General features: G+C 74.6%; 63 protein-coding genes and 1 other RNA gene (2 of these 64 cut by a window edge). 41 read left to right on the forward strand and 23 right to left on the reverse strand.

Features of this window, described 5'->3' with window-relative positions; genetic code table 11:
- On the forward strand, nt 1–44 hold the final stretch of the coding sequence (locus ABD158_RS10295; protein WP_344006772.1) for a hypothetical protein. The gene continues 466 nt to the left of window position 1, outside the view; only the last 44 of its 510 coding nucleotides appear in the window; its start codon lies off the left edge, out of view; the stop codon is at nt 42–44.
- A gap of 42 nt (nt 45–86) precedes the next feature.
- Here the strand turns inward: ABD158_RS10295 and ABD158_RS10300 are convergent, their stop codons facing one another.
- Nucleotides 87–404, reverse strand: a complete 318-nt coding sequence (locus tag ABD158_RS10300; protein ID WP_344006774.1) for a hypothetical protein — start codon at nt 402–404, stop codon at nt 87–89.
- A 388-nt stretch (nt 405–792) separates the two neighbouring features.
- On the opposite strand from ABD158_RS10300, the gene ABD158_RS10305 reads away from it, so the two are divergent.
- From ABD158_RS10305 to ABD158_RS10335, 7 genes are read left to right on the forward strand one after another with little or no spacing between them, the layout of a single operon-like run.
- Nucleotides 793–2,106: a TadA family conjugal transfer-associated ATPase gene (locus ABD158_RS10305; RefSeq protein WP_344006776.1), complete on the forward strand. Its 1,314-nt coding sequence runs from the start codon at nt 793–795 to the stop codon at nt 2,104–2,106.
- Nucleotides 2,106–2,960, forward strand: coding sequence for a type II secretion system F family protein (locus ABD158_RS10310; RefSeq protein WP_344006778.1), 855 nt, complete (start codon nt 2,106–2,108; stop codon nt 2,958–2,960). Before ABD158_RS10305 ends, ABD158_RS10310 begins: the two co-directional genes overlap by 1 nt.
- Nucleotides 2,957–3,898: a type II secretion system F family protein gene (locus ABD158_RS10315; RefSeq protein ID WP_344006780.1), complete on the forward strand. Its 942-nt coding sequence runs from the start codon at nt 2,957–2,959 to the stop codon at nt 3,896–3,898. The genes ABD158_RS10310 and ABD158_RS10315 overlap by 4 nt, the downstream gene beginning before the upstream one ends.
- 32 nt (nt 3,899–3,930) lie before the next feature.
- Complete coding sequence (locus ABD158_RS10320) at nt 3,931–4,128, forward strand: hypothetical protein (protein WP_344006782.1); 198 nt, start codon at nt 3,931–3,933, stop codon at nt 4,126–4,128.
- A gap of 2 nt (nt 4,129–4,130) precedes the next feature.
- Nucleotides 4,131–4,541: a TadE family protein gene (locus tag ABD158_RS10325; protein WP_344006784.1), complete on the forward strand. Its 411-nt coding sequence runs from the start codon at nt 4,131–4,133 to the stop codon at nt 4,539–4,541.
- Entirely contained in the window at nt 4,538–4,993 is a 456-nt protein-coding gene (locus ABD158_RS10330; protein ID WP_344006787.1) for a hypothetical protein, read from the forward strand. Before ABD158_RS10325 ends, ABD158_RS10330 begins: the two co-directional genes overlap by 4 nt.
- A complete protein-coding gene (locus ABD158_RS10335; RefSeq protein ID WP_344006789.1) occupies nt 4,990–5,445 on the forward strand; it encodes a pilus assembly protein TadG-related protein in 456 nt (151 codons plus the stop codon). Before ABD158_RS10330 ends, ABD158_RS10335 begins: the two co-directional genes overlap by 4 nt.
- 99 nt (nt 5,446–5,544) lie before the next feature.
- On the opposite strand, the gene ABD158_RS10340 is transcribed toward ABD158_RS10335, so the two are convergent.
- Nucleotides 5,545–6,090, reverse strand: coding sequence for a hypothetical protein (locus ABD158_RS10340; protein WP_344006791.1), 546 nt, complete (start codon nt 6,088–6,090; stop codon nt 5,545–5,547).
- 190 nt (nt 6,091–6,280) lie between these two features.
- Here ABD158_RS10340 and ABD158_RS10345 point away from each other — a divergent pair, with 190 nt between their 5' ends.
- Nucleotides 6,281–6,793, forward strand: a complete 513-nt coding sequence (locus ABD158_RS10345; protein WP_344006793.1) for a CAP domain-containing protein — start codon at nt 6,281–6,283, stop codon at nt 6,791–6,793.
- A 9-nt stretch (nt 6,794–6,802) separates the two neighbouring features.
- On the opposite strand, the gene ABD158_RS10350 is transcribed toward ABD158_RS10345, so the two are convergent.
- Entirely contained in the window at nt 6,803–7,345 is a 543-nt protein-coding gene (locus ABD158_RS10350; protein WP_344006794.1) for a mycothiol transferase, read from the reverse strand.
- 61 nt (nt 7,346–7,406) lie between these two features.
- Between ABD158_RS10350 and ABD158_RS10355 the strand changes: the two genes are divergently transcribed.
- The gene (locus tag ABD158_RS10355; RefSeq protein ID WP_344006796.1) at nt 7,407–9,614 is read left to right on the forward strand and encodes a thiamine pyrophosphate-dependent enzyme; all 2,208 of its coding nucleotides are present in this window, start codon (nt 7,407–7,409) and stop codon (nt 9,612–9,614) included.
- Here ABD158_RS10355 and ABD158_RS10360 read toward each other — a convergent pair.
- Genes ABD158_RS10360 through ABD158_RS10375 form a run of 4 tightly spaced genes read right to left on the reverse strand, consistent with a single transcriptional unit; the run spans nt 9,557 to nt 13,249 of the window.
- Nucleotides 9,557–10,609 (reverse strand): aldo/keto reductase, encoded by a 1,053-nt coding sequence (locus tag ABD158_RS10360; RefSeq protein WP_344006798.1) that lies wholly within the window; start codon nt 10,607–10,609, stop codon nt 9,557–9,559. The two genes, ABD158_RS10355 and ABD158_RS10360, sit on opposite strands and share 58 nt — an antisense overlap.
- The gene (locus tag ABD158_RS10365) at nt 10,606–11,409 is read right to left on the reverse strand and encodes an ABC transporter ATP-binding protein (protein ID WP_344006800.1); all 804 of its coding nucleotides are present in this window, start codon (nt 11,407–11,409) and stop codon (nt 10,606–10,608) included. The genes ABD158_RS10360 and ABD158_RS10365 overlap by 4 nt, the downstream gene beginning before the upstream one ends.
- Entirely contained in the window at nt 11,385–12,221 is an 837-nt protein-coding gene (locus ABD158_RS10370) for an ABC transporter permease (protein ID WP_344006803.1), read from the reverse strand. Before ABD158_RS10370 ends, ABD158_RS10365 begins: the two co-directional genes overlap by 25 nt.
- On the reverse strand, nt 12,218–13,249 hold the full coding sequence (locus ABD158_RS10375) for an ABC transporter substrate-binding protein (protein ID WP_344006805.1): 1,032 nt from the start codon (nt 13,247–13,249) through the stop codon (nt 12,218–12,220). Before ABD158_RS10375 ends, ABD158_RS10370 begins: the two co-directional genes overlap by 4 nt.
- 119 nt (nt 13,250–13,368) lie before the next feature.
- Here ABD158_RS10375 and prfB point away from each other — a divergent pair, with 119 nt between their 5' ends.
- On the forward strand, nt 13,369–14,487 hold the full coding sequence (gene prfB, locus ABD158_RS10380) for a peptide chain release factor 2 (protein ID WP_344006808.1): 1,119 nt from the start codon (nt 13,369–13,371) through the stop codon (nt 14,485–14,487).
- A gap of 14 nt (nt 14,488–14,501) precedes the next feature.
- Nucleotides 14,502–16,415, forward strand: coding sequence for an alpha-amylase family glycosyl hydrolase (locus tag ABD158_RS10385; RefSeq protein ID WP_344006810.1), 1,914 nt, complete (start codon nt 14,502–14,504; stop codon nt 16,413–16,415).
- A 19-nt stretch (nt 16,416–16,434) separates the two neighbouring features.
- Here the strand turns inward: ABD158_RS10385 and ABD158_RS10390 are convergent, their stop codons facing one another.
- On the reverse strand, nt 16,435–17,112 hold the full coding sequence (locus ABD158_RS10390; RefSeq protein WP_344006812.1) for a hypothetical protein: 678 nt from the start codon (nt 17,110–17,112) through the stop codon (nt 16,435–16,437).
- Between the two features lie 72 nt (nt 17,113–17,184).
- Between ABD158_RS10390 and ftsE the strand changes: the two genes are divergently transcribed.
- Genes ftsE through ABD158_RS10420 form a run of 6 tightly spaced genes read left to right on the forward strand, consistent with a single transcriptional unit; the run spans nt 17,185 to nt 21,722 of the window.
- Nucleotides 17,185–17,874 carry a cell division ATP-binding protein FtsE gene (gene ftsE / locus ABD158_RS10395; RefSeq protein ID WP_344006814.1) on the forward strand — a complete coding sequence of 230 codons (690 nt, stop codon included), beginning with the start codon at nt 17,185–17,187 and terminating at the stop codon, nt 17,872–17,874.
- Nucleotides 17,875–17,925: 51 nt separating this feature from the next.
- On the forward strand, nt 17,926–18,837 hold the full coding sequence (gene ftsX, locus ABD158_RS10400; RefSeq protein WP_344006816.1) for a permease-like cell division protein FtsX: 912 nt from the start codon (nt 17,926–17,928) through the stop codon (nt 18,835–18,837).
- Between the two features lie 55 nt (nt 18,838–18,892).
- Nucleotides 18,893–20,170: a peptidoglycan DD-metalloendopeptidase family protein gene (locus ABD158_RS10405; protein ID WP_344006818.1), complete on the forward strand. Its 1,278-nt coding sequence runs from the start codon at nt 18,893–18,895 to the stop codon at nt 20,168–20,170.
- 12 nt (nt 20,171–20,182) lie between these two features.
- Nucleotides 20,183–20,770, forward strand: a complete 588-nt coding sequence (locus tag ABD158_RS10410) for a hypothetical protein (protein WP_344006820.1) — start codon at nt 20,183–20,185, stop codon at nt 20,768–20,770.
- Nucleotides 20,771–20,820: 50 nt separating this feature from the next.
- The gene (gene smpB, locus ABD158_RS10415; RefSeq protein WP_344006822.1) at nt 20,821–21,300 is read left to right on the forward strand and encodes an SsrA-binding protein SmpB; all 480 of its coding nucleotides are present in this window, start codon (nt 20,821–20,823) and stop codon (nt 21,298–21,300) included.
- Between the two features lie 2 nt (nt 21,301–21,302).
- Nucleotides 21,303–21,722 (forward strand): BLUF domain-containing protein, encoded by a 420-nt coding sequence (locus tag ABD158_RS10420; protein ID WP_344006824.1) that lies wholly within the window; start codon nt 21,303–21,305, stop codon nt 21,720–21,722.
- Here the strand turns inward: ABD158_RS10420 and ribD are convergent.
- The gene (gene ribD, locus ABD158_RS10425; protein ID WP_344006826.1) at nt 21,703–22,788 is read right to left on the reverse strand and encodes a bifunctional diaminohydroxyphosphoribosylaminopyrimidine deaminase/5-amino-6-(5-phosphoribosylamino)uracil reductase RibD; all 1,086 of its coding nucleotides are present in this window, start codon (nt 22,786–22,788) and stop codon (nt 21,703–21,705) included. The genes ABD158_RS10420 and ribD overlap by 20 nt on opposite strands.
- 245 nt (nt 22,789–23,033) lie before the next feature.
- On the opposite strand from ribD, the gene ssrA reads away from it, so the two are divergent.
- Nucleotides 23,034–23,401: a transfer-messenger RNA gene (gene ssrA, locus ABD158_RS10430) on the forward strand.
- Nucleotides 23,402–23,465: 64 nt separating this feature from the next.
- Here the strand turns inward: ssrA and ABD158_RS10435 are convergent.
- A complete protein-coding gene (locus ABD158_RS10435) occupies nt 23,466–24,689 on the reverse strand; it encodes a sulfite oxidase (RefSeq protein WP_344006829.1) in 1,224 nt (407 codons plus the stop codon).
- Nucleotides 24,690–25,078: 389 nt separating this feature from the next.
- Between ABD158_RS10435 and ABD158_RS10440 the strand changes: the two genes are divergently transcribed.
- From ABD158_RS10440 to ABD158_RS10450, 3 genes are read left to right on the forward strand one after another with little or no spacing between them, the layout of a single operon-like run.
- The gene (locus tag ABD158_RS10440; RefSeq protein ID WP_344006830.1) at nt 25,079–26,200 is read left to right on the forward strand and encodes a FlgD immunoglobulin-like domain containing protein; all 1,122 of its coding nucleotides are present in this window, start codon (nt 25,079–25,081) and stop codon (nt 26,198–26,200) included.
- 19 nt (nt 26,201–26,219) lie between these two features.
- Nucleotides 26,220–26,507 (forward strand): DUF1905 domain-containing protein, encoded by a 288-nt coding sequence (locus tag ABD158_RS10445; RefSeq protein ID WP_344006832.1) that lies wholly within the window; start codon nt 26,220–26,222, stop codon nt 26,505–26,507.
- Between the two features lies 1 nt (nt 26,508).
- Entirely contained in the window at nt 26,509–27,636 is a 1,128-nt protein-coding gene (locus tag ABD158_RS10450) for a DNA glycosylase AlkZ-like family protein (RefSeq protein ID WP_344006834.1), read from the forward strand.
- Here the strand turns inward: ABD158_RS10450 and ABD158_RS10455 are convergent.
- Complete coding sequence (locus ABD158_RS10455) at nt 27,633–28,145, reverse strand: hypothetical protein (RefSeq protein WP_344006835.1); 513 nt, start codon at nt 28,143–28,145, stop codon at nt 27,633–27,635. The two genes, ABD158_RS10450 and ABD158_RS10455, sit on opposite strands and share 4 nt — an antisense overlap.
- Before the next feature lie 30 nt (nt 28,146–28,175).
- Between ABD158_RS10455 and ABD158_RS10460 the strand changes: the two genes are divergently transcribed.
- From ABD158_RS10460 to ABD158_RS10470, 3 genes are read left to right on the forward strand one after another with little or no spacing between them, the layout of a single operon-like run.
- Nucleotides 28,176–29,591: a M15 family metallopeptidase gene (locus tag ABD158_RS10460; protein WP_344006837.1), complete on the forward strand. Its 1,416-nt coding sequence runs from the start codon at nt 28,176–28,178 to the stop codon at nt 29,589–29,591.
- Nucleotides 29,591–30,439, forward strand: coding sequence for an SCO6745 family protein (locus ABD158_RS10465; RefSeq protein WP_344006839.1), 849 nt, complete (start codon nt 29,591–29,593; stop codon nt 30,437–30,439). Before ABD158_RS10460 ends, ABD158_RS10465 begins: the two co-directional genes overlap by 1 nt.
- Nucleotides 30,436–30,888 carry an HIT family protein gene (locus ABD158_RS10470; protein WP_344006841.1) on the forward strand — a complete coding sequence of 151 codons (453 nt, stop codon included), beginning with the start codon at nt 30,436–30,438 and terminating at the stop codon, nt 30,886–30,888. The genes ABD158_RS10465 and ABD158_RS10470 overlap by 4 nt, the downstream gene beginning before the upstream one ends.
- Nucleotides 30,889–30,916: 28 nt before the next feature.
- Here the strand turns inward: ABD158_RS10470 and ABD158_RS10475 are convergent, their stop codons facing one another.
- Genes ABD158_RS10475 through ABD158_RS10490 form a run of 4 tightly spaced genes read right to left on the reverse strand, consistent with a single transcriptional unit; the run spans nt 30,917 to nt 34,957 of the window.
- Nucleotides 30,917–31,738, reverse strand: coding sequence for an ABC transporter ATP-binding protein (locus ABD158_RS10475; protein ID WP_344006843.1), 822 nt, complete (start codon nt 31,736–31,738; stop codon nt 30,917–30,919).
- Nucleotides 31,735–32,814 carry a FecCD family ABC transporter permease gene (locus tag ABD158_RS10480; RefSeq protein WP_344006845.1) on the reverse strand — a complete coding sequence of 360 codons (1,080 nt, stop codon included), beginning with the start codon at nt 32,812–32,814 and terminating at the stop codon, nt 31,735–31,737. The genes ABD158_RS10475 and ABD158_RS10480 overlap by 4 nt, the downstream gene beginning before the upstream one ends.
- Complete coding sequence (locus ABD158_RS10485) at nt 32,811–33,884, reverse strand: FecCD family ABC transporter permease (protein ID WP_344006847.1); 1,074 nt, start codon at nt 33,882–33,884, stop codon at nt 32,811–32,813. Before ABD158_RS10485 ends, ABD158_RS10480 begins: the two co-directional genes overlap by 4 nt.
- An 8-nt stretch (nt 33,885–33,892) precedes the next feature.
- Complete coding sequence (locus tag ABD158_RS10490; RefSeq protein WP_344006849.1) at nt 33,893–34,957, reverse strand: iron-siderophore ABC transporter substrate-binding protein; 1,065 nt, start codon at nt 34,955–34,957, stop codon at nt 33,893–33,895.
- A gap of 125 nt (nt 34,958–35,082) precedes the next feature.
- Here ABD158_RS10490 and ABD158_RS10495 point away from each other — a divergent pair, with 125 nt between their 5' ends.
- Nucleotides 35,083–35,838 carry an SDR family NAD(P)-dependent oxidoreductase gene (locus ABD158_RS10495; RefSeq protein ID WP_344006852.1) on the forward strand — a complete coding sequence of 252 codons (756 nt, stop codon included), beginning with the start codon at nt 35,083–35,085 and terminating at the stop codon, nt 35,836–35,838.
- 79 nt (nt 35,839–35,917) lie between these two features.
- On the forward strand, nt 35,918–36,931 hold the full coding sequence (locus ABD158_RS10500) for a DUF3048 domain-containing protein (protein WP_344006854.1): 1,014 nt from the start codon (nt 35,918–35,920) through the stop codon (nt 36,929–36,931).
- Nucleotides 36,932–36,940: 9 nt separating this feature from the next.
- Here ABD158_RS10500 and ABD158_RS10505 read toward each other — a convergent pair whose 3' ends face one another.
- Entirely contained in the window at nt 36,941–37,618 is a 678-nt protein-coding gene (locus ABD158_RS10505) for a TetR/AcrR family transcriptional regulator (RefSeq protein WP_344006856.1), read from the reverse strand.
- Nucleotides 37,619–37,748: 130 nt separating this feature from the next.
- On the opposite strand from ABD158_RS10505, the gene ABD158_RS10510 reads away from it, so the two are divergent.
- The 5 genes from ABD158_RS10510 (at nt 37,749) to ABD158_RS10530 (ending at nt 42,689) form a co-directional block, all read left to right on the forward strand.
- A complete protein-coding gene (locus tag ABD158_RS10510) occupies nt 37,749–38,297 on the forward strand; it encodes a hypothetical protein (protein WP_344006858.1) in 549 nt (182 codons plus the stop codon).
- 7 nt (nt 38,298–38,304) lie between these two features.
- Nucleotides 38,305–38,886, forward strand: a complete 582-nt coding sequence (locus tag ABD158_RS10515; RefSeq protein WP_344006860.1) for a YqgE/AlgH family protein — start codon at nt 38,305–38,307, stop codon at nt 38,884–38,886.
- Between the two features lie 87 nt (nt 38,887–38,973).
- Nucleotides 38,974–39,210, forward strand: coding sequence for a DUF3039 domain-containing protein (locus ABD158_RS10520; protein WP_425573184.1), 237 nt, complete (start codon nt 38,974–38,976; stop codon nt 39,208–39,210).
- Complete coding sequence (locus ABD158_RS10525) at nt 39,207–41,021, forward strand: DEAD/DEAH box helicase (protein WP_344006865.1); 1,815 nt, start codon at nt 39,207–39,209, stop codon at nt 41,019–41,021. Before ABD158_RS10520 ends, ABD158_RS10525 begins: the two co-directional genes overlap by 4 nt.
- Nucleotides 41,022–41,135: 114 nt before the next feature.
- A complete protein-coding gene (locus tag ABD158_RS10530; RefSeq protein ID WP_344006867.1) occupies nt 41,136–42,689 on the forward strand; it encodes a M28 family peptidase in 1,554 nt (517 codons plus the stop codon).
- 107 nt (nt 42,690–42,796) lie between these two features.
- Here ABD158_RS10530 and ABD158_RS10535 read toward each other — a convergent pair whose 3' ends face one another.
- On the reverse strand, nt 42,797–43,270 hold the full coding sequence (locus tag ABD158_RS10535) for an Lrp/AsnC family transcriptional regulator (protein ID WP_344006869.1): 474 nt from the start codon (nt 43,268–43,270) through the stop codon (nt 42,797–42,799).
- A gap of 78 nt (nt 43,271–43,348) precedes the next feature.
- Here ABD158_RS10535 and hppD point away from each other — a divergent pair, with 78 nt between their 5' ends.
- Entirely contained in the window at nt 43,349–44,548 is a 1,200-nt protein-coding gene (hppD, locus tag ABD158_RS10540) for a 4-hydroxyphenylpyruvate dioxygenase (RefSeq protein WP_344006871.1), read from the forward strand.
- A 24-nt stretch (nt 44,549–44,572) separates the two neighbouring features.
- Here the strand turns inward: hppD and ABD158_RS10545 are convergent, their stop codons facing one another.
- The 5 genes from ABD158_RS10545 to ABD158_RS10565 all read right to left on the reverse strand — a co-directional run bounded on the left by ABD158_RS10545 (nt 44,573) and on the right by ABD158_RS10565 (nt 49,110).
- Nucleotides 44,573–45,814 (reverse strand): MFS transporter, encoded by a 1,242-nt coding sequence (locus ABD158_RS10545; RefSeq protein ID WP_344006873.1) that lies wholly within the window; start codon nt 45,812–45,814, stop codon nt 44,573–44,575.
- Complete coding sequence (locus tag ABD158_RS10550; protein ID WP_344006875.1) at nt 45,811–46,305, reverse strand: MarR family winged helix-turn-helix transcriptional regulator; 495 nt, start codon at nt 46,303–46,305, stop codon at nt 45,811–45,813. The genes ABD158_RS10545 and ABD158_RS10550 overlap by 4 nt, the downstream gene beginning before the upstream one ends.
- A gap of 25 nt (nt 46,306–46,330) precedes the next feature.
- A complete protein-coding gene (locus ABD158_RS10555) occupies nt 46,331–47,215 on the reverse strand; it encodes an MOSC domain-containing protein (protein ID WP_344006877.1) in 885 nt (294 codons plus the stop codon).
- 130 nt (nt 47,216–47,345) lie between these two features.
- Nucleotides 47,346–47,756: a hypothetical protein gene (locus tag ABD158_RS10560; RefSeq protein ID WP_344006878.1), complete on the reverse strand. Its 411-nt coding sequence runs from the start codon at nt 47,754–47,756 to the stop codon at nt 47,346–47,348.
- Nucleotides 47,757–47,826: 70 nt separating this feature from the next.
- Nucleotides 47,827–49,110 (reverse strand): nicotinate phosphoribosyltransferase, encoded by a 1,284-nt coding sequence (locus tag ABD158_RS10565; RefSeq protein WP_344006880.1) that lies wholly within the window; start codon nt 49,108–49,110, stop codon nt 47,827–47,829.
- A 36-nt stretch (nt 49,111–49,146) separates the two neighbouring features.
- Between ABD158_RS10565 and clpS the strand changes: the two genes are divergently transcribed.
- From clpS to ABD158_RS10605, 8 genes are all read left to right on the forward strand, one after another.
- A complete protein-coding gene (gene clpS / locus ABD158_RS10570) occupies nt 49,147–49,455 on the forward strand; it encodes an ATP-dependent Clp protease adapter ClpS (RefSeq protein WP_425573179.1) in 309 nt (102 codons plus the stop codon).
- Nucleotides 49,452–50,042, forward strand: a complete 591-nt coding sequence (locus ABD158_RS10575; RefSeq protein ID WP_344006885.1) for a DUF2017 domain-containing protein — start codon at nt 49,452–49,454, stop codon at nt 50,040–50,042. The genes clpS and ABD158_RS10575 overlap by 4 nt, the downstream gene beginning before the upstream one ends.
- A 7-nt stretch (nt 50,043–50,049) precedes the next feature.
- Nucleotides 50,050–50,535: an NUDIX hydrolase gene (locus ABD158_RS10580; RefSeq protein WP_344006887.1), complete on the forward strand. Its 486-nt coding sequence runs from the start codon at nt 50,050–50,052 to the stop codon at nt 50,533–50,535.
- A gap of 58 nt (nt 50,536–50,593) precedes the next feature.
- Nucleotides 50,594–51,031 carry a M67 family metallopeptidase gene (locus ABD158_RS10585; protein WP_344006889.1) on the forward strand — a complete coding sequence of 146 codons (438 nt, stop codon included), beginning with the start codon at nt 50,594–50,596 and terminating at the stop codon, nt 51,029–51,031.
- A gap of 5 nt (nt 51,032–51,036) precedes the next feature.
- Nucleotides 51,037–51,321, forward strand: coding sequence for a MoaD/ThiS family protein (locus tag ABD158_RS10590; RefSeq protein ID WP_344006891.1), 285 nt, complete (start codon nt 51,037–51,039; stop codon nt 51,319–51,321).
- Between the two features lie 19 nt (nt 51,322–51,340).
- Nucleotides 51,341–51,931 carry an NYN domain-containing protein gene (locus tag ABD158_RS10595; RefSeq protein ID WP_344006893.1) on the forward strand — a complete coding sequence of 197 codons (591 nt, stop codon included), beginning with the start codon at nt 51,341–51,343 and terminating at the stop codon, nt 51,929–51,931.
- A gap of 431 nt (nt 51,932–52,362) precedes the next feature.
- Entirely contained in the window at nt 52,363–53,310 is a 948-nt protein-coding gene (locus ABD158_RS10600) for a PLP-dependent cysteine synthase family protein (protein WP_344006895.1), read from the forward strand.
- On the forward strand, nt 53,301–54,167 hold the full coding sequence (locus ABD158_RS10605) for a DUF3152 domain-containing protein (protein WP_344006897.1): 867 nt from the start codon (nt 53,301–53,303) through the stop codon (nt 54,165–54,167). Before ABD158_RS10600 ends, ABD158_RS10605 begins: the two co-directional genes overlap by 10 nt.
- Nucleotides 54,168–54,192: 25 nt before the next feature.
- On the opposite strand, the gene ABD158_RS10610 is transcribed toward ABD158_RS10605, so the two are convergent.
- Nucleotides 54,193–54,605, reverse strand: the 3' end of a protein-coding gene (locus tag ABD158_RS10610) for an alkaline phosphatase family protein (protein ID WP_344006899.1). 643 nt of this gene lie beyond the right edge of the window; only the last 413 of its 1,056 coding nucleotides appear in the window; its start codon lies beyond the right edge, outside the window — the gene reads right to left on this strand; the stop codon is at nt 54,193–54,195.

The raw sequence follows: 54,605 nt of genomic DNA on the forward strand, positions 1-54,605 counted from the left end.
TCAGCCAGAAGGCCCAGGCGGCGGCCGCAGCCGCCGCCCAGTAGCCGCCGGGCGCGCCCTCCCGGCGGGCTACTGGTCCGCCGGCCTCAGGTCCACCGCTTCTCCACGACCCGATGGGTCCTGCCGTCGTAGGAGACGCCGGCCCCGCTGTCCCCGCCCCCGCTGTGCACTGCGCGGCACGAGGCGTACCAGCGGGTGTACCCGCCAGCGAAGCCGCCCGCGGACTGGCCCGAGATGTCGAAGATGCGGTGTACCCGCTCCTTCTTCATCCCTGTCTCGATCTGCCGGAACTCGTTCCTGGTGACGCACCGGGGGGTGTCGGCGGAGGCGGGAGCCGCCAGCCCCGCCAGCGACGCCACGGTCACGATCGCCCCCACGAGTGCGACGTTCAGCAGTCTCCCCATGCGGGCAGTATGCACGCGCGGGGCGCGACACGGGGGTGACGTGGACGGGGGAACCGGCGGGGTTCTGGCCGAGGCGCCCGGTGACGATCGCCGTGTCCCCGCGTGCTCGACCATCGGCGCGGGGCCCAGGGCGGCGAGCGCGACCTCGGCGCCTCCGGCTGGCGTCGGCGGTGACCGCGTCTCCGACCGGGCTGTCGCCAAGCGGGACGTGCGGAGACGTCCGCGGCGGGAACCTGCCGGAGCCACATAGTGGCTCGTGTGGTGCGTGCGAACACCTGGGACGCGCGTGCCCACAGTTGTCCACAGGCGGGGGATTTCCCCGTATCCCGATGGCCTCCTTGCGCGTTGACTGTGCGTCGTACCGGTCTCGCTCGAGGGGGATTGCTCGATGACCAGCACGCCGATCACCGGCCTCGACGGCGTCCACCGCGCGGTTCGCGCCGAGCGGTTCGCGTCTCCGCCACCGCCCGCGGTGGACCCGGTGCTGCTCGAGCGTCTCGACGCCCAGCTGCGCGAGGCGGTGCGGCGCGAGGGCATCGACCCGCAGGTCGACGGTCGCGTCGTACGCCGGTTGGCCGAGGGGGTCGTGCGCGCCCACGACGAGCTCTCGCTGACCGGGCAGGTCGTGCCCCTCGCCGACCCCACCGCGGTGGTGGCCGACCTCGTCGCCCGCGTCGCGGGGTTCGGGGCGCTGCAGGTGTACCTCGACGACCCCGAGGTCGAGGAGGTCTGGATCAACGACCCCAGCCGGGTCTTCGTGGCCCGCAACGGTCGCCACGAGCTGACCAACCTGATGCTGTCGCGCGCGCAGGTCACCGAGCTCGTTGAGCGGATGCTGAAGTCCTCGGGCCGGCGGATCGACGTCAGCCGTCCGTTCGTCGACGCGATGCTGCCCGAGGGACACCGGCTCCACGTGGTCCTCGAGGGCATCAGCCGCGGCTTCTCGGCGGTCAACATCCGCAAGTTCGTGCTGCGCGCGGCGCGTCTGGGTGACCTGGTCGAGCTCGGCAGCCTCACCCCGCAGGCCGCGCGCTTCCTCGAGGCCTCGATCCGCGCGGGCCTCAACGTGCTCGTCGCGGGCGGCACGCAGGCCGGCAAGACCACGATGCTCAACTGCCTCGCCGCCTCCATCCCCGGCGGCGAGCGGGTGATCTCGGCGGAGGAGGTCTTCGAGCTGCGCTTCCCCCACACCGACTGGGTGGCCATGCAGACCCGGCAGGCGGGGCTGGAGGGCACGGGCGAGGTGCGGCTGCGCGAGCTGGTCAAGGAGGCGCTGCGGATGCGGCCCTCCCGGGTGATCGTCGGCGAGGTCCGCGCGGAGGAGTGCCTCGACCTGCTCCTCGCGCTGAACTCGGGTCTGCCGGGCATGTGCACCATCCACGCCAACTCCGCCCGCGAGGCGCTCGTCAAGATGTGCACGCTGCCGCTGCTGGCCGGCGAGAACATTTCCTCCCGCTTCGTGGTGCCGACGGTGGCGAGCTCGGTCGACCTCGTCGTCCACCTCGGCATCGACGGTGCCGGGACGCGCCGGACCAACGAGATCGTGGCCGTCCCCGGACGGGTCGAGAACGACGTCATCGAGACCGAGCCGATCTTCACGCGGGCGGGCGGCGACCTCGAGCGCGCGGGCGGGATGCCGCCGCACCTGGACCGCTACGCCCGCGCGGGCGTCGACGTGCACCGCCTGCTCGAGGCCCGCTGATGGGCGCCGTCGTCGGGCTCGGCGTCGGCCTGGGCCTGCTGCTCGTCTACTCCGCGTTCTTCCTGCCGCGCCGGACGCCCGTCGTCCGGACCGGGCCGGGTCGGGTGCAGCACCTGCTGTCGCGCGCGGGTCTGAGCCAGGTCTCCCCGGCCAGCCTGCTCACGCTGTGCGCGGTCCTCGGGGCGGCGGCGGGCGGCGTGATGCTCGGGGTGTCGGGGACCCTGCCGGTGGCCGTCGCCTTCGCGCTGCTCGCGGCGTACCTGCCCGTCGCGATCCTCCGGGGTCGTGCGCACCGCCGCCAGCGCGAGCTCGCCGAGGTGTGGCCGGAGGCGGTCGACAACCTCGCCTCCGGCGTGCGGGCGGGCCTCTCGTTGCCCGACGCGCTGGCGGGACTGGGCGTCCGGGGACCGGAGCCCCTGCGCGACGCCTTCGACGCGTTCGCGCTTGACTACCAGATCAGCGGCCGGTTCTCCGACTCCCTCGACCGCCTCAAGGAGCGACTCGCCGACCCGGTCGGCGACCGCGTGATCGAGGGCCTGCGGGTGGCTCGCGAGGTCGGGGGAGGCGAGCTCGGGCGACTGCTGCGCAACCTGTCGGGCTACCTGCGCGACGACGCGCGCACCCGCTCCGAGATGGAGGCACGCCAGTCCTGGACGGTCAACGGCGCCCGCCTGGCGGTCGCCGCGCCCTGGCTCGTGCTGCTGGTCCTCAGCTTCCAGAGCGACGTGGTCCAGCGCTACGCGTCGGCCGGCGGCGTCGTGGTCCTCGGGGTCGGCGCCGGGCTGTGCGTCGTGGCCTACCGCCTGATGACGCGGCTGGGTCGGCTGCCCGTCGAGCGGAGGATCCTGTCGTGAGCCTCGCGGTGTGGGGAGCGCTCCTGGGGGCGCTCGCCGGGGCCGGACTGGTCCTGGCGTGGTCGCGCGTCCGCGTCGTCGGCAGGCCCCAGCTCGCCACCCGGGTCCTGCCCTACGTGCGCGACCTGCCGCAGGTGGGGCGTACGCCGGCGCTGCGGGTCGCCTCGGCGTCGCCGACCTCGGCGGCGGCCGGGGTGTTCGGCCCGCTCCTGCGCAGCGCGGCCGACGCGGTCGAGCGGGTCCTCGGCGGCGCCACGTCCGTCCGCCGCCGCCTGGAGCGCGCAGGCCTCGAGCGCACCGTCCACGACTTCCGCGTCGAGCAGGTGGTGTGGGGGCTGGTCAGCTTCAGCGTCTCCGCGGTGGTGGGCGTGCTGGCGACCCTCCGCGACCCCGGCAGCGCGGTCGGCACGCTCCTCCTGTGTCTCGCGGCCCTCGCCACCGGCGTCATCGCTCGCGACAACTGGCTGACCCACCAGGTGACGACCCGGGAGCGCCGCATCCTCGAGGAGTTCCCGACCATCGCGGAGCTGCTCGCCCTGTCCGTCGCGGCGGGCGAGGGGCCGGTCGCGGCGCTCGACCGGGTGTGCCGACGCAGCGGCGGCGAGCTGTCTCGCGAGCTGGGCAGGGTGCTGGCTGCGGTCCGGACCGGGGAGCCGGTGGGCTCGGCGTTCGACCGCATGGCCGCGACGAGCGGTCTGCCGCTCGTCGCGCGGTTCGCGGAGGGGATCGCGGTCGCCGTCGAGCGCGGCACCCCGCTCGCCGACGTGCTGCACGCCCAGGCGGCCGACGTCCGTGAGGCGGGTCGGCGGGAGCTGATCGAGACCGCCGCCCGCAAGGAGGTCCTGATGATGGTCCCGGTGGTGTTCCTCGTCCTCCCGGTGACCGTGATGTTCGCGTTCTGGCCCGGCGTGGTGGGCCTGTCGATGACCACGCCATGAGCCCGGGTGGAAGGCCCGGTGAAGGGGGAACGATGGAGAAGCTGCAGGAGAGCCTGCTGAGGGCGTGGCTGCTGGTGGCCGCGCCGAGGGCGCGCGACGAGCGCGGCGACGTGCCCGGATGGGTGCTGATCACCGTGATGACCGCGACCATCGTGGGCGGCATCTGGGCGTTCCTGCGCCCGGAGCTGATGGGCATGCTCCGCTCGGCGATCAACTCGGTGAGCGGCTGATCGTGGCCCGCCCGCCGCAGCCCCGAGGACCCCGCCGGTCCCGGCGGGAGCGGGGGTCGGCGGTCGTCGACTTCGTGCTCGTGCTGATGATCCTCGTCCCGCTGTTCCTCGGGATCCTCCAGCTCGCCCTCGTGCTCCACGTGCGCAACACCCTCGCGGCCGCGGCCTCCGAGGGCGCCCGGTACGGCGCGACGCTCGACCGGGCGCCCGCCGACGGGGCCGCGCGCACCCGCGAGCAGATCGGCGACGCCGTCGCCGGACGGTTCGCCCGCGACGTCTCGGCCGGCGAGGTGCTCGTGGACGGTGCGCCCGGCGTGCAGGTGACGGTGCGGGCGACGGTGCCGCCGCTGGGCCTGTTCGGTCCCGCGGTCCCGCTCGAGGTCACCGGCAACGCGGTGGAGGAGAGCCGGTGAGGCGCCTGCAGCGCCGCCTGGCCGGTCGCGACGAGCGGGGCTCGGCGGTGGTCGAGCTGGTGTGGCTCGGGCTGCTCCTGCTGATCCCGACGATCTACATCGTGCTCACGGCGTTCGAGGTGCAGCGCGGCGCCTTCGCGGTCAGCGCGGCTGCGCGGGCCGCGGGCCGGGCCTACGCCCTGTCGGAGACCGATGCCCAGGGCCGGGCGCAGGCGGAGGCCGTGGCCCGCCGGGCGTTCGAGGACCAGGGCATCGGCGACGTCCCGCGTTCGGTGCGCGTCTCGTGCTCGCCCGACGGGGCCTGCCTGTCGGGCGGCTCGACCATCACGGTGACCATCGACTCCCGCGTCGACCTGCCGCTGCTGCCCGACGCGCTGGGCGGGGACCGGCCCAGCATCGCCCTCGACGCGACGCACTCGGTCGCCTACGGCCAGTTCCAGGAGGTCCGGTGACCACCCGGGACCGGCGGCGCGACGAGTCGGGACAGGTCACGATCCTTGTCGTCGGGTTCGCGATCGCGCTGCTGATGGGGATGGCGGTCGTCGTGGATGCGTCCGCGGCGTACCTGCAGCGGCAGGGCCTCGACACCGTCGCCGACGGCGCCGCGATCGCGGGCGCCGACGGCGGCACCGACACCGCCGAGGTGTACGACGAGGGTCTCGGGGAGGTGCGCCTCGACCAGGCCGCGGCCCGCGCGCAGGCGGCGGTCGCGGCGTACCTGCAGCAGACCGGCGCCCGGCAGCGCTTCCCCGGGCTCGTCCACACGGTGCGTGTCAGCGGCGATACGGTCGAGGTCGACGTGCGCGCCCCGGTCGACCTGCCCTTCGAGGTCCCGGGTGCGCCGTACCGCCCGACCGTCGCGGCCACGGGCTCCGCGGTGATCACGGTCGACCGCGGCGACTGAGCCGCCGGGACGCGACCGGTCGCCCCACACGCACGCACGCCCGCCCGTCGCGCGGGCGACGGGCGGGCGGCGGTCGAGCGGTCGAGCGGGATGGAACGGTCAGCTGGCGAGGGCCTTCGCCTTGGCGGCGTTCTTGGCGGCCTTCTTGCCGACCTCCTTGCGGAGGTCCTTGCTGGCGGCGCGGGCGTTCTTGCGGACGGCCTTGGCGTTCTTCTTGGCCTGCTTCGCGCCGGCGGCGGCGCGGGCGATGAGGCCCTGGGTCGTCAGGGTGAGGCCGGCGCCGACGAGCCAGACGTCCTTGGCGACCGCGGTGCCCTCCTGGCTGGGGCGGATGCCGTCGTCGAGGGTCATCGACGGGGTGCGCAGGTAGACGCCGAGCAGGCTCGCGCCGAAGCCGGTCAGCGCGGCGCCGGCGACGTGCGCGGGCACCTTCGGCACCAGCAGCGCGGCGCCGACGGCGATCTCGGACCAGGCGAGGATCGAGGTGAAGGTCGCCGGGCGCATGTCCTCGAAGACCGGGTAGGTGCTGGCGGCGGTGCCCTGCAGGAACTGCTGGGTGCCCTCGTCGGCGCCGAGCTTGCTGATGCCGGAGTTGAGGATGAAGGCGCCGGTCGTGACGCGCAGCGGGATGTGGGTCGGGTGCATGGCGCTCCTGGAGTGGATCGGGTGAGGCAGACGGACTCCGACCCTAGTGCCCAGTTCCGGCCGTCCTCCTCACCGACCGTTGAGCAGACCCTGCGGACTCCTGGAGGAGATCCTGCGGAAAGGGTGCGCGGACGCCTGCGGTCGTGTTGTGTGGGGGCTCCCCCCTTCTCTCCTCCCCCCGGAGACGCTCGTGTCCGTCCTGCCCGTCCGTCAGCTCGTCCTGAGCCTCGCGCTCGTCGCCGCGATCGCCGGCGTCCTCGCGACCGTCCAGCTCGCCCCGTCGGGCTTCGCGGCCGCCACGACCCTGCACGTCGAGTCCGCGCGGGTCGGTGCCACCAACGCCTACGCCCGCACCGCGTTCCGGTCGAGCAACGGCGCGCGCGCCGACCGCGACCGCGCCGTCCTGCGGGGCGACGCGTGCCTCAAGCGGGCCGCGCTGCGCCAGGCGAGGGCCATGCGCGCCGAGGGTCGGATCTTCCACCAGGACCTCGGGCGCGTCCAGGCCGACTGCGCGGTGGGCTGGGTCGGCGAGAACGTCGCGTACGGCTACCCGACCGGTCGGGCCCTCGTGCGCGAGGGATGGATGCGGTCCGAGGGTCACCGCGCCAACATCCTGTCCAGGAGCTACCGGCTCATGGGTCTCGCCGCCGTCAAGGACGACGGCGGCCGCTGGTACGCCGCGCAGGTCTTCGGTCGCCGCTGACGTCCGACCTCACCCCGGAGGGTCCTCGCCGACCAGCCCGTCGACGGACTCGCGGATCAGGTCCGCGTGGCCGGTGTGGCGGCCGTACTCCTCGAGCAGGTCGCACAGCACCCGGCGCACGCTCGGGTGACGGCCGGCGTCGTCGCTGAGGTGGGCGGCCCCGTCGAGCCCGCGCTCGGCGACCACCGCGGCCCAGCGCTCGCGGGCGCGGTGCACGGCGTCGTCGTAGACGGCGTACAGGTGCCCGGGGGAGTCGTCGGACGCCGAGCGCAGCTCCCAGTCCGCGGAGCCGTCGTGGCCCAGGGGTCCCCAGACCCCGGCGAGGTCCCCGCCCGTCAGCCGGGCCAGGCTGACGTCGTCCTCGACCAGCGCGAGGTGCTTGAGCAGCCCGCCGAGCGTGAGCGACGACGCCCCGACCCGCGTCGCGAGCCCCGCGGCGTCGAGACCGCCGGCCTTCCAGCGGAACGTGCCGCGCAGGCGGTCCAGCGACCCGAGGAGCTGCTCGACCTCGGTGCCGGCCAGCGGGGGCTCGACGGGGCTGCGGTCGTTCATCCGACGACGCTAGGACAGATCCGCCTCGGACGGCAGCCCCGCGGTAGGGGACAGTGAGCCCATGGCCGCGCCCGTCGACCCCGTCGATCACGCCTTCCTCACCACCGTCGGGGGGCTGGGCCCCGTCGCCGGCAGCGACCCCGACGCCCTCGGGTCCCTCGACCCGGCCCGGGCCCTCGAGCTGTACGACGCCCAGGCCACGAGCCGCCACCTCGACCTGGCCGCGGCCTGGCTGAGGGCGCGCGAGCGGGGCTACTACACGATCGGCTCGGCCGGCCACGAGGGCAACGTGGCCGTCGCGGCGGTGCTGCGACCCACCGACCCCGCGCTGCTGCACTACCGCTCCGGCGCCTTCTTCTGCGAGCGCGCCCGCCAGGCCGGGCTCGACGACCCGGTCCGCGACGTGCTGCTCGGCATGGTGGCGGCTGCCGACGACCCGATCTCGGGCGGGCGCCACAAGGTGTGGGGGAGCGCGGCGGCCGACGTGGTGCCCACGACCTCGACGATCGCCTCGCACCTCCCGCGGGCCCTGGGGCTGGCGGTGTCCCTGGGCCGTGCCCGGCGTCTCGGCATCGACCCCGGGCGCCCCGAGGACGCGCTCGTCGTCGCCAGCTTCGGCGACGCCTCGGCCAACCACTCGACCGCCGTGGGCGCCGTCAACGCGGCCCTCAACACGGCCTACCGCGGCATCCCCGTGCCGCTGCTGCTCGTCTGCGAGGACAACGGGATCGGGATCAGCGTGCCGACGCCCGAGGGGTGGATCCGCCATGCCTGGGGCGGCCGCGACGACCTCACCTACGTCGAGGCCGACGGCTGCGACCTGCCGGCCGCCGTCGAGGCCGCGGCCCGCGCGGCCGCACACGTCCGCGAGACCCGCACCCCGGCCTTCCTGCACCTGAGCACGGTGCGCCTGATGGGCCACGCCGGCGCCGACGTCGAGACGGCCTACCGCAGCGCGGCGCAGATCGCGGCCGAGGCCGCCCGCGACCCGCTCGTCGACACCGCCCGGCGCCTCGTCGCCGCCGGGGTGCTCGACGCGGACGGCGCGGTGGCGCGCTACGAGGCGGTCCGCGAGCGCGTGATGGCCACCGCCGCCGCGGTCGAGCGCGCCGACCGCCTCGCCGACGCCGCGGCGGTGGCCGCCCCCCTGGCCCCCGCCGACCCCGGGGCCGTGGCGGCGGTCGTGGCGGCGCCGGAGATGACGGGCCGCAGCCCCGAGGACAACCGGTCGATGACGCTGGCGCAGAGCATCAACCGCGGGCTCGCCGACGTGCTGACCCACCACCCCGGCGCCCTCGTCTTCGGCGAGGACGTCGCCGGCAAGGGCGGGGTGTACGGCGTGACCCGCGGCCTGATGAAGCGCTTCGGGCGGGCGCGGGTCTTCGACACCCTCCTCGACGAGCAGTCGATCCTCGGCCTCGCGCTGGGCGCGGGCACCACCGGCCTGCTGCCGATCTGCGAGATCCAGTACCTCGCCTACCTCCACAACGCCGAGGACCAGCTGCGCGGCGAGGCGGCCAGCCAGCGGTTCTTCTCCGCGGGCGCGTTCCGCAACCCGATGGTCGTGCGGCTGCCGGGCTACGGCTACCAGAAGGGCTTCGGCGGCCACTTCCACAACGACAACGCCGTCGGGGTCCTGCGCGACGTGCCGGGGCTGGTGATCGCCTCGCCGTCGCGGCCCGACGACGCGGCCGCGATGCTGCGCACCTGCGTGGCCGCCGCCGCGGTCGACGGGACCGTCTCGGCGTTCCTCGAGCCGATCGCGCTCTACCACGAGCGCGACCTCCACGAGCCCGGCGACGACGGCTGGCTCGCGCCGTACGCCGGGCACGACCGGTGGGTCGAGACGCACGTCCCGATCGGCTCGGGGCGCACCCACGGCGACGGCGACGACCTGACCATCGCCACCTTCGGCAACGGCGTGCGGATGAGCCTGCGGGTCGCCCGCCGGCTGGCCGCCGACGGCGTCGGCGTGCGGGTGCTCGACCTGCGCTGGCTCGCGCCGCTGCCGGTCGCCGACCTCCTGCGCGAGGCGTCGGCGACCGGCCGCGTGCTGGTGGTCGACGAGACCCGCCGCTCGGGCGGCGTCAGCGAGGGCGTGCTGGCCGCGCTGGTCGACGAGGGCTTCTCCGGAGGGATGGCCCGCGTCACCAGCGCGGACAGCTTCGTGCCGCTGGGGGACGCCGCCGAGGCGGTGCTGGTCTCCGAGGCTCAGGTGGAGGCCGCGGCCCGGCGCCTGCTCGCGGCGTCGAGCGACGGGGGCGCGTAGCCCCGGTCCGCCGCGTTGAGGGTCTCGCCGGGCGGGACGACCTCGTCGATCGCGTCGAGCAGCGCCGTGTCGAGGACGACCTTCTCGGCGCCGAGCTGGGACTCCAGCTGCTCCATGGTCCGGGGACCGATGATCGCCGAGCTCACCGCCGGGTGCCGCAGCACCCACGCCAGCGCGAGGTGCACCAGCGAGAGCCCGGCGTCGTCGGCGAGGTCCTGCAGCCGGTGCACCGCCTCGAGCTTGGCGCGGTTCTCCGGCAGCGACGGGTCGTGGCGCGCGGGCTGGCGCCCGGCCCGCGACGAGGTCGTGTGGGTCTCCTCGCCCCGGCGGTAGCGCCCCGAGAGCCAGCCGCCGGCCAGCGGGCTCCACGGCAGGATCCCCAGGCCGTGGCGCTGCGCGGTGGGGAACAGGTCCCGCTCGACCTCCCGCGCCAGGATCGAGTACGGCGGCTGCTCGGTCACCGGGCGCTCCCGGCCGCGTCGCTCCGCGACCCACTGCGCCTCCACGACCTGCGAGGGCAGGAACGTCGAGGTGCCGATGTAGCGGACCTTGCCGGCGCGCACGAGGTCGGTCAGCGCGCCCAGGGTCTCGTCGATCGCGACCTCGGGCCGCGGGCGGTGCACCTGGTAGAGGTCGATGTGGTCGGTGCCGAGGCGGCGCAGCGAGGCCTCGACCTCCCGGACGATCCAGCGCCGCGAGTTGCCCGCCTGATTGGGGTCGTCGTCGGACATCGCGCCGTGGAACTTGGTCGCGAGCACCACGTCGTCCCGGCGGCCCCGCAGGGCCTTGCCGACGATCTCCTCGGACTCCCCGCGGGCGTAGACGTCGGCGGTGTCGATGACGTTGATGCCGGCGTCGAGGGCCCGGTGGATGATCCGGACCGACTCGTCGTGGTCGGTGTTGCCCCAGGCGCCGAACATCATCGCGCCCAGCGTCAGCGGACTGACCTTGACGCCGGTGGTGCCGAGGTCGCGCCAGGTGGTGGTGTTGCTCATGCGGGTTCCTTCCGTCGGTCGGCCAGGGCGGGGTCGTGGTCGTCCTCGACGCCGAGCTCGGCGAGGAGGCGGGTCCGCAGCGCGGCGAACTGCGGGTCCGCCTGGGAGCGGCGCCCGCCGGGCCGCACCCAGGCGTCCACGCGGATGTCGGAGGACACCGCGCCCGCGTCGAGCACGATCACGCGGTCGGCGAGCACGATGGCCTCGTCCACGTCGTGGGTGACGAGCAGGACGGCGGGGCGGTGCTCGGCGCACAGGCGCTTGAGCAGCACGTGCATCCGGATCCGGGTGAGCGCGTCGAGCGCGCCGAACGGCTCGTCGGCCAGCAGGAGCTGCGGCTCGCGCACCAGGGAGCGCGCCAGGGCGGCGCGCTGCTGCTCGCCGCCGGACAGCTCGTGGGGCCAGGCGCGCTCGCGGCCGGCGAGGCCGACCTCGGCGAGGGCCTCCCGGCCGCGCACGGCCGCGCCGCGCGAGCGCAGCCCGAGCAGGACGTTGTCGAGCACGCGCCTCCACGGCAGCAGCCGGGAGTCCTGGAAGACCACCGAGACCTGGGAGGGGACGGTGATCTCGCCGTGACCCGCGACGTCGCGGTCGAGGCCCGCGAGCGCCCGCAGCAGGGTGGACTTGCCGCTGCCGCTGCGGCCGATGAGGGCCACGAACTCGCCCGCGGCGATGTCGAGGTCGAGGCCGTCCAGGACCCCGCCGGCCTCGCTGAAGCTGCGGTTCAGGCCGCGGACCCGGACCGCGGTGCGACCCGTGGCCGCCTCGGTGGAGCTCAGCTCTCGAGTGTGCGTCGCCATGCCAGTGCCCTTCTCTCGGTGAAGCGGACCGCACCGTCGGCGACCAGGCCGAGGACGGCGTACACGACCAGGCCGACGATGATCACGTCGGTCTGCCCGTAGGAGGAGGCCAGCGTGATCATGTACCCGATCCCGCTGGTGGAGTTGACCTGCTCGACGACGACCAGCGCGAGGAGCGCCGAGGTCACCGCGAAGCGCATCCCGAGCAGGAAGCCGGGCAGGGCGCCCGGCAGGACGACGCTGCGCACGAACTCGCCGCGGCCGAGGCCGGTGGTCTCGGCGAGCTCGGCGTAGCGGCTGTCGATGCCGCGCAGGCCGTTGTGGGTGTGGATGTAGATCGGCACGACCACGCCCAGCGCGATGGTGATGATCTTCATCTCCTCGCCGATCCCCAGCCACAGGATGAGCAGGGGGATCAGCGCGAGGTTGGGGATGGAGCGCTTGATCTGCACGGGCCCGTCGATGAGGTACTCCCCGGGCCGGGAGAGGCCGGAGACGATCGCGAGGAGCAGGCCGATCGCGACGCCGAGGCCGAGGCCGACGGCGGCGCGGGTCGCGGAGACCACGAGGTTCTCCTGGAGCCGGCCGTCGGCGACGAGCTCGCCGGCGGTCGCCACCACGGTCCAGGGCTCCGACAGGGTGCGGGGGTCCAGCAGCCCGGTCGCGGACCCGACGCACCACAGCGCGACGAGCACGAGGGGGCCGGTGACGATGGCGAAGGGGACCCGACGGCCCGGACCGAGGCGCCGGCGGACGACGCGGCGGTCGACCGGCGCCCCGGAGACGGGCGGGGACTCGAGGACCGCGGTCATCGGGTCACCCCCTCGAAGCGCCGGTCGTAGATGTCCTCGACCTGCAGCGGCTCCTGACCCTGCTCCTCGACCAGCAGGTCGGCGGTCTCCTGGTGGCGGGCGATGAACTCGTCCCAGTCGGTCGGCACCTCGTAGGTGCCGTTGGCCTCGACGATCGCCGCCGCGTCCTCGGGGGACAGGCCCTCCTTCTCGACGTAGAAGCCCTCGGCGAACTCCTCGGGGTGGTTGTTGATCCACTCCTGGGCCTCGGCCCAGACCGCGGCGTACTCCCGGAGGGCGGCGGCCTTGTCGGCGTCCTCGAGCACCTCCGTGGGCGCGTACAGCGTCCAGGCGTCGTCGCGGACGCCGCCGTTGATGGTGGTCCCTCCGTCGGAGGAGTACTTCGCGAGGTACGGGGCGACGAGCTGCTGGCCGAGCGGGGCGACCTCGACCTGGTTGCTGCCCAGGGCGTTGACGTAGACGTCGTCGACGCTCTGCAGCTCGACGAGCTCGACGTCGTCCTGGGTCAGGCCGGCCTCGGCGAGCACGCGCAGCACGAACGCGCCCTGCGCCTGGCCGGGGGAGTAGGCGATGGTCTTGCCGCGCAGGTCCTCGATGGACTCGACGTCGACGCCGGGCGCGACGCCGAGCTCGTAGACCGGGTGCTCGAGCGGGTCCACGGTGTCGCGGACCGCGACGATCCGCACGTCGGTGCCGGTCCAGGTCGCGAACAGCGGCGGGATGTCGGCGACGCTGCCGACGTCCAGGGCGTCGCCGCGGAAGGCCTCGAGGGTCTTGGGGCCGCCGTTGATGTTGGCCCACTCGATCTCGGTCTCGAGGTCGTCGCCGAGGCCCGAGAGCTCCAGCGCGGCCTGGGTCGGCGGGTCGCCGACGCGCAGGACGGTGCCCTCGGGCACCTCGTCGGGCACGGCGGCGGTCAGCTCGAGCCGCGGCCCGGAGGCGTCGGCGCCGCACGCGGTGAGGCCGATCAGGCCGGCGGCGAGCAGCAGGGCGCCGGTGCGCCCGCGACGGGTGGTGGAAGGGTGCATCTGTCAGGCCTCCAGGAATGAACGTGACTATCTCAACTGAGATACTGCACTTTAAGCAGAGCGGACGTCGAGCCGCCGCGCCGGGGTCCGCGACGTGGACGGGCGGTAACCTCGAGGGCGTGGCCGGCCCCGACATCGACACCCAGATCAAGCAGCTCCGCGCGACCCTGCGCACCGTCGAGCAGGTGCTCGACGTCGACGCGATGCGCACCGAGATCGCCGACCTCGGCATCCAGGTCGGCGCCCCCGACCTGTGGGACGACCAGGCCAACGCCCAGCGCGTGACCGGCCGGCTCTCGGCGCTGCAGGGCGAGGTCGACCGCTTCGACGGGCTCGTCGCCCGCGTCGACGACGTCGAGACGCTGGTCGAGATGGGCCGCGAGGAGAACGACGCGGAGACGCTGGCCGAGGCCGACGCCGAGCTGCGCCGCCTCCACCAGGCCGTCGAGGTCCTCGAGGTCCGCACGCTGCTCTCCGGGGAGTACGACGCCCGCGAGGCGCTCGTGACCATCCGCTCCGGGGCCGGCGGCGTCGACGCGGCGGACTTCGCCGAGATGCTGATGCGCATGTACACGCGCTGGGCCGAGCGCAACAAGTACGGCGTGGACGTCTTCGACACCTCCTACGCCGAGGAGGCGGGCCTGAAGTCGGCCACCTTCGCCGTGCGCGCGCCCTACGCCTACGGGACGCTGAGCGTCGAGGCCGGCACCCACCGCCTGGTGCGGATCAGCCCCTTCGACAACCAGGGTCGCCGCCAGACCAGCTTCGCCGCCGTCGAGGTCGTGCCGGTGCTCGAGCAGACCGACGAGATCGAGATCCCCGACGAGGAGATCCGCACCGACGTCTACCGCTCCGGCGGGCCCGGCGGACAGTCCGTCAACACCACCGACTCGGCGGTGCGCCTGACCCACCTGCCCACCGGCACGGTCGTCAGCTGCCAGAACGAGAAGTCGCAGCTGCAGAACAAGGCGAGCGCGATGGTCGTGCTCAAGGCCAAGCTGCTCGCGCTCAAGAAGGCCGAGGAGAAGGCGCACCTCGACGAGATGCGCGGCGACGTGCAGGCCAGCTGGGGCGACCAGATGCGCAACTACGTGCTGAACCCCTACCAGGTCGTCAAGGACCTGCGGACCGGCTACGAGGTCGGCAACCCCACCACGGTCTTCGACGGCGAGATCGACGGCTTCCTCGAGGCCGGCATCCGCTGGCGCCGCGGGACCGACGCCACCGTCGACGCCTGAGCCAGCGCGCCCCGGTGCTCGACGACCTCACGGCGGCCGCGGCGCCGCACCTCGCGGACCTTCCCGCCCACCGGCGCGACACGTTCGCGCTCCGCCTGGAGCGCTGGGCGCCCGACCTGCTCACCGGCCTCGCTGTGTACGACGACCCCGGGGCCGTCGCGCGCCGGCTCGTCGCCGTCGCCGCCCGGGCCTACGCCGCGCGGCCCGACGACCTGCACGTGCTCGACGAGCGGCGTCTCCTGCGGCCGGGCTGGGTGCAGGACCCGCGGATGTTCGGCTACGCCTGCTACGCCGACCGCTTCGCGGGCGACCTGCCCGGCCTCGCGCGTCGTCTGGACCACCTCGAGGAGCTGGGCGTCACCTACCTGCACCTGATGCCGCTGCTGATGCCCCGCGAGGGCGACAACGACGGCGGCTACGCGGTCGCGGACTACCGCCGGGTGCGGCCCGACCTGGGCGACCGCGACGACCTGCGCGACGCCGCCGCGATGCTGCGCGCGCGCGGCATCAGCCTGTGCGTCGACCTCGTGCTCAACCACGTCGCGCGCGAGCACGCCTGGGCGGTCGCGGCCCGCGCCGGCGACCCGACGTACGTCGACTACTTCCACGTCTTCGCCGACCGCGAGCTCCCCGACGCCTACGAGCGGACCCTGCCCGAGGTGTTCCCGGACTTCGCGCCCGGCTCCTTCACCTTCGACCCCGAGCTCGGGGAGGCCGGCGGCTGGGTCTGGACGACGTTCAACTCCTGGCAGTGGGACCTCGACTGGTCCAACCCCGCCGTCCTCGTCGAGCTCGCCGACGTCGTCCTCGACCTGGCCAACCTCGGGGTCGAGGTGCTGCGCCTTGACGCGGTCGCCTTCCTGTGGAAGCGGATGGGGACCGACTGCCAGAACCAGCCCGAGGTCCACCAGCTGGTGCAGGCCCTGCGGGCCACGGCCCGGCTGGCGGCGCCCGCGGTGCTGTTCAAGGCCGAGGCCATCGTCGGGCCCCGCGACCTCGTGGCCTACCTGGGCGACGGGGCCCACGTCGGCCGGGTCAGCGACCTCGCCTACCACAACAGCCTCATGGTGCAGGTCTGGTCGATGCTCGCGACGGGGGAGACCCGGCTCGCGCGCCACGCCCTCGCCGCGCTCCCGCCGACCCCGCCGGGCGGCACCTGGATCACCTACGTGCGCTGCCACGACGACATCGGCTGGGCGATCGACGACGGCGACGCCGCCGCGGTCGGGGTGACCGGGCAGGGCCACCGCAAGTTCCTGTCCGACTTCTACTCCGGGGAGTTCCCGGGCTCCTGGGCCGAGGGCCTGGTCTTCCAGCACAACCCGGCCACGGGCGACCGTCGCATCAGCGGCACGTCCGCCTCGCTGACCGGGCTCGGGGCCTCGGGCCGCGACCCCGACGGCGCCGTCGCCCGGATGCTGCTCGCGCACGCGCTCGTCGCCGGCTGGGGCGGTGTCCCCGTCGTGTGGAGCGGCGACGAGCTCGCGCTGCCCGACGACCCCGCCTGGGCGGCCGAGCCCGGCCACGGGGGCGACAACCGCTGGGCCCACCGCCCCCGCGTCACCGACGACCTCCTGCCGCCCGCGCCCGGCACCCGCGGCGCGCGCGTGCTCGCCGGGCTGGCCCACCTCGCCCGCGTGCGCGCCGGGCTGCCGGCGCTGCACGCCTCCGTCGACGCGGAGGTGCTCGCCGACCCCGGTATCGACGACGGGCTGCTCGTCGTCGTGCGCCACCACCACACCGGGACCCTCGTCGGGGTCTACAACGTCACCCCCACCCCGCGGCCCCTCGACATGGGCCGCCTGCACGGTCTCGGGCTCGCCGCGCCGTACGAGGCGCTCGGTGGCCACCCGCTGACCTGGGGCGCGGACGGCGTGGTCGTGGTCCCGCCGTACGCCGCCTGGTGGGTGGTCGGGGCGCCGGCCTGAACCGGCGCCGCGACCCGCGTCAGGTCGCGGCGGCGCTGGCCGCCTCGAGGCACCAGGCGTCGGTGCGGGCCAGCAGGCCCTCGCGGCCGCCACCGGCCTCGTAGACCTCGCGGGGCTCGCGCAGCGAGCAGCTCAGCCAGGCGTCGCCGATCAGGCCGCGGTAGGTCGCCTCGACCGGGCCGCCCCCCTCGGTCCCGCCCCCCTCGGCGCCGCCGCCCTCGGCCCCGCAGAGCAGGGCGGTCGAGGGCTCGCCGTACGCCGGGGCGTCGGGGCGCGGGGCGCAGCCCTCGGTTCGCTCCGCGGCGGCGACCAGCTCGCGCGCCTCGGCGGGGGTGACGGGCGGGACGAACAGCCAGGTGCGGGCGCGGACGCCGTCCGCGCCGAGGAAGGTGCACCCGTTCTCGTGGGCGACGTCGCGCACGTCGCCGGTCAGCCGGGCCCGCTCGCCGTCGGCGTAGTGGGCGGTCTCGGCCACCGGTCCGCCGAGCGCCGCCTCGACCGCGTCCGCCTCGACGGCGTCGCAGAACGCCGTGCGGACCACGGGCAGCGCACCGACGTCGACCTCCGCGAGGGAGGTCGGGGTGGGGGAGGCCGAGGGTGTCGGGGACGTCTGTGGTGACGAGCCGCCCGAGGAGCAGGAGGCCAGCACGAGCACCGAGGCCGCCACCAGCGTGGGGACGCGCACGGACCTGGACATGGCGCCCACCCTAGAGACGGCCCGGAGGCGGGTGGGCGGCCACGCTCAGGAAGACCCTCTACCCTCGATCCGGTGATTCGATTCGAGAAGGTCACGAAGACCTACCCCGGACAGGGCCACCCGGCCCTCGACGACGTGACCGTCGACGTCGAGAAGGGCGAGTTCATCTTCCTGGTGGGCACCTCCGGGTCCGGCAAGTCCACCTTCCTGCGCCTGGTGCTGCGCGAGGCCCGGCCCACGTCGGGCCGCGTCTACGTCGCCGGCAAGGAGATCAACCGCCTCGCGGGCTGGAAGGTCCCCGGCCTGCGGCGCCGCATCGGCACCGTCTTCCAGGACTTCCGGCTGCTGCCCAACAAGACCGTGAGCGAGAACGTCGCGTTCGCGCTGCAGGTGATCGGGGGCTCGCGCTCCCAGATCGCCGAGCTGGTCCCGGAGACCCTCGAGCTGGTCGGCCTCGACGGCAAGGGGGACCGCTTCCCCGACGAGCTCTCCGGCGGTGAGCAGCAGCGGGTCGCGATCGCCCGGGCCTTCGTCAACCGGCCCCAGATCCTGATCGCCGACGAGCCCACCGGCAACCTCGACCCGGGCACCTCGGTCGGCATCATGAAGCTGCTCGACCGCATCAACCGCACGGGCACCACGGTCGTGATGGCCACCCACGACGCCGGGATCGTCGACCAGATGCGCAAGCGCGTCGTCGAGCTCGAGGGCGGCGTGGTCGTGCGCGACCAGGCCCAGGGCGCCTACGGCTTCCAGAGCTGACCTCCGGCTGACCCCGACAGCCGCCCCCGACAGCGAGGACCCCTCTCCACCATGCACCTGCGTTACGTCTTCTCCGAGCTCGGCCAGGGACTGCGCCGCAACCTGACGATGCACATCGCGGTCGTCCTGACCCTGTTCGTGTCCCTGACCCTCGTGGGCCTCGGTGTGCTGCTCAACCAGCAGGCCGACCGCGCCGCGGCGTACTGGGGCAGCCAGCTCGAGGTCACCGTCTTCCTGTGCCGCGACGGCGACGACAACCCCGCCTGCACCGGCGAGGTGACCGACGCCGAGCGCGACGCCGTCGCCGCGACCCTCGAGGACAACCCCGAGGTCTCCGGACTGCGCTACGAGTCCTCCGAGGAGGCCTTCGACAAGGTCAAGCAGCTGTACGGCGCGGAGCGCTTCGAGGGCCCCAACCCCGCCGCCACCGCCGACGCGCTGCCGCAGTCGCTCTGGGTCGAGCTCGCCGACCCCCAGGAGTTCGAGGGGGTGCGCAGCGCCGTCGTGGGGCTCGAGGGGGTCTCCAGCATCCGCGACCAGCGGGCGGTCCTCGAGCCGATCTTCACCTCCATCAACGCGCTGCAGTGGGGGGCGATCGGCATCGCGTCGTTCCTGGTGCTGGCCGCGCTGATGCTGGTGGGCAACACGATCCGTCTCGCGGCGCTGGCCCGACGGCGGGAGATCGGGATCATGCGCCTGGTGGGCGCCTCCGGGCTGTCGATCCTGCTGCCGTTCGTCCTCGAGGCCCTCGTGACGGCGCTGATCGGCGTCGGCCTGGCCGCGGGGGCCCTCGCGGCGTTCATGTGGTTCGGCATCGCCGAGCAGCTGAGCGACTCGCTGCGGTTCATGCCGTGGATCGGTCTGTCCGAGTACGGCGTGGCGGTGGCGTGCATCGCGGTCCTCGGCCCGCTGCTCACGGTGGTGCCGACACTCGTGCTGACCCGCAAATACACGCGGGTGTGACTCGTGGGGCCTATGTTGCGGATGTCCACCGACTCCCACAGCGAAGGCCCTCTCGGTGCGTTCCTTCCCCCGTGCCGCCCGTCGACGGATGCTCGTCGCCACCTCCGTGGCGGCGCTCGCCCTCGGCGCGGTGACCGTGCCCGCCTCCATCGCTGACCTCGCCCACGCGGAGCCGGACCTCGACGAGCGCAAGGAGAAGGTCGAGAAGCGGATCGACTCGGCCGCCGACGAGGTCACGGAGTCCAGCGCCCGGGCCCGGCGGACCACGAACCGGCTCGTACGGGCCGAGACCGCCCTCTCGGACGCCCGCGCGCGGCTCGCCGAGGTGCGCCGCGAGCTCGGGGAGGCCCGCGCCGAGGACGACCGGATGGCCCGTCGGCTCACCGCGGCGCGCGAGGCGCTGGCCGAGGCGCGCGAGGAGCTCGCCCGGGGCCGGGACGACGTCGAGACCCAGCGCGACGCCGTCACCTCGACCGTCGTCGACCTCTACACCGGCACCGACCCCTCGCTCGCGGCGCTGTCGTCGCTGCTGCGCGCGGAGGACCCGGCGGACCTGACCCGGCGCGAGGAGGCCGCCGACACGATGGTCGGCGAGGAGACCCGCTCCTACGACGACCTGCGCGCCGCCGAGGTCCTGCTCGAGGTCACCGAGACCGGTGTCGAGGAGGCCAAGGACCTGGTCGCGGCACGCCGCGAGGAGGCCCGCGAGAACCTCGCCACCCAGCGCCGCCTGACCCGCGAGCAGGAGACCGCCACCGCCGAGGTCGCCGACCTGGTCGACGCCCGCCGCAGCGCCCGCCGCGCCGCGGACCGCGCCCTGGCCTCGGACCGGCGCACGCTGCGCGAGCTGCAGGCCGAGGAGCGCCGGATCACCGAGCTGCTGCGCCGCCGGGCCGCCGCCGCCGGTGCCGCGACCGGCGGGGCGCCCCCCTCGCAGGGGGGCTTCCTCAACTACCCCGTCAACGGCTACGTCACCTCGCCGTTCGGGATGCGCACGCACCCCATCTACGGCTACTACGCGCTGCACGACGGCACCGACTTCGGCGCCCCCTGCGGCGCCCCGATGTACGCCGGCGCCGCCGGCACCGTCGTGGAGTCGTATTACTCCACGTCGTACGGGAACCGACTGATCCTGGACCACGGACTGGTGTCCGGGGTCGGGGTGGCCTCCATCTTCAACCACGCCACGAACTACGTCGTCTCGCCTGGACAGCGGGTCGCGAAGGGGCAGGTCGTGGGCTACGTCGGGTCGACCGGCTGGTCCACGGGCTGCCACCTGCACTTCACCGTCACCGTGAACGGCACGGCGGTGGACCCGATGAACTGGCTCTAGGAGGAGACCGAGATGGAACCGTGGATGTGGATCGTCGTCGCCGTGGTGGTGCTGCTGCTGGTCGTGGGCGTCGCCCTCGCCGCCCTCAAGCGCCGCCGGGTGGCCCGCAGCGCGCGGGCCGCCGAGCTGCGCGAGCAGGCCCAGGCGCAGGCCACCGGGGTCGCGCAGAGCGAGACCCGGGCTCGTGAGACCGAGGCCGCGGCGGCCGAGGCCCGCGCCGCCGCCGAGAAGAAGGCCGCCGAGGCCGAGCGTCTGGAGCGGGAGGCCGCCGACCGGGCCGCCACCGCCCACGAGACCCGCCGGCGCCACGACGAGACCCTCGCCGAGGCCGACAAGCTCGACCCCGACGCCGGGCGTCGCTCCGAGGGTGACGAGCACGGCGCCCCGGCCCAGCAGCCCGCGCCGACGAACCAGCCCGCGGCGCAGCAGCCCGCTCCGACGCAGCAGCCCACCGCGCAGCAGCCCACCGCGCAGCAGCCCGCCGCGCAGCAGACGGGGTCGCACCGCGCGGCGGAGCCGGCCGTCCCGGAGGCCACCACCCCGCCGCCGCCCTCCCAGATGCCCCTGCCGCCGGAGCCGCCCGCCCCCGGTCGCGCCTGACGCCGGGCTCGCGCGGCAACCCCGTTGCGCCGGGTTGAGAGGATGGACCCGTGGTGAAGGAGCAGGGGCGCACGATGGTCGCCCAGAACAAGAAGGCGCGCTACGACTTCCATGTCGAGGACACCTACGAGGCGGGCCTCGTGCTCACGGGCACCGAGGTGAAGTCGCTGCGCGCCGGGCGGGCCTCGCTGGTCGACGGCTTCGTCGACATCGACGCCGACGAGGCCTGGCTGCTCGGCGTCCACATCCCCGAGTACACGCAGGGGACGTGGACCAACCACGCCGCCCGCCGTCGCCGCAAGCTGCTGCTGCACCGCGAGCAGATCGACAAGATCGAGCGGCGGGTCAGCGAGAAGGGCCTGACGGTCGTGCCGCTGGCCCTGTACTTCAAGGACGGGCGGGCGAAGGTCGAGATCGCCCTGGCCCGAGGCAAGAAGACCTGGGACAAGCGGCACAGCATCGCCGAGCGCCAGGCCAACCGGGAGACCGAGCAGGCGGTCGGACGCCGCCTGAAGGGGATGGGCGACTGACGATGATCTCGCTGACCTACCTGAGCTCCGCGACGCGGCCCTACTCCGACGAGCAGCTGCGCGAGCTGCTCGCCACCGCGCGCCCCAAGAACGCCGCGATGGGCGTCACCGGGATGCTCCTGTACGCCGGGGGAAGCTTCATCCAGACCATCGAGGGCGAGCCGGACGCGGTGGACGGGCTGTTCGCGACGATCGAGGCCGACACCCGGCACCGTGACGTCATGGTCACCCTGCGCGAGGAGGTCGAGGGACGCAGCTTCCCCGACTGGTCGATGGGGTTCGAGCAGGTGCCCGAGGAGGAGGCCCGCGGGCTCGAGGGCTTCAACGACTTCCTGCGGGCCAGCGAGGCCGTGCGGCAGAAGAGCCTGCAGTTCAGCCGGGCCGGCGTCTTCCACCGGATCTTCAGCGACTTCCCCCGCTGACCCGGCTCTCGGCCCGGCCCCGGGCCGGGCTCGCGACCCCGGCGAGCGTCCAGCGCACGTCGGGACCCTCGCCCTCGAGCCCGGGCAGCACCGTCACGTCGAGGACCTCCGGGCGCACGGCGTCGGCCATGGTCCCCACGCCGAGGTCCGCGACCGCGGGCGCGCCGGCCCCCAGCAGCACGGGCGCGGTGTAGCAGACCACCTCGTCGACGAGGCCGGCCCGCCAGAACGCCGCGGCCAGGGTGGGCCCGCCCTCCAGGAACACGTGGCGCCGGCCCGCGTCGTACAGCTCGGCGAGGGCGGCGCGCGGGTCGCGGGTCCGCAGGTGCACGGTCGCCGGGGCCCCCGGCACCGGCACGAGGACGCGTCGGTCCGCCGGGAGGTCGCGCTCGCCCATGACGGCGCGCAGCGGCTGGTGGGCCAGGGCGGCGTCGGCGTCGTCGCGGACCGTCAGCAGCGGGTCGTCGACCAGCACCGTCTGCGTGCCGACGAGCATCACGTCCGCCTCCGCGCGCCGGCGGTGGGTGTCGCGACGGGAGGCCCGCGAGGAGATCCAGCGGCTCGTGCCGTCGGCCGCGGCGCTGCGCCCGTCGAGGCTGGCGGCCAGCTTCCAGGTGACGAACGGTCGACCGGTGGCGAGGCCGTGCAGCCAGGCCCGGTTCACGACGCGCGCCTCCGGCGCCAGCACCCCGCCCTCCACCTCGACCCCGGCGGCGCGCAGCGTGGCGACGCCGCCGGAGGCGAGCGGCGTCGGGTCGTCGAGGGCGTGCACCACCCGTCGTACGCCGGCGGCGAGGAGCGCCTGCGTGCACGGGCCCGTACGACCGGTGTGGTCGCAGGGCTCGAGGGTGACCACGGCCGTGGCGCCGCGGGCGGCGTCGCCGGCCGCCGCGAGGGCGTCGACCTCGGCGTGGGCGGTGCCGGCGCCGCGGTGGTGACCCTCGCCGACGACGTGGCCGTCGGGGGAGAGCAGCACGCAGCCGACCCGCGGGTTGGGCCCCAGCGGCACGCCCGGCGTCGCGGCCAGCACCAGCGCACGCGCCATCGCCTCGAGCTCGGTCGTCACGGTCCCGATCCTGCCAGCGCCGCCGTGGCGGCCGGGCGGGGTGCGGGCGATCCGCCACGGGAGGCAGGCGAGCGACCGCCCCTGTCGCGGTGTGCGCCGGGGGGAGTGACGACCGGCCTGCACCCGGTGATGAATCGGACGGCGACCCCACCCGGTCCCCACCCGGCCCCGGCGGGCCACGGCGGAGAGCCGGCCGCGGGCGCCGGTCGCTGCTCCGCGCTACGATGGGGGAGCACAACTCAAGAGGGGCTGATCGGTTTCGACTGGGGACGTTGATCCCAGGGGAAGCGGGTCGAGGAGCCAGCGTCATCTCGTGAACGATCGCTGGAAACCAACAACTGCCGATTCCAAGCGCAGTCACTTCGCTCTCGCTGCCTGAGCAGTGATCGAAGGGTCGGTCCGGGTGCGCCTCCGCCCCGGGTCCCGGCCTCATCTAGGAGGCTCGCTCGTCAGCGCTCGCCGGGAGTGCTGACGGGGACTTCAGCCCGGCTGAGTCCGTCGGAGACCTGCTCGTGGGAGCTCCGGGACTGAGAAGACGCCATCGCGAGCTACACCCGTAGAAGCCCTGGCACGGCGCCCGAGGACGCGGGTTCGATTCCCGCCAGCTCCACCACGCCCAGCCCTCTTGGCAGCACCCGCGAGCCGCCCCTACCTCGGTCGGGGCGGCTCGTGTGGTCTCAGGCCACCGTGACCGGGTGGCGCACGACGGCGTCGAAGAAGTAGCCCTGCGCGTTGTACGGCGTGACCAGCGGCTGCCGGCGCCCGGCGCGGTCCGTCGCGCGGGCCAGCAGCTCGTAGGAGCCCGCCCGCGGCGCCCGCCAGCGCACCGACCACCGGGTCCACCCCGTGCCGTTGTCGGCCGGACCGCTGCGCGGCGCGCGGCCCCGCGGGTCCTCGAGCTCGGCCGGGCGCCAGCTGCGTCCGCCGTCCAGGCTCACGTCGACCCGGCGGATCGGGCCGGCGCCGCTCCAGGCGCGACCCGTCAGGGTGCGGGTCACCCCGGCGGGCAGGGTCGCGGCCCACGGCAGCTCCCAGGCGGAGCGGACCGGGTTCACGGTCAGCGGCGGGGAGTCGGCGGGGTAGTCGCCGCCGGTCATCCGGTAGAAGGTCGTGTTCCACGGGGAGGTCAGCCCGCGCCGGGAGACCTCGAGCGAGCCGAGCCACTTGATGCTCGCGATCCCGATCCACCCGGGCAGCACCAGGCGCAGCGGGAAGCCGTGGTCGGGCAGCAGGTCCTCGCCGTTCGCGGCCCAGGCCAGGATCGCGTCGTCCAGCGCCTTCTCGATGGCGAACGGGCGACGGACCCGCCCGTAGTTCGTGCCACCGCTGGTGAACTCGTCGTCCAGGCCGGTCGCCATGACCGCGACCGCCCGCGGCGAGACACCGAGGCGACGCAGCACGTGGCGCAGCTTCACGCCCTCCCAGCGCACGGTGCCGACCGCGCCCAGCGTCCACGGGGTGCCGCTCGCGGGCTCGTCCTGCTGGCTGGCGAAGAAGCTCCGCCCGTTGCCGGTGCACTCGAGCACGGCGGTGTGGACGTGACGCGGCAGCCGCTTCAGCTCGCGCAGCGACAGCACGTGCGCGTCGGCCTCGGAGCGGGGCTCGCGCAGGCCGTCGCCGAAGATCCGGAGCCCGTACGTCGCCGGGTCGATCGTCGGCGTCCGTGTGTGGTTGCGGACGAACAGGTGGCGCTGCGCGGTGTGGTAGCGCGCCGGGTCGACCGAGTCCCAGCGCATCTCCGCGTTGGTGCCGTAGTCGACGAACCGCCGCGGTGGCAGCGGCTTGAGGATGTTGGGCGCGCCTGCGCGGGCCGCGGGGCCGGTGGTGACGAGGGCCGTGGCCAACGGGGCCACGGCCGCGGAGGCCAGGACGGTGCGACGCGTCGCGCGGATGGGGGTCATGAGACGACATCTAACACTATCTAGTTTGTCGTCTATGCGGTGTCCGGGCCGGCCGGGCCGCTCCTGGAGCGCCGAGGACCGACGGGCGCCGCGGTGGCTGTGGGTCGTGCCGGTGCTGACAGTGCTCCCCGGGGCTCCCCGGGCTGGGATCGCTGCTCGGCGGCGCAGGGCCCGCGGTGGACGCGGCGTCGCCGTTCGTCGCGCTCGGCCTGGCCCGGTGGCCCGCCCTCGTGACGGCGCTCCTCGGGGTGGTGGTGCTCCTGCGGCGCGTGGGCCGACCGGCGGAGCGCGTCTCGACACTTCCCGACGTGACCCTCCAGCCTTAGGGTGCGCCCCGTACATCGACGACGACACGGGGGAAGCACATGAGACGCACCATGGTCACCGGCATGGTCACCACCACTGCCACCACCATCGCCCTGGCCGCGGTCCTGGGGCTCGCCGCGACGGCTCCGGGGACCGCGTCCGCCGCGGCCGCCGAGGCTGAGGGCGCGACGCCGCGGGTCCTCACGCCGGCCGACGGCGCGAGCCTCACCGCGCCGGTCGACGCGGTCACCGTCGACTTCTCCGGCGCCGAGCCGGGGGCGTGGGAGCTGCGCTTCAGCGCCGCGGACGGCACGCTCTGCGGCAAGCAGGGCTGCCCGTGGGACACCCGCGTCGAGGTGGGCGCCTCCGAGGGCGAGCGGACCGTCGAGCTGCGGAGCGCGATCCGGGTCGCCGGCGACTACGACCTCCAGGTCACGCGCGCCGAGCCCAACGACACCCTGCCCGACGACGCCACCTCGGGGTTCTCCCTCGACAGCGCCGTCCGCTACAGCGAGGTCCGCCAGCGGGACCGCACGTTCACGCCCCGGCGACGCGACGGCGTCGACGACCGCACGTTCCTGTCCTTCGACACCGTCGCGGCGGCCGCCCGACCCACGGTGTCCGTCCTCGACGCCACCGGGGCGCTCGTGCGCACCGGCACCGTCCGCGACTCGGGCGCGAGCGACTCGCCGGCCCCCGGTCCGGGCCCGGTGGCCTGGTTCTACTCCTGGGACGGCCGCGACGACGAGGGGGCGACGGTGCCCGCGGGCAGCTACCGCGTCCTCGTCTCCACGGCCGACGAGGCCGGCGTGCTGCGCCGCGTCCGTCGCGGGGTCGTCGTGGAGGCCGCGGCGGCCCGCGCCGGGGTCTCCCGGGAGCCGGGTGACGACGCGAGCATCCTCGCCGCCTCGCGGCGCTGCAGCTCGACGGTCAGCTACGCCAGGAGCCGCCTCACGCTGCGCTGCCGCGTCGGCGAGCCGGGCTACGCCCTCGCGGCGTACGACGTGCGGGTCCCGGAGCGGGCGCGCGTCCTCGGCTTCTTCGTGCGCGCCGAGACCACCCGGACCGGGCCGGACGGCCGCGTCACGCGCCGGGTCGAGCGGATCTCGCCGCGCACGGCCCGCGTCCGGATCCGGTTGACCGGCGGGATCTCGACGGCCATCGACCGGGTCGCCGTCCGTTGGGAGGTCCCCGCCGGGAGCTGATCGTCGTAGCCTCGCGGGCGTGGAGCTGACCGTCGAGGGCGTGGTGTGGGAGTGGCGCGGGCCCGCGCCGTACCACTTCGTGACCGTCCCGCCCGACGAGGCCGCGGAGATCGCCGACGTCGCCGGGGCCGTCACCTACGGGTGGGGGATGGTCCCGGTGACGGTCCGCCTCGGCGGCACCGTGGTGACCACCTCGCTGTGGCCCAGGGACGGCGGCTACGTCGTGCCGCTGAAGGACGCGCTGCGCGCGCCCGAGGGCGTGGCGCTGGACGACGTCGTCACCCTCACGCTGACGATCGACGTCTGAGGTGGCCGGGCCCCTGGTGCTGACCGCCGCCCAGGCGCGGCGCGCGGCGGTGCGGGCCCAGCTCCTGACCCGACCACGACCCCATGACGTCCTGGGCGTGGTCCGACGCCTCGGCGTCCTCCAGCTCGACCCGACGGCCCACGTCGCCCCGAGCGCCGACGTCGTGCTGTGGAGCCGACTGGGCTCGGCGTACGACCCCGCCGAGCTCCGCGACCTGCTCGACACGCAGGCGCTCGTCGAGGTCCGGATGATGGCGCGCCCCGCCGAGGACCTGCGCCTGCTCACGGCGGAGATGGCGGCCTGGCCCGGCGAGGGCGGGCTGACGCCCTGGCAGGAGGAGCTGGTCGGCTGGGTGCGCGCCAACGACGCAGCGCGTCGCGACGTCCTCGCGGCGCTCCGCGCCGACGGCCCCCTCCCGGCCACGGGGCTGCCCGACACGTGCGCCGTGCCGTGGCGCTCCTCGGGCTGGACCGACGGCCGGAGCCGCGGTCGTCTCCTGGACCTGATGGTGCAGCGCGGGGAGGTCGCGGTGGCCGGCCGGCAGGGACGGGTGCCGCTGTACGACCTCGCCTCGCGGGTCCACCCCGGTGACGAGCCGGTGCCGGCGGCCGAGGCGCGGGCGCAGCGCGACGTCCGGCGGCTCGCCGCGCTGGGAGTGGCCCGGCCCCGCGCGGCGCAGGCGCCCGGGGAGCCTCACGACGTGGGAGCGGCGGGGGTCGAGGCGCGGGTCGAGGGGCTCCGCGGTCGCTGGCGGGTGGACCCGGCGTACCTGGCGGACTGGGACCCCGCGGAGGCCCGGGTGGCCCTCTTGTCGCCCCTCGACCGGCTGGTCATGGACCGGCGGCGCACGAGGGAGGTCTTCGGCTTCGACTTCACCCTCGAGATGTACAAGCCGGCGGCGCGGCGACGGTTCGGCTACTGGGCCCTCCCGGTGCTGGTCGGCGACCGGCTCGTCGGGACCGTGGACGCGGAGGCCGTGCGCGAGGCCGGCGAGCTGCACGTGCACGCCGTGCGGGCCGACCCGGCCCACGACGACTGGACTCCCGCGGTCCGCGACGCCGTGGGTGCCGAGGTCGACCGGCTGGCGGCCTGGCTGCAGCTCACCCCGGTGCGGGAGCCGGGGGCCTAGACCGGGCGGCCCACGTCGACGCAGTCGGAGACGACCTCGACCACCCGCAGGACCCGGCCGGACCCGTCCTGCACGCGTACCGGGGAACGCAGCCGGAGGAACGCGGGGACGCCGGGCCCGACCGTGACGTCGGCCCGGATCTCGTCCTCGTCGCGGTCCCGCTGCGGCTCGAGACCGAGCCGGCGCCAGGCGCGGTCCACCCGGTCGACCAGGCCCCGGTCCTGCGAGGCCCGGAGCACCAGGTTGCGCCGCGCCACGAGCTCACCGACGTCCTCGCCGAGCAGGGGGTCGCACGCCCTCAGGTCCAGCCCGCGCAGCGGCTCGGCGTCGACGCCGGCCGCGTCGGCCGCGGCCTCGAAGGCCGGGGCCGTGGTGCCGACCAGATCGGCGGTGACCTCCTCGAGCTCCCCCGGAGACAGCTCCGGGGCGCTGCTGCAGGCGAGCAGCGTCACCAGCAGCGCCACGAGCGGCGCCACGACGGTCGGCGCACCGCCCGCGAGTCGTCCCACGAGCCGATCGTAGTTGGGCAGAATGCCGCGGTGACCCCACGTCTCGGAGTGCTCGTCCCCCTGCTGCTCGCCCTCGGCCTGCTCACCGCCCCCGCCGCCGGTGCGGCGGACCCCGCGGGCGTGACCGCCGATCGGACGGGGGCGGGACCCACCAAGAGCCTGCGCCTCGTCGTCCCCCGCGGGTACGCCGGGCAGACGGTCCGCGTGACCGCGCGCCTGCGGGCGGCCGACGGCGACCCCGACGCCGACCAGGAGGTCCGTCTGCAGCGCCACGACGGACGCCGCTGGCGGCTGCTCGACGCCGCCACCACGGCCGCCGACGGCACCGTGTCGGCCCCCGCGGTGCTGGGGCGGCGCACCGAGCGCAACCGGTTCCGCGCGGTCCACACGACCCCCTCCCGCACCCTCACGACGACGCGCGCCGTCGCGCTGCGGCAGCGCTCGAGCACGCTGGCCCTGGCCGGGCAGGCCCAGGTCCGCGACGGGCGCGCGATCACCCTGCGGGTGCGCTGGGTCTCGGGCAACGGCGAGCCGGTCCGGGGCCGCGTGAGCCTGCAGCGCGCCGTGGGACGGTCCTGGCGCACGGTGGCGACCCTGCGGCCCGACGCCGACGGGCGCGCCACCCACCGCACCACCCCGTTCGGCCGGGAGCGCTGGCGCGCCGTCGGCCGCGGCCAGGCCTGGGTGCGCGGCGACACCAGCGACGCGCTCGCCGTCCGCAGCATCCCGCCCGGCGACCCCGTCCGGCTCCCCGCGGGCGCCCCGGCGCCCCGGGTGGCCCTGCCCGGCCAGCCCCGCGCCGTCGGCGAGGGGCCGAACGCCACCGCCACCCGCATCCCCGACGGGGTCTGGGCCGACATGGTCGGGAAGAGCTGGCGCGCCGGTTGCCCCGTCGGCCGCGACGGGCTGCGCCTCGTGCGCACCAACTACTGGGACTTCGACGGCTACCGGCGTCGCGGCGAGCTCGTGGTCAACGCCGCCATCGTCGGCAAGACCCTCGACGTGATGCGGGCGATCTACGACGCTCGGCTGCCGATCCGCCACCTCTACCGCGTCGACCGGTTCGGCTACTCCTCCAGCCTGAACGGTGCCGACGACCACGCCTCCATGGCCGCGGACAACACCTCGGCGTTCAACTGCCGCGACGTCGTCGGCCGCCCCGGTCGCCGCTCGCCCCACGCGCAGGGTCGCTCCATCGACATCAACCCCTGGGAGAACCCCTACCGCGCGTCCTTCGGGTGGACCCCGAACACCTGGTGGGTCCAGAAGTCGCACCCCCGGGTGGCCTGGCGCTCCGCGAGCCACCGGATGGTGCGGATACTCACCTCCCGGGGCTTCCGCTGGACCTACGGCACCTTCGACGCCCACCACTTCGACGGCCGCCGCGCGGTCGGGACCGACCGTGCGCCGCGGCCCCTGGCGTGCGACGGTGGGGTGTGCCACTGATGACCCCCACCCGGACCTTCTGGCGGGCCTACGAGCCCCTGCACGCGGTCAGCTACTTCCAGCCGGCGTTCCGCGAGGACATGGCCGCCCGCGGCCTCACCGGCGGCTGGAACGACTACTTCGCCGCGCGGTCGGCGCCGCTCGGCCCCGTGCCCCCGGCCGTCGTCACCGCCCTGTTCTTCGGCTTCGCGCCGGTGCGGGTGGAGCGGGCGCTGCCCAAGGTGTGGGGGCGCATCGACCCGCAGGTGGCCCTCGACTCCCGCCTCGAGACCGCGAGCCGGGTGCTGGCGCCCGCCGCGGCGACGGTGGACCGGGCCGACCTGGCCGACGCCGTGGCCGCGCTCGAGCGCGCCGCCGAGGACGCGTCGTACGACGGGAGGGCGCTCGGGGCGGCCTGGGCGAGCGTCCCGCGTCCCGACGACCTGCTGGCCCGGCTCTGGCTGGCCACCGCCGCACTGCGCGAGCACCGCGGCGACGGCCACGTGCTGGCCTGCGTCCACGCCGGGCTGACCGGCCTGACGGCGGGGATCACCCACGTCGCGTCCGGCGCCGTGGACCGCGAGGTCCTGCAGGGCAGCCGCGGCTGGACCGACGAGGAGTGGGAGGCGGGCCTGGAGGACCTCGCCGCCCGGGGCCTCGTCGAGGGCGGGACCCTCACCGAGGCGGGCCGGGCGCTGCGCGACGAGGTCGAGGCCCACACCGACCGGCTCGCCGAGCAGACCCTCGACACCCTCTCCCGCACCGCCGACGTCGACCGCGTGGTCGGCACGCTGCGGACGATGTCGCGCGACGTCGTGGACCGCGGCGACGTCGGGATGCCCAACCCGATGGGCCTCGAGCGCCCGTGAGCCCGGCCGCCCGCGCGTCGACCGGCGCCGGGGCCTGCCTGTTCTGCGCGATCGTCTCCGGCGGGGCCGAGGCGACGGTGGTCCTCGACGAGCCGGCGTTCGTGGGGTTCCTCGACGTGCGCCCGGTGTTCAAGGGCCACGTGCTGCTGGTCCCGCGCACCCACGTGGTGACGCTGCCCGACCTGCCGGCCGAGCACCGCGACGGCTTCCTCGAGGCCGGTCAGCGGCTGTGCCGCGCGGTCGTCGACGGCCTCGGCGCGCAGGGGTCGTTCGTGGCGCTGAACAACACGGTGTCCCAGTCGGTGCCCCACCTGCACTGCCACGTCGTGCCCCGCACCCGGGGCGACGGGCTGCGGGGCTTCTTCTGGCCCCGCACCCGCTACGGCGACGACGAGGCCGCGTCGTACGGCGCCCGGCTGCGCGGCGCGCTGGCCGCGCCGGGGGAGTAGACCCGGACCGAGGCCCCGCCCCCGGCCCTCAGGCCTCGGCCTCGACGAGACCGCGGGCGTGGTGGCGACCGATCGGCAGCACCATCGGGGCCCCCGAGACGGGGTCGGGCACCACGTGGCTGCGCATCCCGAAGACCTCCTCGACCACCGTCGCGGTGAGCACCTCTGCCGGCGGCCCGGCGGCGTGCAGCCGGCCCTCGCGGACGGCGACCAGGTGGTCGGCGTAGCGGGCGGCCAGGTTGAGGTCGTGCAGCACCATGACGACCGTGGTGCCGCGCTCGCGGTTGAGCTCGGTCAGCAGGTCGAGCACGTCGACCTGGTGGGCGACGTCGAGGAACGTCGTCGGCTCGTCGAGCAGGAGCACGTCGGTCTCCTGGGCCAGGGCCATGGCGATCCACACCCGCTGGCGCTGGCCGCCGGAGAGCTCGTCGACCGAGCGGTCGGCGAGCTCGGTCGTGCCGGTGACCTCCAGCGCGGACGCCACCGCCTCGTCGTCCTTCCCGCTCCACCGGGCGAGAACCCGCTGGTGCGGGTGGCGCCCGCGCGAGACGAGGTCGGCCACGGCGATGCCCTCGGGCGCGACCGGCGACTGCGGCAGCAGGCCGAGGACGCGGGCCACCTCCCGGGTCGGGAGCCGGTGCAGGTCCTTACCGTCGAGCAGCACCCGGCCCTCGCGGGGCGCCAGCAGCCGCGCCATCGAGCGCAGCAGCGTGGACTTGCCGCAGGCGTTGGCGCCCACGATGGCGGTGATCGACCCGGGCGGCACCGCGAGGTCGAGGTCGGTGACCACGGTGCGGTCGCCGTAGCCCAGGGTGACCCCCTGGACGCTGAGGGTGTGGTCGTCGGTCACAGCGAGCCTCCGGCACGGTTGGTGCGGACGAGCAGGTAGACGAGGTACGGCGCGCCGAGCATGCCGGTGATGACGCCGACCGGGTAGCGCGCCCCGAACGCGTACTGGCCGACCATGTCGGCGACGCTGACGAGCAGGGCCCCGACCAGCGCCGAGGGCACCATCAGCGAGGCACCCGAGCCCACGAGGCGGGCCGCGATCGGCCCGGACAGGAACGCCACGAACGCGATGGGTCCCGAGGCGGCGGTGGCGAACGCGAGCAGCGCGACCGCGGCGAGGATGACGAGCAGCCGCGTCCGCTCGACGCGGACGCCGAGCGCGGACGCCGAGTCGTCGCCCTGCTGCATCAGCGCGAGGTTGCGGGCCTGCCCGAGCAGCAGCGGACCGAAGCACGCGACGGCGATCGCCAGCGGGACGATCTCGCCCCAGGTGGCGCCGTTGAGGCTGCCGGTGAGCCAGCGCATCGCCACCTGGAGGTCCCACTCGGCGGCACGCACGATAACGTAGGACACGACGCTGTCGAGCATGGCGGCGATGCCGATCCCGATGAGGATCAGGCGGGTGCCGACCACGCCGTCCTTGTAGGCCAGCAGGTAGATCAGCGTCGCGGTGGCCAGGGCCGCGACGACGGCGACGGCGGCGACGAGACCCTCGCTGAGCGACAGCACGACGAGCCCGACGACCGCGGCGGCGCTCGCGCCGGCGCTGATCCCGATGATGTCGGGGGAGGCGAGCGCGTTGCGCAGCATGGTCTGGAAGGTGATGCCGGCGATGCCGAACGCGGCGCCGGTCAGCACCGCCATCACGGCCCGCGGCAGCCGCAGCGTGCCCACCGTGAACGACGCGCCGGGGACCTGCTCGCCGAGGATCACCCGGACCACCTCGCCGGGGCCGTAGAAGGTCTGCCCGACCATGAGGCTGGTCGCGAAGACGCCGAGGAGCACCAGCGCGAGCACGACGGTGACGACCAGCCGCTGACGACGACGGCGCGCGCGGCCCGCGACGTACGACGAGACGGCCGGCGCTCCCGGCGGCCCGGGCGTGGGCCGGGCGGGGCGGTCGACGGTGGCGGTCACAGCGCACGCACCTTCGTGCGCCGCACGATCCAGATGAAGACCGGCGCGCCGATGAAGGCGGTGATGATCCCGACGTCGACCTCGGCGGGGCGGGCCACGATCCGGCCGACGACGTCGGCGGTCGTCAGCAGCGCGGCGCCCACCACCATCGACATCGGGAGCAGCCAGCGGTGGTCCAGCCCGTAGACCAGGCGGCACAGGTGGGGGACGACGAGCCCCACGAAGGCGATGGGCCCGGCGATGGCGGTCGCGGCGCCGCACAGCACGACCGCGCCGAGGCCGGCGACCGCCCGTGTGACGGCCACCCGCTCGCCGAGGCCCGCGGCCACGTCGTCGCCGAGGGCCATCGAGTTCATGCCGCGCGCGCAGGCCAGGCAGACGAGGAACCCGACCACGAGGAAGGGCAGCACCTGGACGATCTTGGCGTAGCTCGCCCCGCCGACCCCGCCGATCTGCCAGAACCGGAACTGGTTCATCACGTCGATGCGGGGCAGGAGGATGGCGCTGATCAGGGAGGTGAAGGCCGCCGAGGAGGCCGCGCCGGCCAGGGCCAGCTTGAGGGGGGTGGCGCCCCCGCGGCCCAGCGACCCGACGGAGTAGACGAAGACGGCCGCGAGGCCGGCGCCCGCGATCGCGACCCAGAGGTACGACGCGGGGGAGGCGAGCCCGAAGAACGCGATGCCGGACACGACGGCCAGCGAGGCGCCCGGGGTGACGCCGAGGATCCAGGGGTCCGCGAGCGGGTTGCGGGTCACGCCCTGCATCACCGCCCCGGACACCCCGAGGGCGGCGCCGACGACCATCGCGAGCAGCGTCCGCGGCACGCGCTTCTCGACCGCGGCCTGCTCGATCCCGCCCTCGGTGCCCCCGAGCACGCCCCGCAGCTCCTCGAGGACGTCGGCGGGCGCGATCACCCGGGCGCCCAGCGCGATGGAGGCGACGACCGCCGCGGCGAGCAGCGCGACGGCGACGACCACCCAGAGCAGACGGGTGGCCGACGCCCGCCGACGGGCCCCCGGCCGGGGGGACCCGTCGGCGCGTGCGCGCTCGGGGGTGAGGACGTCGGTCACGAGGGTCCTCAGCGACCGGCGGTCGAGGAGTTCTGCGCGGCGTCGGAGAGCATCGCCAGGTAGTCCTCGAGGCCCCACGGGATGGAGAGCGGGGTCGGGTTGGCCGCGGCCGCGAGCGGCGTGGAGTCGGGCAGGACGGCGACCGCGCCGTCGGCGATGGCGGGGATCTCGGCCAGCAGCGGGTCGGCCTGGACCTGCTCGAGCAGGTCGTCGGTGCCGTAGGTGACGAAGAGGTCGGTGTCCTCGAAGGAGTCCGCCTCCTCCGCGCTCACCGTCAGGTAGAACTCCTCGCTGCCCTCGGAGGCCTCGGCCACGGCGGGGGACTCCTCCATGCCGTTGTCGACCAGGAAGGCAGGACGCGGGTCGAGGTCGGAGTAGAAGCCGATCTGGCTCAGGTCCGTGGGGTCGGTGAAGGTGAACGCGACGCTGGTGCCCTCGAGCTCGGGGTGGGCCTCGAAGGCCTCGGTGGTCTGCTGCTGCAGGTCCTCGACGAGGGCCTCGCCCTCCTCGGCCATGCCGAGGGCCTCGCTGTTCATCCGGATCATCTGCTCCAGCGAGGTGCTCCAGGCGACGTCGGGGAAGGCGACGACGTCCGCGATCTCGCTCAGCGTGTCGTAGTCCTCCTGGGTCAGACCGGAGTACGACGCGAGGATCACGTCGGGGGCGGTGTCGGCCACGGCCTCGAAGTCGAGGCCCTCGGTCTCGTCGAACAGGACCGGGGTCTCGGCGTCGAGCTCGGTCAGCTTGTCCTCGACCCACGGCAGCACGCCGTCGCCGTCGTCGTCGCCCCAGGAGGCCTCGCTCATGCCGACGGGCACGACGCCGAGGGCCAGCGGCACCTCGTGGTTGCCCCAGGAGACGGTCGCGACGCGCTCGGGGCGCTCGCTGATGGTGGTCTCGCCGAAGGCGTGCTCGATCGTGACCTCCTCGAACTCGGAGTCCGAGGACTCCGAGGACCCGGAGCCGCCGTCGGCGGAGGAGTCGCTCTCGGAGCCGCAGCCGGCGAGGAGCGCGGAGGAGAGAGCGGCGGCGGCGCAGGCGGCGACGGCCGTGCGGGGGCGGGGGATGCGCATGGTCTGGACTCCTACGGAGGTGAATTAGGTGAGGCAACCCTAAGCACATCGGGCCCCGACGTCGACAGGAGGGGTCGAGTCGTTACGTTGGTGGGGTCCGTTACTGATCAGTAGGAGGCAGTCAGATGGGTCGTTTCGACGAGCGGGTCGCGATCGTCACGGGTGCGGCGCGAGGCATCGGGCTCGCCGTGGCCACCCGGTTCGCGGAGGAGGGCGCCGCCGTCGCGGTCCTCGACCTCGACGAGTCGGCGGCCCAGGAGGCGGCCTCGACGCTGCCCGGCAAGGCCGTGGGCGTCGGCTGCGACGTCGCGAGCGTGGCGGGCGCCGAGGCGGCCGTCGAGCGCGTGGTCGGCGAGCTGGGCGGCGTGCACTTCCTGGTCAACAACGCCGGCATCACCCGCGACAACCTGCTGTTCAAGATGAGCGAGGAGGACTGGGACCTGGTCATGGGCGTGCACCTCAAGGGCGCCTTCGCCATGACCAAGGCGGCCCAGGCCCACTTCGTGAAGCAGCGCTACGGCAAGGTCGTCAACCTCTCCAGCGTCTCGGCGCTGGGCAACCGCGGCCAGGCCAACTACTCCGCCGCCAAGATGGGCATCCAGGGCTTCACCCGCACGCTCGGCATCGAGCTCGGGCCCTTCGGCGTCAACGCCAACGCCATCGCCCCCGGCTTCATCGCCACCGACATGACCGACGCCACCGCCGCGCGGGTCGGGATGAGCGTCGAGGACTTCCGGGCCGCCGCGGCCGACCGCAACCCGGTCAAGCGCGTCGGCTTCCCCGAGGACATCGCGGCCGTCGCGGCGTTCCTGTGCAGCGACGAGTCGTCGTACGTGACGGGCCAGACGCTGTACGTCGACGGCGGGGCCACGCTCGTCTGACCCGGCGCGCCTCCCGGGCGCGCCGCGGCCCGGTGCGACACTCGAAGTCGACCGGACCGGTAGACCAAGGAGGGACGCCGTGCGCACTCGGCCCCGACTGACCCTGATCGCGAGCCTGCTGTGCTCCGGGCTCCTGCTGGCGGGCTGCAGCGGAGCGGACGAGGGCGAGCCGCAGGCCGCCGGGCCCGACCCGCAGGCCACGGCGGAGGGGCAGCGGCTGCTGTCCTCCTGGCCGCTGACCGGGGAGCCGGTGCGCGGCGAGGCCTCCTCCGAGCGCGACCACCCGGTGGTCGTGGCGAAGATCGACAACACCTCGTCGTCCGCGCCGCAGGAGGGCCTCGACGAGGCGGAGCTGGTCGTCGAGGAGCTCGTCGAGGGCGGCACGACGCGCCTCGCGGCGTTCTTCTACCGCGACCTGCCGACGCAGGTCGGGCCGGTGCGCTCGATGCGCGCCACGGACATCGGCATCGTGCGTCCGATCGGCGCCTCCGTGGTGACCAGCGGCGCCGCGGCCCCGACCGTCGCCCGGATCCAGCAGGCGGGGATCCCCTTCTACGCCGAGGGCGCGAAGGGGATCTACCGGGTCGGGGACCGCTCGGCGCCCTACAACCTGTTCGCCGACGTCGACGCGGTCACGCCGCGTCAACCGCCCGCCCGCCCGTCGGACTACCTGCCCTTCGGTCAGGCGTCCGACAACCCCCGAGGCGAGCCGGCGCGCACGATCTCGGCCACGTTCTCGGCGGCGCGCACGTCGACCTGGGAGCTCGTGGACGGCACCTACCGGCTCACCAACGGCTACACGGCGCCCGGCCAGGGCTTCCCGGCCGACACGGTCCTCGCGCTGACGGTGAAGGTCGGCGACGCCGGCTACCTCGACCCCGCCGGCAACCCCGTGCCGGAGACGATCTTCGAGGGCACGGGCGACGCGGTGCTGTTCCACGACGGCCGCGCCGTGCGCGGCACCTGGACCAAGGACGGCCTCGGTGGGGCGCTGCGGCTGAAGGCCGGGGGCCAGGACCTCGTGGTGCCCCCGGGGCGCACCTGGATCGAGCTGCTCCCGGAGTCCGGCGGGTCGGTCGCCTTCAGCCGGTGACGCGGGCCCTCACGGGTTCGGCACCTCGACGCCCGACTCCACCAGGGTGCGCAGGCCGGCGACGATGAAGCCGATCGCCTGCTCCACGCGCCGCGCGGCGGCCTCGGGGTCCTCCGCGACGCTGACGGCCTCGCCCGCCGAGGACATCGCGCCGAAGAAGATCCGGCTGAACGTCTCCAGCATCTCCTCGTCCAGCGCGCCGTCCCGACCCAGGACGGAGGCCACGAGGTCGACGACGATCGCGTACGACGACCGCTCCTCCTGCTCGCGGAACCGCTCGTAGCCGAGGACCGCGGGGCCCTCCTGCACCACCACGCGCCGGTACGACGGCTCGCGCACCGCGTCCAGGAACGCCCGCAGGCCGGCCAGCGCGTTGTCCCACGGGTCCTCGGCGTCGTCCAGCACGGCCCGGATCCGGGCGCAGGCGTCGGCCTCGACCCGCTCGAAGACCGCCTCGAACAGCGCCTGCTTGCCGCTGAAGTGGTGGTAGAGCGCGCCCTTGGTGACCTCGGCCCCCGCGACGACCGAGTCGAGCGAGGTCGCGGCGTACCCCTGCTCGGTGAACAGCGACCCCGCGACCTCCACGAGGCTCCGCTTGGTGGCGGCCGAGTAGCGGGCCCGCCGCGTCGACCCGGGCAGCGCGGGCACCGAGGGGCGCAGCCGCTGGGTGGGCCGTGGGACGGGCATCACACCAGCGTAGGACCCCCGCGGGGCGGGTGTGTGCGGGCTCACCGCCCGATCCGCTCGGATACCGTCAGTAGGTCACATACCGTGGGTACGGATACGCCATGACCGACGACCTCCCCGAGGAGACGCCATGAGCACGCCCCAGCGCCCCCGCCGCGCCGAGGTCCTGCGGGCCGTGATCGCCGCCTGCGACGCGCGTCGTGACGCGGTCCTGCCGACCGACGTCCCCGGGGTCGCGGAGACGTTCTCCGACGACCTCGACCTCCTCGGCGCCCTGCAGCTGCGCTGGCACACGCGGCTCGCCGGCCGCATCGAGCGCGAGCAGGCCGACCAGCCCGAGGACCTCGCGGGCTCCGTGGTCCGGGCCTGGCTCGCGGTCGCCGACGAGACGCCCGGGGTGCGGGTCGTGCTCGACATGGCGCGGCTGCGGCCCGCCGACGAGCGCACCCGGACCGCGATGACGCGGGCCACCGCCAAGGAGCACCTCCTCCTCGCGGCGTCGGCCGGGCGGGCGGCGCCCTCCGACCTCGTCCGCGGCGCCCGGGTGGGCGCGGCCCTCGAGCTGCAGGCCCGCTCGGCGTGGGCCGGGCCGTACGACGCGCCGGGCCGGCGCGGTGACGCCGGCGGCTCGGTCCCCGCCCGGTTGTGGGGGCGCCTGCGGGGGCTGATACCGGCATGATGGGGGCATGACCCGACCCACCCCGGACTCCCAGGCGAGTGTCGTGGCGGGCACGCTGCTCGTCGCGAGCCCGGAGCTGGTGGACCCCAACTTCGCGGACACCGTCGTGCTGATGATCGACGTCGACGAGGGCGGCGCCGTCGGCCTCGTGCTGAACCGGCCCTCGCCGGTGCTGGTGGCCGACGTGCTCGAGTCGTGGCGCGACGTGGTCAGCGAGCCCGAGACGCTCTTCTCCGGTGGCCCGGTCGGTGCCGACGGCGCCCTGGGGCTGGCCCGGTTGCGCGACCCCGACGAGCCGCCGGTGGGCTTCACCCCGGTCTTCGCCGACCTCGGGCTCGTCGACCTCGACACCCCCGTCGAGCTCGTCGAGGGCACCCTCGCCGAGGCGCGCATCTTCGCCGGGTACGCCGGCTGGGGCGCCGAGCAGCTGCGTCGCGAGGTCGACGAGGGCAGCTGGTACGTCGTGCCCGGCGAGGCCGGCGACGTGTTCCGCGACACCGTCGACGACCTGCGCCGCCAGGTGCTGCGCCGCCAGCCGGGCCAGGCCGCCTGGGCCTCCACCCGCCCCGCCGACCCCGAGCTCAACTGACCCGCGCCGGCGCCGGGTGCGGGCGGGGCCGGACGTAGGGTGGACGCCGTGAGCACGCGTATCGGATTCGCAGACGGGGACACCGCCCTGGACGTCCGGGAGGACGAGCGCACCGTCCCCACCGATGAGGGCGACCACGAGCGCTTCTCCCACTACGTGCCGAAGGACAAGCTCACCGAGGCGATGGTCATGGGGACGCCGGTGGTGGCCCTGTGCGGCAAGGTGTGGGTCCCGAGCCGGTCGGGGGAGAAGTTCCCGGTCTGCCCGGAGTGCAAGGAGATCTGGGAGTCCATGAAGGGCGACGACGGCCAGGGAGACGCATGACGGGTCGGCCCCGGCCGCCCTCCGACCCGGACGTCGCACCCCCGCTCCCGCCGGCCTGGCCGGAGCGCGCCGCCTGGGGGACCGCGCCGTCCCTGCGCGCCTGGCAGACCGCGGCGCTGCAGCTCTACAACGAGCGCGCGCCCAAGGACTTCCTCGCGGTCGCGACCCCGGGGGCCGGCAAGACCACGTTCGCGCTCACGGTCGCCGCCGACCTGCTCGGGCGACGCGTCGTCGACCGGGTCGTCGTCGTGACCCCCACCGAGCACCTCAAGACCCAGTGGGCCGAGGCGGGCGAGCGCGCCGGCGTCCCCGTCGACCCGGCGTACGGCGCGGGGCGGGCGAAGACCTCGGCCGACTACGTCGGGATCGCGGTGACCTACGCCGGGGTGGCGGCCAACCCCAACGCCCTGCGCATCCGCGTCGAGCGGTCCCGGACGCTGGTGATCCTCGACGAGGTGCACCACGCGGGCGACGCCCTGAGCTGGGGCGAGGGCGTGGCGGAGGCGTTCGGCCCCGCGACGCGACGGCTGGCGCTGACCGGCACGCCGTTCCGCTCCGACACCAACCCCATCCCCTTCGTCACCTACGCGCCGGGGCCCGACGGCGTGCCGCGCTCGAAGGCCGACTACACCTACGGCTACGCGCACGCCCTCGCGGACCACGTGGTGCGCCCGGTGCTGTTCATGGCCTACTCCGGGCAGATGCAGTGGCGCACCCGCGCCGGCGACGAGATCGACGTCCGCCTCGGGGAGCCGCTGACGAAGGACCTCCACTCGCAGGCCCTGCGCACGGCGCTCGACCCCCACGGCGCCTGGATGCCGTCGGTGCTCCAGGCCGCGGACCGCCGCCTCGAGGAGGTCCGCCGTCACGTCCCCGACGCGGGCGGGCTGGTCATCGCCTCCGACACCGAGCACGCCCGCGCATACGCCGGGCTGATCAAGGAGATCACCGGGGTCTCGGCGACGATCGTGCTCTCGGACGAGAAGGCCTCGAGCAAGCGCATCAGCGCCTTCGCGGAGTCCGACGACCGCTGGATGGTCGCGGTCCGGATGGTCTCCGAGGGCGTCGACGTGCCTCGGCTGGCCGTCGGGGTCTACGCCACCACCACCGCGACGCCGCTGTTCTTCGCGCAGGCGGTCGGCCGGTTCGTCCGGGCCCGGCGCCGCGGCGAGACCGCATCGGTGTTCCTGCCGTCCGTCCCCTCGTTGCTCGGCTTCGCCTCCGAGCTCGAGGTCGAGCGCGACCACGTGCTGGGCCGCACGATCCGCGACGAGGACGACGTGTTCGCGGCCGAGGACCAGCTGCTCGCCCGGGCCAACGCCGCGGAGGCGGCCTCCGACGACCTCGAGGGCTCCTACGAGGCCCTCGGCTCCGAGGCCCGCTTCGACCGCGTCCTGTACGACGGGGGCGAGTTCGGGCACGCCGGCGAGGTCCACGTGGGCTCGGAGGAGGAGATGGACTTCCTCGGCATCCCCGGCCTCCTCGACGCCGACCAGGTCCGCGAGATGCTGCACAGCCGCCAGTCCGAGCGGGCCCAGGCCCAGAAGCGGGCGGCCGCCCAGCGGGCGCCCGTGACCGTCGACGACGACCTGGAGACCCGGCGCAGCGCCCACGAGCACCTCGCCCTGCTGCGCCGCGAGCTCAACGGGCTCGTCGCCGCGTGGCACCACCGCACCGGCACGCCGCACGGCGTCACCCACGCCGCCCTGCGCAAGGAGTGCGGCGGCCCGCCGGCCGCGGCCGCGACCGCCGACCAGCTCCAGCAGCGGATCGCGCGCCTGCGCGACAAGGCGGCGCGACCCTCCGCCTGAGGCGGGTGGCCGCCGAGGTCACGATCGGGTAACCAGTGCGTCCACGGTCTGGACCGCGCACGAGCCGGGGGCTGAGGCTCAGGCAGCCCATTCACCCCTCGGAAGGAGTCGAGCGTGTCCCTGACACCTCGCCGCCGCACGGCAGCCGCGACCGCGGCCGCCGCCATCGGCCTCGGTCTCGTGATCGCCACCCCCACCACCGGAGCGGTCGCGGACCCCTCGGACGGCGCCGCCTCGGCGGAGGCCAAGGCCCTCAACGCCGGACAGAAGATCCGCCGCGACATCACCCGTCAGGGCCTGCGCGAGCACCTCGTCGCCCTCGAGCGCCTCGGCACCCGCTACGGCGGCCGCGCCGCGCTCACCCCCGGCTACGACGCCGCCGCGCGCTACGTCGAGTTCCAGATGCGCGAGGCCGGCTACAACGTCACGCGCGACTACTACACCTACGAGAACGCCGAGATCCTCGCCGAGTCGCTGACCATCGACGGCGCCGAGCCGGTCGACGTGCCCGTCATCGCGATGTCGTACACGAGCTCCACCCCCGAGGGCGGCGTCACCGCCGACCTGGTGCAGCCGACCAGCGTGCTCGGCTGCGAGGCCGCCGACTACGACGGCGTCGACGTCGAGGGCCAGGTCGCCCTCGTCAGCCGCGGCACCTGCTCCTTCGGGCAGAAGGCCACCGTCGCCGGCGAGGCCGGCGCGGCCGCGGTGATCATCTACAACAACACGGCGGGCGACCTCAACGGCACCCTCGGCGACGCGCCGATCGAGGGCTCGGCCCCGGCCGGCGGCGTCACCCAGGAGGCCGGCGCCGACCTGCTGGCGGCCGACGAGGCGGGCACGCCGGTCACGGTCGACATCCGTGCCGACTACTCCGAGGTCGAGAGCTACAACATCATCGCCAGCTCCCGCGGCGGTGACGCGAAGAACACGGTGATGCTGGGCGCCCACCTCGACGGCGTCGAGGGCACCACCGCGGTCAACGACAACGGCACCGGCACCGCCGCGCTTCTCGAGGTCGCCGAGCACCTCAAGGACGTGAAGGGCCAGAGGAACAAGGTCCGTTTCGCCTTCTGGGGCAGCGAGGAGGTCGGCCTCGTCGGCTCGACCGAGTACGTCAACGACCTGGTCCGCGACAACCCGCGCGCCCTGGACGACATCTCGACCTACCTGAACTTCGACATGCTCGGCTCGCCGAACCACATCATCGGCGTGTACGACGCCGACCAGTCGAAGTTCGAGGCCAGCGCCCCGGTGCCGGCAGGCTCGATCGAGACCGAGCAGCTCTTCCGCAGCTACTTCAGGTCCCAGAAGCAGCCGTCGGTCGACACCGAGTTCTCCGGTCGCTCCGACTACCAGGCGTTCATCGAGAACGGCGTCGCCGCGGGCGGCCTGTTCACCGGGGCCGACGACGTCAAGACGCCCTACCAGGCCCGCATCTTCGGCGGCACGGCCGGGATCCTGATGGACCCGAACTACCACACGCCGAGCGACAACCTGGCCAACGTGGCGGTCGGCCCGCTGCACACCATGGCCGACGCCATCGGCACCGTCGCCGTGAAGCTGTCGCGCAGCACGGCGGCGATCGACGTCCCGCGGGACGGACGTGCGGCCTCCTCGCCGAAGAAGATCGTCCCGAGCGGCCTCGCCGCGAAGGACCGGGCCTGACGGCCGTCGTCGTCACCGCCTGAGCAGCACCGCACCACACGGCACGGGGCCGTCACCGGAGGGATCCGGTGGCGGCCCCGTCGCCGTGCCGAGCCGGGGTCGCCGCGTCACGACGAGCGGCCCGCCGCCGCCCGGGCCAGGGGCAGCACCCGGTGACCGACCTGCTCGGCGAGCGCGATCACCGCCGTCGAGCGGAGCACGGACTCGTCGGCGAGCACCGCGTCGATGACCCGCTGGAGGTCGTCGTTGGAGCGCGCCACCACGCGGCACCACAGGTCGCCGGCCCCGGTGATCGTCTGCACCTCGATCACCTCGGGGATGGCCGCGAGATGGCTGGCCGCCTGCCCGTGGCCGAGGGCCTGGGCGATCTCGAGGGTCAGGAACGCCGTGACCGGGTAGCCCAGCGCGGCGGGCGACAGCCGCGGCCCCCACCCGGTGACCACGCCGCGGGCCTCCAGCTTGTCGAGCCGGGCCTGCACCGTGCCGCGGGCGAGCCCGAGCCGTCGCGAGGCGCCCAGGACCCCGACGTGCGGCTCGGCGCTGAACAGGTCGATCACCCTGCGGTCGATCTCGTCGATCACGTCGCCCCTCCTGGTCAGGTTGTCCATCGTCGTCGACGAGCGTTGCACACCTTGTCGAACGACGGGCACGGTGCGGACATGACGACGCAGCTGACCCCGGACGAGCTCAAGGCCGACCTGACCCTCGAGCAGCTCAAGGAGCTGGTCGGTCTGGTGGAGTACGACGCCACCCGCGACCCGTTCCCGGTGACCGCGATGGACGCGGTGTGCTTCGTGGTCGGCAACGCCACGCAGACCGCGGCGTTCTACCAGCTCGCGCTGGGCATGGAGCTCGAGGCCTACCGCGGCCCGGAGACCGGCCACCGCGACGCGAAGTCGTTCGTGCTGCGCTCCGGCTCGGCCCGCTTCGTCGTCTCCGGCGGCGTCACCCCCGACAGCCCGCTGCTCGACCACCACCGCGCCCACGGCGACGGCGTCGTCGACCTCGCCCTCGAGGTGCCGGACGTCGACCGCTGCATCGCGCACGCGCGCTCGGTCGGCGCGACGGTGCTGGTCGAGCCCCACGACGTGAGCGACGAGCACGGCACGGTGCGCACCGCTGCGATCGCGACGTACGGCGAGACGCGCCACACCCTCGTCGACCGCTCGGCGTACGACGGGCCCTACCTGCCCGGCTACGTCGCGCGGTCGTCGGGCGTCGTGCGGCCGCAGGGGCACCCCACGCGACTCTTCCAGGCCGTCGACCACTGCGTCGGCAACGTCGAGCTCGGCCGCATGGACGAGTGGGTCGACTTCTACCAGCGGGTCATGGGCTTCTCCAACATGGCCGAGTTCATCGGCGACGACATCGCCACGGAGTACTCCGCGCTGATGAGCAAGGTCGTCGCCAGCGGCAACCACCGGGTGAAGTTCCCGCTCAACGAGCCCGCGGTCGCACGGAAGCGCTCGCAGATCGACGAGTACCTCGAGTTCTACGGCGGCCCCGGCTGCCAGCACATCGCGCTCGCCACCGGCGACCTGCTCACCACCGTCGACCACCTGCGGGCCAACGGCGTGGAGTTCCTCGCGACCCCGGACTCCTACTACGACGACCCGGAGCTGCGGCGCCGGATCGGCGAGGTCCGGGTGCCGATCGAGGAGCTCAAGGTCCGCGGCATCCTGGTCGACCGCGACGAGGACGGCTACCTGCTCCAGATCTTCGCCCGCCCGCTGGGCGACCGCCCGACGGTCTTCTACGAGTTCATCGAGCGGCACGGCTCGCTCGGCTTCGGCAAGGGCAACTTCAAGGCCCTCTTCCAGGCCATCGAGCGCGAGCAGGACGCCCGCGGCAACCTCTGACGTCTCGCCAGGGGTCGGGGGCCGTCAGGCGAGGTCGCCGACGAGCTCGGCGTCCGCCTCGGCGGGGGAGTGGGCGGCCGGGGCGTGGCCCGCGCGCAGGGCGCGGGTGACGACGCCGGCGCCGGCGAGGGCGACCAGGGTGCCGATCGCGACCGCCGTGCCGCCGAACCAGAACGGCGCGCCGGTCGAGACGTTCTCGGCGAGCTTGAGGGCCACGAACGGGCCGAGCGCGCCGCCCGAGAACCGGACGAAGGAGTAGGCCGCGGACGCGACCGGGCGCGCCACCGGGGCGGCACCCATCACGGCCTCGGTGACCAGGGTGTTGGTGATGCCGATGAAGGCGCCGGCCAGCACGATGCCGACCACGACCGCCGCCTGGTGCTCGGCGAGCAGGCCCAGGACGAGCAGGTCGGCCGAGAACAGCGCGAGGCAGCCGACCATCGCGGGCACGGTGCCGACACGCCGCTGCAGCCAGGGCGCCACCACCACCGAGGTGAGGGCGAGGAGGAGGCCCCAGCCGAAGAAGACCCACCCGACGGCCATGATGCCGAAGTCCGGCAGGGCGAACGGGCCGGCGGCGAGCAGGCTGAAGAAGCCCAGGTTGTAGAAGACGGCGACGACCGCGAGCAGCAGCAGCGCCGGGTGGCGCAGCGCCCGGAACGGGTCGGCCAGCGAGGTGCGGGTCCGGTCGGTGGGGGTGGCGGGCAGGAGGAACGCCGTGGCGACCAGTGCGATCGTCATCAGCACGGAGACCCCGAAGAACGGGCCGCGCCAGGACTGCTCGCCCAGCACGCCGCCGAGCAGCGGCCCGGTGGCGATCCCCAGGCCCAGGGCGGCCTCGAACAGGATCACCGCCTGCGCGACCGAGCCGGACGACGAGCTGACGATGGTGCTCAGCGCGGTGGCGATGAACAGCGCGTTGCCCAGGCCCCAGGCGGCGCGGAAGGCGATCACCGCGCTGACCGAGTCCGAGGCGCCGGCCAGGCCGGCGAAGACGATGATCAGCACCAGGCCGGTCAGCAGGGTCCGCTTGGCGCCGATCCGGCTGGACACCACGCCGGTGACGAGCATCGAGACGCCCATCACGGCCATGTAGCCGGTGAACAGCAGGGAGACCTGGCTGGGCGTGGCGTCGAGCTTGGCGGCGATCTCCTTGAGGATCGGGTCGACGAGACCGATCCCCATGAAGGCGATGACGCACGCGAAGGCGACGGCCCAGACGGCGCGGGGCTGTGTGAGGAGCGGGGAGTGGGTGGGCGCGCTCATGCGGGTCCTTCCTCGGGTCGGGCGAGGTCGTGGCCCAGCTCGTGGCCCAGCTCGTGGCTGAGGTCGTGGCCGAGGTCGTGGCTGAGCACCTCGCGCAGCAGACGGACGGCGTCCTCGACACGGGGGGCGTCGCCGGGGGACAGGCGGTCGGCCAGCACGCGGGCGTTGCGGCGTCGTACGTCGCGCAGCAGGGTGCGGCCGACCTCGGTGGTCTCGACCAGGCGGCCGCGGCCGTCGGCGGGGTCGGGACGGGTGGCGACCCAGCCCCGCTCCACCAGGCCCTTGACCAGGGCGGAGGCGGCGGGCTGCGAGGTGCGGTCCAGCTCGGCGAGCCGGGTCACCGTGACGGCGCCGTGCTCGTCGAGCACCGACAGCGTCCGCAGGCCGGCGGCGGGCAGGTCGCCCTCCAGCCGGCGTACGGCGCGCACCAGCCGGGCGGCCTGGACCACGAGGTCCTCGGTCGCGCTCTCGAGCGGGGTGGCGTCGTCCATCACCCGGCCAAACTACATAAGGTGCTTATGCATTCCCACCCCGGGGTGGGCCGTCGCCGGCGTCGGCGCGCTCGAGCACCTCGACCTGGTCGCCGACGCGGACGGTGGCGCCGGGGGTGTCGGGGACGAGGTTCATCCCGAACCAGGACTGGCCGTCCCAGCGCCGGTGACGGGCGAGGGTGGCGAGCGGCTCCTTGCCGCGCTCGCCCGTGGCGGGGTCGTGGACGGTCATCACGCAGCGGGCGCAGCCCTTGACCGCCCGGAAGGTCGCCGCGTCGTCGCCGGCGCCGACCCGGATCCGCCGCCAGCCGTCCTCGTCCCAGGCCTCGCCACCGGCCACGACGAGGTTGGGGCGGAAGCGCCCCATGTCGACCGGCCACTCGGCGTCGTTGCGGCCGTCGGCGACGAGGTGGTTGAGCGCGGTCAGGGAGGCCTCGGTCGTGACCAGCAACGGGTAGCCGTCGGCGAACGACACCCGGTCGCCGTCCTCGGCGAACTGGCGGCTCACCGGGCGCTGGGCCGGGTCGGCGAGGTGCAGCAGGCGCACGTCGTGGCCCACCACGGCCGACAGCCAGGCCGAGGCGCCGGGGGGCGCCGCCACCGCCTCGACCTCGTCGCGCCAGATCCCCACCCGGGTCGTGCCGCCGGTGTCGCCGGGGGCGGGCACGGCCACGGGCTGCGGGTCGCGGCCGGCCGCGGTGAGCGTCAGCGCGCCGTCGTCGGCCGAGGCGACGCCGACGGTGAGCAGCAACGGCAGCTCCCGCGCGGTGACGAAGCCCCCGTCGACGTCCGTGACCAGCCACCTCCGGTCCCCCGCGAGGCCCCACGGCTCCACCACGGCCTCGTCCAGCGCCGTCCCCCCGCAGGACTTCACGGGGTAGCGGTGCAGGGCGGAGACGGTCAGCGGCATGGGCAGACACTAGGAGGGCGGCCCGCGAGATGTCGCGCGCCGCCCTCCTCGATCGGTCCTGCCCGATCAGTCCTGCCCGATCAGTCCTGCCCGGTCAGCCCTGGTCGACAGGTCCGGCTCGGGCGGGGGATCAGTCGTCGCCGCGGTCGTTGTCGAGGCTCAGCACCCGGCGGCAGGTCTCGCCGTAGCCGGACTTCGCGAACACGGTGAAGCGGGCGTCGTCGTCGGCGCGGACGAGACGGGTGACGGTCAGGTTGCCGTTGCCCTTCGTGCGCTTGACGGTGGTGCCGACGTTGCGGTCGCCGCGCTTGACCTTCACGGTCCAGACCCGGTCGGCCTTGGCGGAGTTGATGAAGAAGGAGACACGGGTGCGGTCCCGGTCGTCGTCACCGGTGTCGCGCAGCTTCATCGTGTACGACGACTGCTGGCTGCAGGAGCCCGACGCCCTCGCGAAGTCGTCCGCCTGCGCGGCGGGGGCGGACAGGCCCATCAGGCCGGCGGTGGTCAGGGTCAGGGTGGCGGTCGCCATCAGCTTCTTCATGACGAGCAGTGCACCGCACCCGCGTGAGGCCCGCGTGAGGCGCGGATGAGGGCTCTCTCACGCGGCGTCCTCAGGCGTCGACGGTGGGCAGCACCGCCTCGCCGCGCGACATCCGGGTCGCGGCCGCCGGCAGCTCGGCCCGCACGGCGGCGTGGCGCTCGCGCGCCCGGTCGAGGTCCTCGGCGCCGACGACCTCGCCGGCGCGCACCAGGGGCACGAGCAGGTCGCGCAGCGAGGGGTCGTCGGGGCGCTCGCCGGTGCCGACGACCTCGGCGGTGGCGCGGCCGTCCTCGACGCGACGCGCGGCCCACTTGCGGCCGCCGTGGGAGTCCTTGCCGGGGCTGCGCTTGGCGACCGCGACCAGCTCGCCGTCCGCGCCCTCCCGGGCCACCAGCTTGTAGACCAGACCGCTGGTCGGGTGCCCGCTGCCGGTCACCAGCTGCGTGCCGACGCCGTAGGCGTCGACCGGTGCCGCGGCGAGCGAGGCGATCGCGTGCTCGTCGAGGTCGCTGGTGACCACGATGCGGGTCCCGGTGGCGCCGAGCTCGTCGAGCTGGGCCCGGACCTCCTGGGCGAGCACCCCGAGGTCGCCGGAGTCCAGCCGCACCGCGCCCAGCCCGGGCCCCGCGACCTCGACGGCGGTCCGCACCGCGGCGTGCACGTCGTAGGTGTCGACCAGCAGCGTCGTGCCCGGACCCAGCGCGTCGACCTGCGCGCGGAACGCCGCCTCCTCGCTGTCGTGCAGCAGCGTGAAGCTGTGCGCGCTGGTGCCCGCGGTCGGGATGCCCCACCGCTGGCCCGCGGCGAGGTTGGACGTCGTGGCGAAGCCCGCGACGTACGCCGCGCGCGCGGCCGCGACCGCCGACTCCTCGTGGGTGCGGCGCGAGCCCATCTCGATGCACGGGCGCCCCCGGGCGGCTCCCACCATCCGGGAGGCGGCGGCCGCGACGGCGCTGTCGTGGTTGTAGACCGACAGCGCCAGCGTCTCCAGCACCACGGCCTCGGCGAACGTCCCCTCGACCACCAGCAGCGGTGAGTGGGGGAACCACACCTCGCCCTCCGGGTAGCCCCAGACGTCGCCGGTGAAGCGGTAGTCGGCGAGCCACGCCAGCGTGTCGTCGTCGAGCGCGGTGTGCTCGCGCAGCGACGCGAGGGCGGCGTCGTCGAAGCGGAAGCGGGCGAGGGCCTCGAGGAGGCGGCCGGTGCCCGCGACCACGCCGTACCGGCGTCCCGGCGGCAACCGCCGGCCGAACATCTCGAACACCGCCCGGCGTCCGGCGGTGCCCGAGCGGAGCGCGCCCTGCACCATCGTCAGCTCGTACTGGTCGGTCAGCAGGGCCGTCGAGTCGGTCACGCAGGTGAGCCTAGGGCGTGTGGAAGCATGGTCGACGTGACCGCTCCCAGCCCCGTCGAGGTCGATCCCGACCTCGACTCCGACGACCTCCCCGACGAGGTCGTGGTCCCGGACCGGCCGTGGACGACGATCGTCTGGAACGACCCGGTCAACCTGATGTCCTACGTCAGCTACGTCTTCCGGAAGTACTTCGGCTACTCCGAGAAGAAGGCCGAGAAGCTGATGCTCGAGGTGCACCACGACGGCCGGTCCGCCGTGAGCTCCGGCAGCCGCGAGGAGATGGAGCGCGACGTGCAGGCGATGCACGAGTACGGCCTGTGGGCGACGCTGGAGAAGGACGCGTGAACGGCTTCGCCTGGCACCGCCGCAGCGGTCGCGTCATCGCCACCTTCACCGGGTTCGAGGCCGACCTCCTGCGCTCGCTGACCTCCCAGCTCGTCGAGCTGCTGCGCAACGAGCGCGCCGTGCCCGACACCGCGGCGGACCCGCTCGAGACGCTGATGGACTTCAGCGGACCCACGACCGAGCCCGAGGACCCGGTGCTGCGCCGGCTGTTCCCGACCGCCTACCCCGACGACGAGGAGGCCGCGGGCGACTTCCGGCGCTTCACCGAGGGCGGGCTGCGCGACGCGAAGGCCCGCTCCGCCTGCGCGGTCATCGACGGGCTCGAGGAGGCCGGGCTCCCGCCCGAGCTCGCCGAGGACGGCCTGATGATCGACGTCGAGCTCGACCGTGACGAGGCCGAGTCCTGGATGCGCACCTTCACCGACGTGCGGCTCGCGCTCGCCACCCGCCTCGGCGTCGAGGACGGCGACGAGGAGCGGTGGGAGGCCATGCCCGCCGACGACCCCCGCGCGCAGGCCCACGACATCTACGACTGGGTCGGCTACCTCCAGGAGACCCTCGTCCGGGCCCTCGTCAAGGCGTCCTGAGCGGACCGTGGGCGTCCCCGGGTTCGTGCTGAGGCTGCGCGAGCAGGTCGGCACCGCCGAGCTGTGGCTCCCGGCGGTCACCGCCGTCGTCCGGCGGGACACCGGCGCGGAGCCCGAGGTGCTGCTCGTCCGGCGCTCCGACAACGGCCGCTGGACGCCCGTGACCGGGATCCTCGACCCCGGCGAGGAGCCGGCCGTGGGCGCGGCCCGGGAGGTGCTGGAGGAGACCGGCGTGGTGGTGCGGGTCGACCGCCTCGCCGAGGTCTCCGCGGGACCGCCGGTCACCCACGTCAACGGCGACCGGGCGCGCTACCTCGACCTGACGTTCGCCTGCACGTGGCTCGCGGGGGAGGCCCGGGTCGGCGACGACGAGTCGGTCGACGTGCGCTGGTGCCCGGTCGACGAGCTCGCGGCGACCCTCGACGTCCCGGCCCACCTCCCACGGGTGGCGGCAGCGCTGTCCGAGGAGGAGCGGTCGCGGTTCCGTCGCTGAGCGGCAGCGGGCCGGTCCGCCGCGGGCGTCCGGCGGGGTGCCGCCTAGGGTGGTCCGCGTGCTGAGGATCGACCAGGCGACGTACGACGCGATCGTGGCGCACGCCAAGCGTGACCACCCCGACGAGGCCTGCGGCATCGTCGCCGGCCCCGAGGGCAGCGACCGCCCCGAGCGGATGGTCGAGATGGTCAACGCGGCCGGCTCGCCGACGTTCTACGAGTTCGACTCCTCCGAGCTGCTCGCGCTCTACAAGGAGATGTGGGCCCGCGACGAGGAGCCCGTCGTCGTCTACCACTCCCACACCGCCACCGAGGCCTACCCGAGCCGCACCGACATCGGTCTGGCCAGCGAGCCCGGCGCCCACTACGTCCTCGTGTCGACCCGGGAGCACGGGAATAACGAGGGCGCGGTGGAGTTCAGGTCCTACAGAATCGTCGACGGCGAGGTGACCGAGGAAGAGGTCAGCGTCGTCGACCACCTATCTCCCGAGGAGTGAGCACCATGGCCGTCGAGGTCCGGATCCCGACCATCCTGCGCACCTACACCGGTGGCGAGAAGGCCGTCACGGGTGAGGGCGCGAGCCTGGGGGCGCTCATCGACGACCTCGAGGCGAACCACCCCGGTCTGAAGGAGCGGCTCGTCGAGCCCAAGGACGCGGGCCCCGACCTGCGTCGCTTCGTCAACGTCTACGTCAACGACGAGGACGTCCGCTTCCTGGGCGGTCTCGAGGCCGAGCTCTCCGACGGCGACCAGGTCGTCGTGCTGCCTGCCGTCGCCGGCGGCTGAGACGCTCTAGGCTCCGACCATGGAGCCCGCTGAGGCCGCTGGGCCGGTCGCCGAGCACGCCCCCCGCCGTACCTACGTGCTGGTGGACGGCGAGAACATCGACGCCACCCTCGGCACCAGCGTCCTCCAGCGACGCCCGGCCGCCGACGAGCGTCCCCGCTGGGAGCGCGTGCGCAAGTACGCGGAGGCCCAGTGGGGTCAGCCCGTCACCGGCCTGTTCTTCCTGAACGCCTCGTCGGGCCACCTGCCCGGCCCCTTCGTGCAGGCGCTGCTGGCCCTCGACTACCGGCCCGTGCCGCTGTCGGGCCGCTCCGACGAGAAGGTCGTCGACGTCGGCATCCAGCGCACGCTCGAGGCGCTGGTCCCGCGCGACGCGGACGTCTTCCTCGTCAGCCACGACGGCGACTTCCTGCCGCAGATGACGGCGCTGCTGGGCGGCGAGCGACGCCTCGGCGTGCTCGGGTTCCGGGAGTACGTCAACGCCCAGTACACCGCGCTGGGCCTCGAGATCCACGACCTCGAGGACGACGTCAAGGCGTTCAACGTGCCCCTCCCGCGCGTCCGCATCATCGACCTCGTCGACTTCGACCCCGACTACTTCCTGCGCTGACCGCCCGGCCCGGACGGCTCGGAGGACCTGCCGGCGCGGTGAGCGGGGCTCGCCGACGCTGTCGGGATGGACGACCTCCTCCACCTCGTCGGGACCGGGGCCTCTCCGCGCGCCCGGAGGCCGTCGGCCTCGGTCACCTGGACCGCTGGCTCCTCCCTCGGCAGCACCTGCCGGCCCCGGTGCTGCAGTGCGAGGAGCGCGACGCGAGCGGCCGGCCGATCGGCACCGGCGACGGGGCGCGGCCCGAGCACCGGGTCCGGCACCCCCCGGCGGACCCACGGTCACCACCACGGCGGGCTCTGCGGTCACAGCCCCGGTGGGCCCCTGCGTCCGATGGGTCAGCGGCGAGACCCCGCCGCCCCGCCGCCCCGGGGAAGCCGGCGCCGGGCGGTCCGGGACGGCGGTCGCGGCGGTCCTGTCAGACTGGGCCCATGCGCTACGACAGCCTCCTGGCCTCGGTCGGCGGCACGCCGCTCGTCGGGCTGCCGACGCTCTCACCGAGCCCCGACGTCCGCCTGTGGGCCAAGCTCGAGGACCGCAACCCCACCGGCTCGGTCAAGGACCGGCCCGCGCTGGCGATGATCGAGGAGGCGGAGAAGGACGGCACGCTGCGGGCCGGCTGCACGATCCTCGAGCCCACCTCGGGCAACACCGGCATCTCGCTGGCGATGGCCGCCAAGCTCAAGGGCTACCGCATCGTCTGCGTGATGCCCGAGAACACCTCCGAGGAGCGGCGGCAGCTGCTGCGGATGTGGGGGGCGGAGATCATCTCCAGCCCCGCCGCCGGTGGCTCCAACGAGGCCGTCCGCGTCGCCAAGCAGGTCGCCGCCGAGCACCCCGACTGGGTGATGCTCTACCAGTACGGCAACGCCGCCAACGCCCTCGCCCACGAGCGCACCACCGGGCCGGAGCTGCTCGAGGACCTGCCCTCGATCACCCACTTCGTCGCCGGTCTCGGCACCACCGGCACCCTCATGGGCACCGGGCGCTTCTTCCGCCGCGCCAAGCCCGAGGTGCGCATCGTCGCCGCCGAGCCCCGCTACGGCGAGCTCGTCTACGGCCTGCGCAACCTCGACGAGGGGTTCGTCCCCGAGCTGTACGACGCCTCGCTCATCGACGCCCGCTTCTCCGTCGGCCCGCGGGACGCGGTCCGTCGCACCCGCGAGCTGCTGGAGAGCGAGGGGATCTTCGCCGGCATCTCCACCGGCGCGATCCTGCACGCCGCGATGGCGCAGGCCGCCAAGGCCGTCAAGGCCGGGGAGAGCGCCGACATCGCGTTCGTGGTCTGCGACGGTGGCTGGAAGTACCTGTCCACCGGGGCCTACGAGGGCACGATCGACGAGGCCGAGGACGCTCTGGAGGGTCAGCTGTGGGCCTGAGGCCCGCGCTCGCCGCCCTGCTGCTGGCCGCGGGGCTCCTGGTCCCCACGGCCTCGACCGTCCCGGCGGGTGCGGCCCCGGCGAGGGAGGCGGCGGGGGAGCCGATGGCGAGCACCGAGCGGCCCCGCGTCACCGGCGACCTGCGCTACGGCCGCACCCTGCGGGCCACCGCGGGTCGCTGGACCCGGGCGCCACAGGCGACCCGCTTCCAGTGGTTCCGCGGCCCCGACCCGATCCGCGGTGCCCGTGCGCAGCGCTACACGGTCCGCCCCGAGGACGTCGGGCGCCGGCTCTCGGTGCGCGTGACGGCACGTCGGGACGGCGCCGGGCGCGCGTGGGCCCGCTCGCGCTGGACCGACGGCGTCGGTCACCGCGTCGCCGTCCGTCGCACCGTGACCTACTCGGTCGAGACCCGCGGTCGGGTCGTCGTCGGCCTGCGCGGGTTCCGCCGTCAGGCCCAGGCCACCTACGACGACCCTCGCGGCTGGCGCGGCGAGGGGGTGAGGTTCCGGCGCGTGGCCCGTGGCGGCGACGTCTCCCTGGTGCTCGCGGAGGCCGACGAGGTCCCGCGGTTCTCCTCCGGCTGCAGCGCTCGGTGGAGCTGCCGGGTGGGCCGCTTCGTGATCATCAACCAGGCCCGCTGGCGCGGCGCCTCGGCCGGGTGGGACCGCGCCGGCGGCTCGCTGCGCGACTACCGCCACATGGTCGTCAACCACGAGACCGGCCACTGGCTGGGTCGCGGGCACGCCGACTGCGCCGGGCGCGGCCGGCTCGCGCCGGTGATGATGCAGCAGTCGAAGGGGCTGGACGGCTGTCGCCCCAACCCCTGGCCGACGGTCGCCGAGCTGCGCGACTGAGTGCGACCGGGTGGCTCGCCGCCGTCTAGCGCAACCGGAGGCGCTGGCCCGCGTTGACGCCGCTGCCGGCGATCGGCCCGATGCCCAGCAGGTCGAGCGCGAGGTTGCCCACGGCGGCGTTGCGCACCGGCTGCTCCTGGTCGTACGACGGGCGGGAGCCGCGGGGGTTCCGCAGCTGGGGGTTCAGCCGGTAGAGGTCGGCGCCGCGCTCCACGCCGGCGCCCCAGGTCAGGAACGGCACGCGGTAGTTGGCGTACTTCGTGGGGTCCTGGTGGCCGCTGCCGGCGCCTCCGTGGTCGGCGGTCAGCACGAGGGTCGTGCGTCGTGCGACGGCAGGGTGCTCGTCGAGGGTCCGCAGCAGGTCCCCGACGGCCCGGTCCACGTGGCGCACCGCGTCGAGGTAGGGCTCGCTCATCCAGCCCGACTCGTGTCCGACCT

The organism is Nocardioides lentus (assembly GCF_039529515.1).
Classification (GTDB): domain Bacteria; phylum Actinomycetota; class Actinomycetes; order Propionibacteriales; family Nocardioidaceae; genus Nocardioides; species Nocardioides lentus.

Bases quoted from the DNA above. Each gene is read 5' to 3' on its own strand.
- ABD158_RS10465 (WP_344006839.1), top strand. From the start codon at position 29,591: ATGACCCCCACCCGGACCTTCTGGCGGGCCTACGAGCCCCTGCACGCG.
- ABD158_RS10360 (WP_344006798.1), bottom strand. From the start codon at position 10,609: ATGAGCAACACCACCACCTGGCGCGACCTCGGCACCACCGGCGTCAAG.
- ABD158_RS10550 (WP_344006875.1), bottom strand. From the start codon at position 46,305: ATGGACGACGCCACCCCGCTCGAGAGCGCGACCGAGGACCTCGTGGTC.
- ftsX (WP_344006816.1), top strand. From the start codon at position 17,926: ATGCACCTGCGTTACGTCTTCTCCGAGCTCGGCCAGGGACTGCGCCGC.
- ABD158_RS10375 (WP_344006805.1), bottom strand. From the start codon at position 13,249: ATGCACCCTTCCACCACCCGTCGCGGGCGCACCGGCGCCCTGCTGCTC.
- ABD158_RS10600 (WP_344006895.1), top strand. From the start codon at position 52,363: ATGCGCTACGACAGCCTCCTGGCCTCGGTCGGCGGCACGCCGCTCGTC.
- ABD158_RS10410 (WP_344006820.1), top strand. From the start codon at position 20,183: ATGGAACCGTGGATGTGGATCGTCGTCGCCGTGGTGGTGCTGCTGCTG.
- ABD158_RS10525 (WP_344006865.1), top strand. From the start codon at position 39,207: ATGACGGGTCGGCCCCGGCCGCCCTCCGACCCGGACGTCGCACCCCCG.
- ABD158_RS10510 (WP_344006858.1), top strand. From the start codon at position 37,749: ATGAGCACGCCCCAGCGCCCCCGCCGCGCCGAGGTCCTGCGGGCCGTG.
- ABD158_RS10595 (WP_344006893.1), top strand. From the start codon at position 51,341: ATGGAGCCCGCTGAGGCCGCTGGGCCGGTCGCCGAGCACGCCCCCCGC.
- ABD158_RS10305 (WP_344006776.1), top strand. From the start codon at position 793: ATGACCAGCACGCCGATCACCGGCCTCGACGGCGTCCACCGCGCGGTT.
- ABD158_RS10355 (WP_344006796.1), top strand. From the start codon at position 7,407: ATGGCCGCGCCCGTCGACCCCGTCGATCACGCCTTCCTCACCACCGTC.
- ABD158_RS10545 (WP_344006873.1), bottom strand. From the start codon at position 45,814: ATGAGCGCGCCCACCCACTCCCCGCTCCTCACACAGCCCCGCGCCGTC.
- ABD158_RS10495 (WP_344006852.1), top strand. From the start codon at position 35,083: ATGGGTCGTTTCGACGAGCGGGTCGCGATCGTCACGGGTGCGGCGCGA.
- ABD158_RS10320 (WP_344006782.1), top strand. From the start codon at position 3,931: ATGGAGAAGCTGCAGGAGAGCCTGCTGAGGGCGTGGCTGCTGGTGGCC.
- ABD158_RS10505 (WP_344006856.1), bottom strand. From the start codon at position 37,618: ATGCCCGTCCCACGGCCCACCCAGCGGCTGCGCCCCTCGGTGCCCGCG.
- ABD158_RS10435 (WP_344006829.1), bottom strand. From the start codon at position 24,689: ATGACCCCCATCCGCGCGACGCGTCGCACCGTCCTGGCCTCCGCGGCC.
- ABD158_RS10440 (WP_344006830.1), top strand. From the start codon at position 25,079: ATGGTCACCACCACTGCCACCACCATCGCCCTGGCCGCGGTCCTGGGG.
- ABD158_RS10370 (WP_344006803.1), bottom strand. From the start codon at position 12,221: ATGACCGCGGTCCTCGAGTCCCCGCCCGTCTCCGGGGCGCCGGTCGAC.
- ABD158_RS10390 (WP_344006812.1), bottom strand. From the start codon at position 17,112: ATGTCCAGGTCCGTGCGCGTCCCCACGCTGGTGGCGGCCTCGGTGCTC.
- ABD158_RS10350 (WP_344006794.1), bottom strand. From the start codon at position 7,345: ATGAACGACCGCAGCCCCGTCGAGCCCCCGCTGGCCGGCACCGAGGTC.
- ABD158_RS10515 (WP_344006860.1), top strand. From the start codon at position 38,305: ATGACCCGACCCACCCCGGACTCCCAGGCGAGTGTCGTGGCGGGCACG.
- ABD158_RS10560 (WP_344006878.1), bottom strand. From the start codon at position 47,756: ATGAAGAAGCTGATGGCGACCGCCACCCTGACCCTGACCACCGCCGGC.
- ABD158_RS10300 (WP_344006774.1), bottom strand. From the start codon at position 404: ATGGGGAGACTGCTGAACGTCGCACTCGTGGGGGCGATCGTGACCGTG.
- ABD158_RS10310 (WP_344006778.1), top strand. From the start codon at position 2,106: ATGGGCGCCGTCGTCGGGCTCGGCGTCGGCCTGGGCCTGCTGCTCGTC.
- ABD158_RS10365 (WP_344006800.1), bottom strand. From the start codon at position 11,409: ATGGCGACGCACACTCGAGAGCTGAGCTCCACCGAGGCGGCCACGGGT.
- ABD158_RS10555 (WP_344006877.1), bottom strand. From the start codon at position 47,215: ATGCCGCTGACCGTCTCCGCCCTGCACCGCTACCCCGTGAAGTCCTGC.
- ABD158_RS10490 (WP_344006849.1), bottom strand. From the start codon at position 34,957: ATGCGCATCCCCCGCCCCCGCACGGCCGTCGCCGCCTGCGCCGCCGCC.
- ABD158_RS10420 (WP_344006824.1), top strand. From the start codon at position 21,303: ATGATCTCGCTGACCTACCTGAGCTCCGCGACGCGGCCCTACTCCGAC.
- ABD158_RS10340 (WP_344006791.1), bottom strand. From the start codon at position 6,090: ATGCACCCGACCCACATCCCGCTGCGCGTCACGACCGGCGCCTTCATC.
- ABD158_RS10590 (WP_344006891.1), top strand. From the start codon at position 51,037: ATGGCCGTCGAGGTCCGGATCCCGACCATCCTGCGCACCTACACCGGT.
- hppD (WP_344006871.1), top strand. From the start codon at position 43,349: ATGACGACGCAGCTGACCCCGGACGAGCTCAAGGCCGACCTGACCCTC.